47 protein-coding genes, 1 rRNA gene and 1 riboswitch (1 of these 49 running past the window's edge) are annotated in these 57,671 nt (G+C 47.6%); of the genes, 30 read left to right on the forward strand and 18 right to left on the reverse strand.

Translation table 11 applies throughout. The features are described 5' to 3' along the window. The 4 genes from rrf to IEW26_RS26215 all read left to right on the forward strand — a co-directional run. Nucleotides 1-80, forward strand: a 5S ribosomal RNA gene (gene rrf / locus IEW26_RS30880); the annotation flags it as partial. Nucleotides 81-316: 236 nt separating this feature from the next. Then, nucleotides 317-940, forward strand: coding sequence for a deoxynucleoside kinase (locus tag IEW26_RS26205; protein ID WP_188594523.1), 624 nt, complete (start codon nucleotides 317-319; stop codon nucleotides 938-940). Further along, nucleotides 937-1,593: a deoxynucleoside kinase gene (locus tag IEW26_RS26210; protein WP_188594524.1), complete on the forward strand. Its 657-nt coding sequence runs from the start codon at nucleotides 937-939 to the stop codon at nucleotides 1,591-1,593. Before IEW26_RS26205 ends, IEW26_RS26210 begins: the two co-directional genes overlap by 4 nt. A gap of 257 nt (nucleotides 1,594-1,850) precedes the next feature. Beyond that, on the forward strand, nucleotides 1,851-2,333 hold the full coding sequence (locus tag IEW26_RS26215; protein ID WP_229730048.1) for a hypothetical protein: 483 nt from the start codon (nucleotides 1,851-1,853) through the stop codon (nucleotides 2,331-2,333). Between the two features lie 193 nt (nucleotides 2,334-2,526). On the opposite strand, the gene IEW26_RS26220 is transcribed toward IEW26_RS26215, so the two are convergent. The 4 genes from IEW26_RS26220 to thiM all read right to left on the reverse strand — a co-directional run bounded on the left by IEW26_RS26220 (nucleotide 2,527) and on the right by thiM (nucleotide 5,815). Then, a complete protein-coding gene (locus IEW26_RS26220; protein WP_188594525.1) occupies nucleotides 2,527-3,270 on the reverse strand; it encodes a MerR family transcriptional regulator in 744 nt (247 codons plus the stop codon). A gap of 258 nt (nucleotides 3,271-3,528) precedes the next feature. After that, nucleotides 3,529-4,194 (reverse strand): thiamine phosphate synthase, encoded by a 666-nt coding sequence (gene thiE / locus IEW26_RS26225; RefSeq protein WP_188594526.1) that lies wholly within the window; start codon nucleotides 4,192-4,194, stop codon nucleotides 3,529-3,531. Beyond that, the gene (thiD, locus tag IEW26_RS26230; RefSeq protein WP_188594527.1) at nucleotides 4,194-5,006 is read right to left on the reverse strand and encodes a bifunctional hydroxymethylpyrimidine kinase/phosphomethylpyrimidine kinase; all 813 of its coding nucleotides are present in this window, start codon (nucleotides 5,004-5,006) and stop codon (nucleotides 4,194-4,196) included. The genes thiE and thiD overlap by 1 nt, the downstream gene beginning before the upstream one ends. Next, nucleotides 5,003-5,815: a hydroxyethylthiazole kinase gene (gene thiM, locus IEW26_RS26235; RefSeq protein WP_373288579.1), complete on the reverse strand. Its 813-nt coding sequence runs from the start codon at nucleotides 5,813-5,815 to the stop codon at nucleotides 5,003-5,005. Before thiM ends, thiD begins: the two co-directional genes overlap by 4 nt. 225 nt (nucleotides 5,816-6,040) lie before the next feature. Continuing rightward, a riboswitch (TPP riboswitch) is annotated at nucleotides 6,041-6,142 on the reverse strand. Between the two features lie 210 nt (nucleotides 6,143-6,352). Here thiM and IEW26_RS26240 point away from each other — a divergent pair. Further along, complete coding sequence (locus tag IEW26_RS26240; protein WP_229730049.1) at nucleotides 6,353-7,234, forward strand: radical SAM/SPASM domain-containing protein; 882 nt, start codon at nucleotides 6,353-6,355, stop codon at nucleotides 7,232-7,234. Nucleotides 7,235-7,597: 363 nt separating this feature from the next. Further along, the gene (locus IEW26_RS26245) at nucleotides 7,598-8,266 is read left to right on the forward strand and encodes a pectate lyase (RefSeq protein WP_186323181.1); all 669 of its coding nucleotides are present in this window, start codon (nucleotides 7,598-7,600) and stop codon (nucleotides 8,264-8,266) included. 153 nt (nucleotides 8,267-8,419) lie between these two features. Here IEW26_RS26245 and IEW26_RS26250 read toward each other — a convergent pair whose 3' ends face one another. Beyond that, nucleotides 8,420-9,385 (reverse strand): copper amine oxidase N-terminal domain-containing protein, encoded by a 966-nt coding sequence (locus IEW26_RS26250; RefSeq protein ID WP_188594530.1) that lies wholly within the window; start codon nucleotides 9,383-9,385, stop codon nucleotides 8,420-8,422. Between the two features lie 417 nt (nucleotides 9,386-9,802). Between IEW26_RS26250 and IEW26_RS26255 the strand changes: the two genes are divergently transcribed. From IEW26_RS26255 to IEW26_RS26275, 5 genes are all read left to right on the forward strand, one after another. Next, on the forward strand, nucleotides 9,803-12,250 hold the full coding sequence (locus tag IEW26_RS26255) for an outer membrane protein assembly factor BamB family protein (protein ID WP_188594531.1): 2,448 nt from the start codon (nucleotides 9,803-9,805) through the stop codon (nucleotides 12,248-12,250). Between the two features lie 131 nt (nucleotides 12,251-12,381). Beyond that, complete coding sequence (locus tag IEW26_RS26260; RefSeq protein WP_188594532.1) at nucleotides 12,382-13,200, forward strand: methionine ABC transporter ATP-binding protein; 819 nt, start codon at nucleotides 12,382-12,384, stop codon at nucleotides 13,198-13,200. Then, nucleotides 13,187-13,858, forward strand: a complete 672-nt coding sequence (locus IEW26_RS26265; protein WP_188594533.1) for a methionine ABC transporter permease — start codon at nucleotides 13,187-13,189, stop codon at nucleotides 13,856-13,858. Before IEW26_RS26260 ends, IEW26_RS26265 begins: the two co-directional genes overlap by 14 nt. A gap of 156 nt (nucleotides 13,859-14,014) precedes the next feature. Then, nucleotides 14,015-14,851: a MetQ/NlpA family ABC transporter substrate-binding protein gene (locus tag IEW26_RS26270; RefSeq protein ID WP_188594534.1), complete on the forward strand. Its 837-nt coding sequence runs from the start codon at nucleotides 14,015-14,017 to the stop codon at nucleotides 14,849-14,851. Between the two features lie 531 nt (nucleotides 14,852-15,382). Further along, nucleotides 15,383-18,475 (forward strand): response regulator, encoded by a 3,093-nt coding sequence (locus tag IEW26_RS26275; protein WP_229730050.1) that lies wholly within the window; start codon nucleotides 15,383-15,385, stop codon nucleotides 18,473-18,475. Nucleotides 18,476-18,503: 28 nt separating this feature from the next. Here IEW26_RS26275 and IEW26_RS26280 read toward each other — a convergent pair whose 3' ends face one another. Both IEW26_RS26280 and IEW26_RS26285 read right to left on the reverse strand, forming a co-directional pair. Beyond that, on the reverse strand, nucleotides 18,504-19,178 hold the full coding sequence (locus tag IEW26_RS26280) for a response regulator transcription factor (RefSeq protein WP_188594536.1): 675 nt from the start codon (nucleotides 19,176-19,178) through the stop codon (nucleotides 18,504-18,506). A gap of 75 nt (nucleotides 19,179-19,253) precedes the next feature. Beyond that, nucleotides 19,254-20,102, reverse strand: a complete 849-nt coding sequence (locus IEW26_RS26285) for a helix-turn-helix transcriptional regulator (RefSeq protein ID WP_111268978.1) — start codon at nucleotides 20,100-20,102, stop codon at nucleotides 19,254-19,256. A gap of 161 nt (nucleotides 20,103-20,263) precedes the next feature. Here IEW26_RS26285 and fabF point away from each other — a divergent pair, with 161 nt between their 5' ends. Next, nucleotides 20,264-21,502 (forward strand): beta-ketoacyl-ACP synthase II, encoded by a 1,239-nt coding sequence (gene fabF / locus IEW26_RS26290; protein WP_188594588.1) that lies wholly within the window; start codon nucleotides 20,264-20,266, stop codon nucleotides 21,500-21,502. A gap of 256 nt (nucleotides 21,503-21,758) precedes the next feature. Here the strand turns inward: fabF and IEW26_RS26295 are convergent, their stop codons facing one another. After that, nucleotides 21,759-22,988, reverse strand: a complete 1,230-nt coding sequence (locus IEW26_RS26295) for a nitrate/nitrite transporter (protein ID WP_188594589.1) — start codon at nucleotides 22,986-22,988, stop codon at nucleotides 21,759-21,761. Between the two features lie 467 nt (nucleotides 22,989-23,455). Here IEW26_RS26295 and IEW26_RS26300 point away from each other — a divergent pair, with 467 nt between their 5' ends. From IEW26_RS26300 to IEW26_RS26320, 5 genes are all read left to right on the forward strand, one after another. Next, complete coding sequence (locus IEW26_RS26300; RefSeq protein ID WP_188594537.1) at nucleotides 23,456-25,639, forward strand: FAD-dependent oxidoreductase; 2,184 nt, start codon at nucleotides 23,456-23,458, stop codon at nucleotides 25,637-25,639. Nucleotides 25,640-25,675: 36 nt separating this feature from the next. Continuing rightward, nucleotides 25,676-27,805, forward strand: coding sequence for an assimilatory nitrate reductase catalytic subunit NasC (gene nasC / locus IEW26_RS26305; protein ID WP_188594538.1), 2,130 nt, complete (start codon nucleotides 25,676-25,678; stop codon nucleotides 27,803-27,805). Nucleotides 27,806-28,130: 325 nt separating this feature from the next. After that, nucleotides 28,131-28,550, forward strand: a complete 420-nt coding sequence (locus IEW26_RS26310; protein WP_188594539.1) for a hypothetical protein — start codon at nucleotides 28,131-28,133, stop codon at nucleotides 28,548-28,550. Between the two features lie 31 nt (nucleotides 28,551-28,581). Beyond that, nucleotides 28,582-33,552 carry a DUF4132 domain-containing protein gene (locus tag IEW26_RS26315; RefSeq protein WP_188594540.1) on the forward strand — a complete coding sequence of 1,657 codons (4,971 nt, stop codon included), beginning with the start codon at nucleotides 28,582-28,584 and terminating at the stop codon, nucleotides 33,550-33,552. A gap of 266 nt (nucleotides 33,553-33,818) precedes the next feature. Then, nucleotides 33,819-34,271 (forward strand): GNAT family N-acetyltransferase, encoded by a 453-nt coding sequence (locus IEW26_RS26320; protein ID WP_145405938.1) that lies wholly within the window; start codon nucleotides 33,819-33,821, stop codon nucleotides 34,269-34,271. A 176-nt stretch (nucleotides 34,272-34,447) separates the two neighbouring features. Here IEW26_RS26320 and IEW26_RS26325 read toward each other — a convergent pair whose 3' ends face one another. The 6 genes from IEW26_RS26325 to IEW26_RS26350 form a co-directional block, all read right to left on the reverse strand. After that, nucleotides 34,448-35,236: a formate/nitrite transporter family protein gene (locus IEW26_RS26325; RefSeq protein WP_145405964.1), complete on the reverse strand. Its 789-nt coding sequence runs from the start codon at nucleotides 35,234-35,236 to the stop codon at nucleotides 34,448-34,450. A gap of 134 nt (nucleotides 35,237-35,370) precedes the next feature. Next, nucleotides 35,371-35,784, reverse strand: a complete 414-nt coding sequence (locus tag IEW26_RS26330; RefSeq protein ID WP_188594541.1) for a hypothetical protein — start codon at nucleotides 35,782-35,784, stop codon at nucleotides 35,371-35,373. Next, nucleotides 35,768-36,298 (reverse strand): hypothetical protein, encoded by a 531-nt coding sequence (locus tag IEW26_RS26335; RefSeq protein WP_188594542.1) that lies wholly within the window; start codon nucleotides 36,296-36,298, stop codon nucleotides 35,768-35,770. Before IEW26_RS26335 ends, IEW26_RS26330 begins: the two co-directional genes overlap by 17 nt. Nucleotides 36,299-36,324: 26 nt before the next feature. After that, nucleotides 36,325-36,543, reverse strand: coding sequence for a bacteriocin immunity protein (locus IEW26_RS26340; RefSeq protein WP_145405935.1), 219 nt, complete (start codon nucleotides 36,541-36,543; stop codon nucleotides 36,325-36,327). A gap of 50 nt (nucleotides 36,544-36,593) precedes the next feature. Next, complete coding sequence (locus tag IEW26_RS26345) at nucleotides 36,594-36,896, reverse strand: hypothetical protein (protein WP_188594543.1); 303 nt, start codon at nucleotides 36,894-36,896, stop codon at nucleotides 36,594-36,596. Between the two features lie 83 nt (nucleotides 36,897-36,979). After that, nucleotides 36,980-37,972 carry a zinc-binding dehydrogenase gene (locus tag IEW26_RS26350; RefSeq protein WP_188594590.1) on the reverse strand — a complete coding sequence of 331 codons (993 nt, stop codon included), beginning with the start codon at nucleotides 37,970-37,972 and terminating at the stop codon, nucleotides 36,980-36,982. Nucleotides 37,973-38,259: 287 nt separating this feature from the next. On the opposite strand from IEW26_RS26350, the gene IEW26_RS26355 reads away from it, so the two are divergent. Together IEW26_RS26355 and IEW26_RS26360 are read left to right on the forward strand one after the other, a co-directional pair. Then, on the forward strand, nucleotides 38,260-39,120 hold the full coding sequence (locus tag IEW26_RS26355; RefSeq protein ID WP_188594591.1) for a LysR family transcriptional regulator: 861 nt from the start codon (nucleotides 38,260-38,262) through the stop codon (nucleotides 39,118-39,120). A gap of 14 nt (nucleotides 39,121-39,134) precedes the next feature. Beyond that, on the forward strand, nucleotides 39,135-40,241 hold the full coding sequence (locus tag IEW26_RS26360) for a threonine aldolase family protein (RefSeq protein ID WP_188594544.1): 1,107 nt from the start codon (nucleotides 39,135-39,137) through the stop codon (nucleotides 40,239-40,241). 59 nt (nucleotides 40,242-40,300) lie between these two features. On the opposite strand, the gene IEW26_RS26365 is transcribed toward IEW26_RS26360, so the two are convergent. Continuing rightward, nucleotides 40,301-41,332 (reverse strand): PocR ligand-binding domain-containing protein, encoded by a 1,032-nt coding sequence (locus tag IEW26_RS26365; protein ID WP_145405930.1) that lies wholly within the window; start codon nucleotides 41,330-41,332, stop codon nucleotides 40,301-40,303. A gap of 560 nt (nucleotides 41,333-41,892) precedes the next feature. On the opposite strand from IEW26_RS26365, the gene IEW26_RS26370 reads away from it, so the two are divergent. The 6 genes from IEW26_RS26370 to IEW26_RS26395 all read left to right on the forward strand — a co-directional run bounded on the left by IEW26_RS26370 (nucleotide 41,893) and on the right by IEW26_RS26395 (nucleotide 50,344). Next, a complete protein-coding gene (locus IEW26_RS26370; protein WP_145405929.1) occupies nucleotides 41,893-43,035 on the forward strand; it encodes a glycerol dehydrogenase in 1,143 nt (380 codons plus the stop codon). Then, nucleotides 43,036-44,805 (forward strand): dihydroxyacetone kinase subunit DhaK, encoded by a 1,770-nt coding sequence (gene dhaK / locus IEW26_RS26375; protein ID WP_188594545.1) that lies wholly within the window; start codon nucleotides 43,036-43,038, stop codon nucleotides 44,803-44,805. It begins immediately after the preceding gene. A 627-nt stretch (nucleotides 44,806-45,432) separates the two neighbouring features. Further along, nucleotides 45,433-46,614, forward strand: coding sequence for an alanyl-tRNA editing protein (locus IEW26_RS26380; protein ID WP_188594546.1), 1,182 nt, complete (start codon nucleotides 45,433-45,435; stop codon nucleotides 46,612-46,614). A 20-nt stretch (nucleotides 46,615-46,634) separates the two neighbouring features. After that, nucleotides 46,635-47,978, forward strand: coding sequence for a DUF1963 domain-containing protein (locus tag IEW26_RS26385; RefSeq protein WP_188594547.1), 1,344 nt, complete (start codon nucleotides 46,635-46,637; stop codon nucleotides 47,976-47,978). A gap of 139 nt (nucleotides 47,979-48,117) precedes the next feature. Further along, complete coding sequence (locus IEW26_RS26390; RefSeq protein ID WP_188594548.1) at nucleotides 48,118-48,576, forward strand: GNAT family N-acetyltransferase; 459 nt, start codon at nucleotides 48,118-48,120, stop codon at nucleotides 48,574-48,576. Nucleotides 48,577-48,985: 409 nt separating this feature from the next. After that, nucleotides 48,986-50,344, forward strand: coding sequence for an amino acid permease (locus tag IEW26_RS26395; protein ID WP_268237079.1), 1,359 nt, complete (start codon nucleotides 48,986-48,988; stop codon nucleotides 50,342-50,344). Between the two features lie 144 nt (nucleotides 50,345-50,488). Here IEW26_RS26395 and IEW26_RS26400 read toward each other — a convergent pair whose 3' ends face one another. Further along, nucleotides 50,489-51,469: an alpha/beta hydrolase gene (locus IEW26_RS26400; RefSeq protein ID WP_188594549.1), complete on the reverse strand. Its 981-nt coding sequence runs from the start codon at nucleotides 51,467-51,469 to the stop codon at nucleotides 50,489-50,491. 15 nt (nucleotides 51,470-51,484) lie between these two features. Then, the gene (locus tag IEW26_RS26405) at nucleotides 51,485-52,099 is read right to left on the reverse strand and encodes a TetR/AcrR family transcriptional regulator (protein ID WP_188594550.1); all 615 of its coding nucleotides are present in this window, start codon (nucleotides 52,097-52,099) and stop codon (nucleotides 51,485-51,487) included. Between the two features lie 163 nt (nucleotides 52,100-52,262). Between IEW26_RS26405 and IEW26_RS26410 the strand changes: the two genes are divergently transcribed. The 5 genes from IEW26_RS26410 (at nucleotide 52,263) to IEW26_RS26425 (ending at nucleotide 56,746) form a co-directional block, all read left to right on the forward strand. Next, complete coding sequence (locus IEW26_RS26410; RefSeq protein WP_229730051.1) at nucleotides 52,263-52,619, forward strand: RNA polymerase sigma factor; 357 nt, start codon at nucleotides 52,263-52,265, stop codon at nucleotides 52,617-52,619. Between the two features lie 14 nt (nucleotides 52,620-52,633). Further along, nucleotides 52,634-52,747, forward strand: coding sequence for a hypothetical protein (locus IEW26_RS30470; protein ID WP_229730053.1), 114 nt, complete (start codon nucleotides 52,634-52,636; stop codon nucleotides 52,745-52,747). A gap of 281 nt (nucleotides 52,748-53,028) precedes the next feature. Continuing rightward, nucleotides 53,029-54,231, forward strand: coding sequence for a WXG100 family type VII secretion target (locus IEW26_RS26415; protein WP_188594551.1), 1,203 nt, complete (start codon nucleotides 53,029-53,031; stop codon nucleotides 54,229-54,231). 14 nt (nucleotides 54,232-54,245) lie between these two features. Further along, nucleotides 54,246-54,599 (forward strand): hypothetical protein, encoded by a 354-nt coding sequence (locus IEW26_RS26420; protein ID WP_188594552.1) that lies wholly within the window; start codon nucleotides 54,246-54,248, stop codon nucleotides 54,597-54,599. 392 nt (nucleotides 54,600-54,991) lie between these two features. Further along, nucleotides 54,992-56,746 (forward strand): methyl-accepting chemotaxis protein, encoded by a 1,755-nt coding sequence (locus tag IEW26_RS26425; protein ID WP_188594553.1) that lies wholly within the window; start codon nucleotides 54,992-54,994, stop codon nucleotides 56,744-56,746. 199 nt (nucleotides 56,747-56,945) lie between these two features. Here IEW26_RS26425 and IEW26_RS26430 read toward each other — a convergent pair whose 3' ends face one another. After that, nucleotides 56,946-57,671, reverse strand: the 3' portion of a protein-coding gene (locus tag IEW26_RS26430) for a LysR family transcriptional regulator (RefSeq protein ID WP_145405921.1). Its footprint extends 180 nt past the window's final position; 726 of the gene's 906 nt are visible here — the last part of the coding sequence; its start codon lies beyond the right edge, outside the window; it ends in the stop codon at nucleotides 56,946-56,948.

Genomic DNA, 57,671 nt, shown 5'->3' on the forward strand with positions numbered 1-57,671 from the left:
TCCCGAACACGACCGTTAAGCCCTCTAGCGCCGATGGTACTTGGACCGCAGGGTCCTGGGAGAGTAGGACGCCGCCAAGCAACTCATAAACACACTTGATGAATATCTTGTGTGTCTTTTTGTTTTTTATGATGTGTCGCATTGAGAAAATTCTCACTTTATGTTGTGTATGATATGACGATACAGGACATGTCTTTCCGTTTGGACTTCTTATATACATAAAATACTGCTCTTTCCTTGGACCAAGCTATGATACAATAAGTGGGGTCTATATAAAAACGGAACACGCATATGTACGAGGAGGAACAGTAACACCATGAAATCAGCCCCGTTTATTGCCGTTGAAGGTCCGATTGGAGCGGGGAAAACAACGTTGGCTACGATGCTTTCCCAGGAATTGAACCTTCCTTTGGTTAAAGAAATTGTTGAGGAGAACCCATTTTTGGCCTCCTTTTATCAAAATATTGACGAGTGGAGCTTTCAACTCGAAATGTTTTTTCTGTGCAACCGATTTAAACAGCTGGAGGACACGGGCGCACATTATATTCAGCAGAACAGCCCGGTTATATCCGATTATCATATTTACAAAAATATGATCTTTGCTGAACGCACTTTAAAAGGAACAAAGCGGGACAAATATCGTCAAATCTATCATCTGTTAACGGATGACCTGCCGAAGCCGAATCTGGTGATCTACATTGAAGCTGAGTTGGATACGCTGATGTACCGGATTAACAAGCGAGGGCGTTCGTTTGAGCAGAATATGGACCCGGCTTATATGAAGCAGTTGATCGCTGATTACAAGACAGGCATGAATGATTTGGCTAAAGGGGAAAATCCGCCCGTTATTCTTAAAATTAATGCGGAGCAGCTTGACTTCGTACAGCATCCTGAGCATTTCAGGCAGATCGTTAATCAGGTAAAGGAGCTTATGATATGAATAACTATGGCATTCCAGCGAATGCATTGATCACAGTAGCAGGAACAGTAGGGGTGGGGAAATCAACGTTAACAGCAGCGCTCGCAGAGCGTTTGAATTTCAAAACATCTCTGGAGCAGGTTGATCACAATCCTTATTTAGAGAAGTTTTATCATGATTTTGAACGCTGGAGCTTTCATCTGCAAATTTACTTTCTCGCAGAGCGCTTTAAAGAGCAGAAGAAAATTTTTGAAATGGGCGGCGGCTTTGTACAGGATCGTTCTATCTATGAGGATACGGGCATTTTTGCACAAATGCATGCGGATCAGGGAACGATGTCGGCTACTGATTTTGAAACTTACAGCAGCTTGTTTGAAGCGATGGTGATGACGCCTTATTTTCCACACCCGGATGTGCTGATTTATCTGGAAGGCAGTCTGCCTTCCATTCTGAACCGGATTACGGAACGTGGACGTGAGATGGAAATTCAAACGGACCGTTCATATTGGGAGCATATGCATGAACGCTATTCGGTGTGGATTAACCAGTTTACGGCGTGTCCTGTGCTGCGGCTGAACATTGATGAATATGACGTGCATGATCCGGCTTCGCTGGATGCTATTTTGGAGCAGATTTCGGCTGTTATACAGCCTTCCCGAAAAGCTCAGGTATAATTAAATATATTGATCCTCTAGGTCAAGACAAGGGGAGATAGACATCTCTTTTACAGTGAAATCAGGCTGTAGAAGGGGTGTTTTTTGTTAGATCAGCAGCGAATTTGAGAGCATTAGGTGAGACGACATGTTCAGATAAGACTACATATGGGTAGAAAAAAGTAGAAAGTTGTTGAAATTTGAAGCTTTATGTGGTTTTATAGTAAAGGTGAATTCTGGAAAAATAGTATTAGCATTACTCAGGAGGGAAAGACATCGTGGAAGAAAAGCAAGGAGTTAAAATCGGAATGCCGATCATCGGCGGTTTGATTGCTGCCATACTGGGAGGTGTGGTATGGGCTGCGGTTGCAGCTATGACGGAGTATGAGGTTGGACTTATCGCCATATTGGTGGGAGTGCTGTGCGGTTACGCCGTAGTGCTGTTCTCCAATAAGCAAATCGCGACGGTACACAAAATTATTGCTGTAGTTTTCTCACTCATCGGTATTTTGCTGGGCAAATATTTGACGGTTGTATATTTTACAGCTCAGTTGTACACGGATATGAGTATGATGAAGCTGGTGTTTAACGGAGAAATGATCAGTGCATTTGCAGAAACATTCACGGAATATTTCAGTGAGCCCATCGATCTGTTGTTTGTCGTTCTGGCTATCGTCTCCGCATGGCAGATTCCAGGCCGGATGGCGAAAACAAGCATGGCTTCAGAAGCGTCAACCTCGGATCAAACACCTAGAGCTTAACATAGGTCAGGTTGAATTCGGAAGTGGAAGAATAGATCAAGATTCACCAAGAAGATGCTAAAAAGTATTCGGAGTGAGGCCCAACAATAGGGATCACATTGCGGCCGTAATACGTTTAGCTTCTACAAGGATTAGGACGTTACGCCAGGGGCGTACGTCCTTTTTTGATGTGAGGGCAGTAAGTCCTCGAAAGCTATTCGTTGCGGTCGGCAAATACGGCCATCGCTTGGCACATAAACTGTGCCAGTCCCTCGCCAAACTGATCTATATTTCGGGTGAAGCGTTCATCCTCTACATACATTTGACCAAGCCCTTTGAAGGCAGCTGGAGTGTAGTTTCCTATCTGATTCAAATACATATACCATTGCTTGATCTCGGCCTGTGCTGCTTCGGAATCAGGCGCTGTGTGGCGAAGTGCTGCCAAGCGTGCAAAAATATCGTTCATTTGTTTAGCCAGTTCTTTCTGTTTGTTCGCAGGCTGCTGCTGTAATTTCTGATTGGCCTCATTCACGGCCTGATCTCCCCAGCGTTCGCGCGCTTCTTTTTCGTAAGGGTTATGGCTGAAATCGAAGCCTTGGAATTGCTCTTTGGCAGTCATCTTAATTTCTCCTCTCAGGTGTAATACGGTTTTATCAATGGTTGCAATCATCTGGTCCAGACGCTGACGTTTTTCGACCAGAATGAGCTTGTGCATATGCAGTGCTTCCTCCGCGCTGAAGGTCGGGTCATCTATAATATTTTTAATTTCTTTCAGGGAGAAGCCTAGCTCTTTGAAAAATAAAATCTGCTGCAACCGTTCCAGATTGGCGTCGGAATACATGCGATATCCGGCAGCGGTAATCTCGTCCGGGACAAGCAGCCCGATCTCGTCATAGTGATGCAGTGTGCGCACACTGATGGAAGCCAGTTCGGAGACTTCCTTAACCTTCATGGCCATGAGTAAGACCTCCTTACAACATGAATTGTACAGTGTCACGTTGCGTGAGAGTCAACATGTATTTTTCGGAGGTGAGCTGTGATGACGGGATTATATATGAGGTGCTTGGGAGGGAATTATACATGATGTACTTGAGAGTGATTATATATGAAGTACAAGAACAGTAAAAGATTCATCGTTTAGATGGCTGGTGCTGAAAGGTTAGGGATGCAGCATGGTACGGCTGCATCCTGGTTTGTGGATGTGTGGGGAGCGCGGCTATGCCTGCTCCCCGAGCGTGATGGCAGCGAGCTGTGCAGCCGCTGCGCGCACATCGGCCGCACCCGCGATGGCGGAGATGACGGCTACGCCGTCGGCTCCAGCCGCCATCACGGCGGCCGCGGTATCGGGCGCAATGCCGCCGATACCAACCACCGGAACTGCGATGCCTGCGGCGCGCAGTTCGGCAACCCCGGCGGGGCCCAGCACAGCGTGGGCATCCGCTTTGGAGCGCGTCGGGTACATCGGCCCGACGCCAAGATAGCTTGCGCCCGCCTGCACGGCACGGCGGGCTTCAAGGGCGGAGTGGGCGGATACGCCAAGCATCCGCCCTTCGCCAATGCGGGCGCGCACCAGCGCCGCGTCCGCATCGCCCTGGCCGACATGCACGCCGTCGGCCTCCACCTGCACAGCCAGCTCCATATCATCGTTCACGATGAACGGTATCCCATGCTGGCTGCACACCTCGCGAAGCCGCAGCGCAAGCGCTGTGCGGACTTCGCCTGCCAATGCTCCAGTTCCCTTCTCGCGGAACTGGAACATCGTAATGCCGCCAGCAATCGCCTGGCGCAGCACCTCCACCGGGTCACGCGTAGTATTGACGCTGCCCATTACCAAATACAGCCGCAGCGCGCGGCGCACCGCTTCCGCATCCCATACGCACATCAGCGCTCACCCCGCTGTCTGCGCTGGTACGCAAAGTGATTCGTTGGTCCGTGCCCGGCCCCGAATCCCAGCTCATCTTCGATGGCTGCCTGGATAAACGCTCGCGCGGTTGTAACGGCAGCCACAACAGTCGAACCCTTGGCCAGTTCGGCCGTAATGGCAGCAGAGAAAGTGCAGCCTGTACCATGGGTATGCCGTGTGTTTACCCGAGCATTCTCCAGATAATGAAAGGACTGCCCGTCATACAAAACATCCACAATCATGCCGCTTCCCGCATCATGTCCCCCTTTGATCAAGGCATATGCTGTGCCCATCTGCACTAATTGCTTTGCGGCTTCTTCACGTTCGCTCAGACTGTTAATGCTCATGCCTGTGAGCAGCTCCGCTTCGGGAATATTGGGCGTGGTAATCAAGGCATGAGGCAAAAGCTCCTCAATGAGAGCTTGTACGGCCTCCTGCTGGAGCAGCGGCGCTCCACCTTTGGCTACCATTACCGGATCAATGACCAGATTGGACCAGCCGTATTGCCGCCATTTGCTTGCAACGAGACGAATAATCGCGGCACTATACAGCATGCCGGTTTTGACTGCATGCGGTTCAAAGTCTGCTCCCGTCGAATCAAGCTGCTGGGCTATGCCGGCATAACTGATGGGGAATACACCTTGGACACCTGTTGTGTTCTGTGCCGCAATGGCTGTGATCACCGTCATTCCGTAGACGCCAAGCTCCTGAAAGGTTTTGAGATCTGCCTGGATACCTGCACCACCGCCATTATCGGCACCTGCTATTGTCAAAGCCTGGGTTATATTCATCTTGCACCTCCGCGAATCTGACGGATCCGTGCATGTTCTGATACGAGCTCGGGTGTCACCTTCACAAGCTGGTTTAACAACTCGATCTGGAAGCTGCCTGGACCCTGCTGGGCTGTAAGGGCGGCAGCTTGTTCGGCTGCAACACCGTAATAAGCAACAGCCTCGACAATGCTGTTCAGTAAATTATCTCCCGGCTGGGCGACTGCTGTAAAAGCGCCAACGACCGAGCTGAGAAGGCATCCCGCGCCGGTGACCCTCGTAAGCAGTACATGTCCGTTGCTGATGAGAAACGTCTGATATCCGTCCGTAACGATATCGTACTGGCCCGTAATAACAACAATACATGCAAGCTGCTGTGCAGCCCGTTCCGCGATGCTGATGCGGTCTTCGTCACCTTCCCCTGCATCCACACCTTTAATACTCCAGGGTACGCCAATGACATGAGCGACCTCTGCAACATTCCCGCGTAATACAGTCAGACGAAGGTCACGGACAAGCTGCTGCACCGTCTTCGTGCGATATGGAGTCGCCCCGGCACCGACAGGATCAAGCACAACGGGTACATGATGCGCATTAGCGGACTGTCCTGCCAGCCGAATGGCTTGAACCACCTTTTCATCTAATGTACCGATGTTCAGCACAACTGCGCCAGCGATACGCGCAACGTCAGCAACTTCTTCGTGAGCATAGGCCATGAACGGAGAAGCTCCAAGGGCAAGCAGGCCATTGGCAGTGAAAGGGGCTACCACCAGATTTGTAATGTTATGAACCAAAGGATTAAGTGCACGTACACGCTCAAGATAAGACAACGTCATTACCTCCTTGATCTAAAATGAATTGTATGGTGAGACAAGCTGGTATTTACATAGAGACCATTACATCGAAGAACTTGCAGTACGACCTTTAACGAATTCTCGTCCATGCCCATGCGATGAGAAAACAAAAAAGCCCCACTCATTTCCGGAGGAAACGAGCGAAGCTATAGAGGTTTTACCAGCATGGACTCTGCCAAATCAATGGAGAATCCTTTATCCACAAGAGCCGCTCCACTTCCCTCCGCTGGTATGATCCAGATCAGGTTCAAAGGGTCCGAATGATATATTCGTCTCAGCCGTAAGGCTCCCCCAGTGTGATGTGCAAAATATGCAGTTATGATCCAAGCATATATCACATGCGTCCAGAATGTAAAGAGGGTATGAGACTTGACGCTTGTTTTGGCAACGCTGCGGTTTACCGATTTACCTTCGCTCGTTAACCCGATATAATGGGGATTGGCCCATATGGCCGCATAACGAATGAGGGCAGGAACTGGTTCACTTTCCTCCCGGCAGAATGGGGACCCTGAGTTGAAAACGTTCAAGAAAGTATATATCGAGATCACAAGCATCTGTAATCTGGCATGCAGCTTTTGTCCACAAACGAAAAGAGCCAAAGGCTTTATTGACCCTGAAGTGTTTAATCATATATTGGATCAGATCAAACCGCACACTAAACATATTTACCTGCATGTCAAAGGCGAGCCTTTGCTGCATCCCAAAATCGACCTGCTCCTGGATTCCGCTCATACGAAGGGATTCAAGGTTAACATTACAACCAATGGTACACTCCTGCCAAAGACACAGCATAAACTGCTGGGCAAACCTGCATTGAGACAGATGAATTTCTCCCTGCACAGCTTTGACGGGCATGAGGGATCAACGGATCGTGATGGTTATTTGCGCAATATTTTGACTTTCGCTCATGAGGCTGTGAAGCATAATGTAATTATTTCGTTCCGGCTGTGGAATCTCACACAGGATAACTTTACGAATGCCCAGATGAATCGAAATCGGGAAACACTTGAAGTGCTGGAGCGTGAATTCAATCTGGACTTCCGTATTGAGGAAAAGGTCGTTCCGGGCAGCGGTGTCAAAATTGCACCGAATGTATATCTGAATCAGGACCACGAATTCCAATGGCCAAGTCTGGATGCACCGGAAGATGACGGAAAAGGCTTTTGCCATGCGCTGCGCAGTCAGGCTGCGGTGCTGGTGGATGGAACGGTTGTTCCATGCTGCCTTGATGGTGAAGGTGTTATTAACCTTGGCAATATTCATGAGCAGTCTTTCTCCGAGATCGTTGATGGGGAGCGGGCCAACAATCTGGTATACGGCTTTTCGAAACGGGAGGCTGTGGAGGAACTGTGCCGCAAGTGTGGATATCGCCAGCGGTTTGGCACGGGTGCTTGAGGCTGAATGACTCTATGCCCTTCAGAGTTTGACCGATTTGAGAGATGAGACCCTATTGTCTGTAATCAAGCCTATAGGGTCTTTTCTGTTATTTTTCCTCATGAACAAGGGGTAAAAACAGCATACTGCTAGTTAATATCGGTACATATCAATTAAATCAGAATTTTAGAAAGCGGAGACCACATCTATATTACAGCTTGGATTGGTAAATCTAATCCAGGGATTATTCCTGTAATCTTCCTTTTTTTGTAGGATTGAATCAGGTTCCGAACAGGGGGGTTGCCGTGTACCTCAAAAAGGTTCCTGTTAGACAAGCCAGCGGCTTGTTCAACAAATCACTCAGATTAAGGGAGGATGTTGATGATGAAAAAAATGTTAACGCTCTTGTTGTCCGCAGGTCTCGTTGCTTCTGTATTTGGTGTATTGCCGGTTGCGGCTGCGCCGACGGTTGTCAATTCAACCATCGTGGTACCTGCGGGAACGACTTATGACGGGCAGGGAAAAACGTTTGTAGCGAATCCCTCTACATTGGGTGACGGTTCTCAAGCGGAAAATCAGAAACCTGTATTCCGGCTGGAAGCAGGAGCTACGTTGAAAAACGTTATTCTTGGTGCACCTGCAGCGGACGGTGTGCATTGTTACGGCAGCTGTAATATTTCCAACGTTGTATGGGAGGATGTAGGCGAGGATGCATTGACATTAAAATCTTCAGGGACCGTAAATATCACTGGCGGTGCAGCATATAAAGCCTATGATAAAGTGTTCCAGATCAATGCGGCAGGCACCATTAACATCAAAAACTTCCGAGCGGATGATATCGGCAAGCTGGTACGGCAAAATGGAGGCACGACCTTTGCGGTTAATATGACGCTGGACAACTCCAACATTTCTAATGTCAAGGATGCGATTATGCGTACGGACAGCAGTGTATCTCAAGGGAAGATCACGAACACCCGCTATTCCAAAGTACCTACATTATTCAAGGGCTTTGCTTCGGGTAAAACGAGCCAGTCAGGAAACACACAGTATTAAGAGAAGTGTGTTTTTTATCGTAACTCACCCTTTAAAACGGTGGAAAAAAAGCGTTAAAAAAACGGGAGAGGCAGTAAATACTGCTTCATCCCGTTTTTTAATGCTTACTTTCTTACTTTTGGGAGGATCAACGTGTCCTTTAAGGGAACGGAGCTACTTCTTCTCCCCGGGCACTTCAACAATTATCTTGTCTTTGGCTGGAGCAGCAGAGCCGCTAACCGAGGAGCCGGACTTGTCCATCAATTCATAGGCTGTTTCCTCCAGCATAAGGGAGTACTTGAAGGACACCAGTGTTTTGCCAGCGACAGAAGGCTGGTTTCCTACTTCGGCAATCGATTTTGCTTTGATAAAGAACAGATCGCCAATGGTTCCGGCTTGTTTACCCAGATTTGCCTGCCATTTCAGCATTGCATTTCCATTGGTAATCGTATAATAGCTGACCAGATCACTATCCTCTATTGTGAAGAAACGATCCTTTTGTCCCTGTTCGAAAATATAAGCAGTGGATGAATCAACTGGCCCTAACGGATTTTTCACCTTCAGGCGAGGCTGGCCCAGATCAGAAAACCGCGGCAGTTGTATGGCAGCTTCACGAGCAGCGGTCAGATCAGAACCGTTATAATCCTTCACCACAGCATTGTTTGTATTGTAGATATAAGCCTCTTTGGCTGCTTGATTCCAGCGTACTTGTGCACCGAACGTTTCTCCGATGGCACGGAGCGGAAGCATCGCTTTTCCTTTCACCACAATTGGAGCTGAGGACAAGGTGGCGGTTTGTCCATTCTTTTTCATCGTTTTGCTATTAGGTGTGAGTACGTATTTGTCACTGCCGGCAGTAATACTGATTTGTTTGCTTTTATTATCGTAACCGAAGGTATAATCTCCAAGGAATTGCAGTTCAGTCAGTGCAATGTACGTGACACCTTGGCGGATGACCACATCATATTCTGCAGGCATATTGTTAATGTAAGCTGCGGGTTTAACTGTTGCGGCTGCTTCAGCCACCGAAGGGGTGAACAGAGCAGGTGCCGCTCCTGCGGTCAAAATCGAGGCGGCCAGCATCATTTTCCATTTTTTTTGTTTCCAATACGAGCGGTGTGTAGAGTTTGTTTTGTTCATGTTCATTCTCCTTTCAAGTCATTAGACGGACTGTTTATCCCAAAAGTTGCATATTAATGGAATACCCATAAGATATTAACCCAAAATCTGTATTGTAAACTTTGGAACGCAGGAGAAATTACACTATATAAGTTGCACTATTTATTTACACGTGAACGGAGAGGACAGAAAAAACCTGAAAAAGCGGAGCTAAAAGCTTTCTGCAAGAAAGCTGCATCGGAAGCATAAGCTTCGCCTTTATCAACGGATTTTACCCTTTGGAAAGGGAATCCAAAAAAATCTGGGGATAACAGCGATTAGAAGGTTGTTCTGTCATCGGAGTGGTTGTGTAAAATCTTTAGTTCAACTTATATAGTAACTTTTTGGAGAATTGGAACGTCCTATATGGAAATAACTTCTATTGGGGGATGGATGGACGTGAAAAAAGTACCTGATCGCAGAACATGGTTTTACATGTGTGCAGCACTAACTGGAATAGCGGCTGTACTGTTGGGCGGAACGATGCTGACGGGTACCCGAATAGCGTCAACTAACGCACAGACTCAGGATTCCATACCACAGACGCTCGAGGTGAACGCCCGAACACAAGTCTCAAGCACTGCTTTGACTACCTCAACGTTATCTCATTCCCCGACCCCGGATTCGATCGAACCGATTGCCATCAAAGGAATGACGGAGCCGAAAATCAACGTACCCTACAAGAAGGGGGAAAAAGTAACACTGAGAGACGGCTTGCCGTTATTCAGCGGACCGAAGGATCACAGCATTGCAGCCGATCATATGAAGATTACATATCGAACATCCCCGAAGGAAAAGTATACGCTGGCAGCGGTTCGGGGCGAATGGATCAAGATTAAAACCAAGGAGCAGGACAGCTACTGGCTGCCTGGCTGGTATGTGCTCAAGCAGAGCCGCGGCATGGCGGAGATATCCCCCAGGACGTTCGCTGTTCGAGCTGGAAGCAAGCTTTATTTGACTCCTGACAGTACAGTTACCTGGCCTTCGAACCAAACCAAGCTAAACCAGGCGCTGATTGTGGCAGAATGGAAGGAATGGTACGGCGTATCAATCGCTCCGCGCATTTGGCACAGTGAAGAAACAGATTATCATCATGCACTGCTGTGGATCAGGAAAACAGATATTACGGAACAAACGTCTGTAACCGATGGCTGGTTTACGAGAGAACAGCCGTTGTCCTTGCCCTTCCTCCAACTTCTCGCAGATACCAAGATGAGCGAGATCACAACCTCCAAGCAGGCCGTGAAGTGGTTGGGTGAGCCGGATTGGAAGGAACATTCGAGAAATATGAAGGATACAGGGTACACGATGCAGATTGGACAGACCTGGAGATATGAGCGCCAGGATGCACATCTGCTGTTGACCTTTAATCCAAAGGGCAAACTGATTGAGATTCGCTGGAACAAGCCAGCAAATCAGGGGAATGATGAACCCTACTATCGGGGCTATGGCCGTTTTGATGTATTTTCTTATACCCATGAAATCGCTGGCAGCGTGTTGCCGCAGACGCTTCCCTGGAAGCCTGAATGGGTGAATCAGGGGGATTTGAACTATACCTTTTTGCAAGCGGGTACAGAGGATGTACTCCTGATGAAGGGAGATGACGGCGGGTTCAGTGGTATGCACTTTGAGGATTCATACTATGCGCTGGATCGGCATACAGGCAAACTGCTCTGGAGGGTGCACAGCGGCCTCGGTCCTGCCCAAGCGTTCATAAATACGAAGCGTGATGCGGTCACGTTATTCACAAGCTATGACTTCGAACGTAAGCAATATCGGGATCGCGTGCGGCACATCAACCTCAAGGACGGAAAGATTCGATGGGAGTATAAGCCCGAGGAGCAGAAGAATCGCAGTGACAGTACCCACCTGAATGAAGCAGCTAACGAAGCATCGATTGTAAAAGGAATCAAGGCGGCGCAAGATGTGGTTATTGTAGATCGTTCTGCTGCTGAAGGCTCTACAAACGGCTGGATTCATGTGCTGAATAGTTCAAATGGTAAACGGTTATGGAGCAAAAAGCTGACAACAGGTTATCGTTTGCTGAATCGAAGTGCAGATGAGCCTTATGTTCTGTATTGGGATAAGGATCAGTTCACTGCGGCCGACCCCAAGACTGGGCGTATCGTTTGGCAGATCGAAGCAGTACAATCATTGGAGCTGAGTCATATTGAGAATAATCCTTATTTTGATGGCATTGATCGGTATGATCCGTTTGGCTCGGTGTCCCTTGAGCGCTGGATGCCGCTGGATCATCAGTGGGTGTTGATTGATCTGACCTCAGGTAAAAAGTTATCACAATTTCCTGCCCGTGAGGGCCAGGAATTAGAGGTGCTGAATGACGGCATGGTACTGATTCGGGAGAATAATAAAGGAGACCAATATGGTGATTACGAGGATTTTACAACATCTTTGTTTGATCCGGAGACAGGAGAGATTCGGTGGACGCTGGATGTGAAGCTGCAGCGGGCGTTGGTCGAAGGGAATCAGCTGTACGTCATTATGAACGGACATCCTGCCGCTGTAGATTACAGAACCGGGGAGACGCGCTGGAGCGCGAGGGAAACGATCGGATCAGCTAAATATACGACGAATCAAGGCAGTTATCTGATGATTGGAGATCGACTTTTGCTTCCCCTGAATGATGATTTACTAGTGATGGACAAAAGGGACGGCACATTGCTCGGACGTGTACATGATGTTGTAATGGGTACGCCGGAGCATCGGGATCGGGAGGCCAAGAATGGCATGATCAACCAGATCGGCAATGAAGTGTACGTCGGATCAGCAAATGGGCGTTTCCGGGTTTTCCCAGCTGGTGGTTTTGATGGAGAAATCTCTCCTTAAAGCTTGTCTGGGTGGTGATGTTGTTTTATTATAAATGAACAGGATTGCTCGCGCTCCGGTTATCGGCTGTGCGGGCTTTCTTCATGTGTTCTGGGAAGAACCATGGTTGATCATTCACGGGAGGACTCTCCATGATTTCATTATATGGTATAAGCAAAAGGTTCAAAGAGCGTGGTTCCCGTGCGAATCAGGGATATGAGGCGTTACGTTCCGTTTCTCTCGAGGTGAAGCAAGGAGAGATTCATGGCATTATTGGCTCCAGTGGGGCGGGTAAATCCACTTTGCTGCGAATGCTTAACGGTCTGGAGCAGCCTGATACAGGAGACGTTATCGTTAATGGGCAAAATCTGACCCGGATGAATGAGCGTACACTGCGTCAGGCACGCCAAACTATCGGCATGATCTTTCAGCATTTCAATCTTGTCAGCAACCGAACAGTTCTCGGTAATGTAAGCATGCCGCTGGAGCTTGCAGGGGCTTCGCGTTCAGAGCGGCGCGAACGAGGACTGGAGGTGCTGCGATTTGTCGGGCTGGAAGAGAAGGCGAATCAATACCCGGCCCAGCTGAGCGGAGGACAGAAGCAGCGTGTGGCCATTGCCAGGGCGCTGGCCAGTCATCCGGCGGTATTGCTCTGTGATGAACCTACCTCTTCTCTCGATCCACAGACGACTGGTGGAATACTGGAAGTGCTTCGTCATGTAAACGAGACGATCGGTGTGACGATAGTGCTTGTTACGCATGAAATGGAAGTGGCCCGGCGATTATGCCACCGGATTTCCGTTATGAGGGAAGGGCAGCTCGTACGTACTCTTTCTGAATCCGAGGTTAGCCTTATTCCTGCTCCGCAGCCGGATATGCTCACTTCACTGCTCGAAGATGATACTCGGGCTGGAACAGATTCGAATGCACATCGTTTGGAAGAACAGGAGGAAAACGATGATGTTACCTGAGTCCGTGCTGAAATATCAGCATGAAATCTGGCAGGCTATTGGAGAGACATTTGTGATGGTTGGCATTTCCATTGCAGCTGCTGTGTTGATTGGTCTGCCGCTTGGTACGCTGTTGTATCTATGTCGCAGAGGACAGCGATATCAGAATCGGGCCTTAACTGTCGTATTGGGCAGTCTGGTGAATATCATACGCTCGTTTCCGTTTCTGCTGCTGGTGGTGTTCCTGATCCCGTTCACACGTATGATTGTAGGAACATCCATCGGTACGTTAGCTTCCACGGTACCCTTATCCGTTATCGCTATTGCTTATTATGCCCGGCTGGTTGAACAGGCCCTGCTGGATGTTCCTAGGGGAGTTGTTGAGGCGGCCTCATCTATGGGGGCCTCGACGGTACAGCTTGTCTTTAAATTCCTGTATGTGGAGGCACGTTCAGGGCTGGTGCTTGGGCTTACCACAGCAACCATCAGCTTTATTTCCTATTCTACGGTCATGGGCATCGTTGGAGGCGGCGGGGTTGGCGATTTTGCTATTCGCTACGGTTACCAACGCTTCGAAACGGAAATTATGATATTTACGATCATCATTATGATCATTCTGGTGCAGATGATTCAATTGACGGGCAGCAGGCTGTCACGCTGGCTTGATCGGCGATCCTGAGGATCGCAGCGAAAGATGGATGTGCAAGAAGCAAAACAGGACTTCGATTCATGAGAAAGATCGGTTTGAGAGAAAGAATGATTAAGAAAGAGCAATGCGGTTCTGAAGCCGCCTGTAATGACTACAGATCACATAAAAGAGAAGGGGTACAAATGAATGAAAGCAAAATTAATGCTCACACTGCTCGCAGTAATGCTGGTTGTATCTGCCTGCGGCAAAAAAGAAGAAACACCTGCGGCTGAAGGCACAAAGCAGGAATCTCAAGCCGGACAGGAAGTTACACTGAAAGTAGCCACACTGATTCCACCAATGACCGATGTACTTGATATTGTCAAGCCACTGCTTAAAGAGAATGGTGTGAATCTGGAGGTTGTGGTGCTGTCTGACAACGTGCAGCCTAATACAGCACTGGCGAACAAGGAAGTAGACGCGAATTTTTTCCAGCACGTTCCTTATATGGAGCAGTATAACGAAGCGAACAACGCTAATCTCGTTCCTGTGCAGCCTATCTATAATGCTATCTATGGAGGTTACTCCAAAACATACAAGTCCATAGATGAATTGCCCGAAGGTGCAGTCATTGCGATTGCCAACGACCCTTCTAACATTGGACGCTCTCTGGTGATGCTGGAGCAAAATGGTTTGATTAAACTCAAGGATGGAGTTGGCTTTAACGCTACCCAAGCGGACATCACAGAGAATAAAAAGAACTTTAAGTTTAAAGAAGTCGATCTGCTGATGCTTGCCCGTATGATGGACGATGCAGACCTGGTTGCAATGACTCCAGCTTATGCGAGCCCGCTCGGCTTGACTCCGAAGAAGGACGCGCTGCTAACGGAGAAGGATGATTCGCATTTTGCCATTACACTTGTAGCTCGAGAGGATAATAAAGATTCTGAAGCAATTCAGAAGCTGGCTAAACGAATGGCGGGTCCCGAAGTCAAAGCATTTTTTGAGAAAAACTACGCGGATATTGCTATCCCAGCATTCTAGGTGTTCTATATTCAACAGAGATCCGAGCCAAGCTGCTCGGGTCTTTTTACTGTAACCTGACTTCAATGGATGAATTTTTAGCATCTGCACGAAGTTTGTCCAATAGGGCTGAACAATCGCATAGTCTGATTCATGAATTGAAGTAAAAGGAGCCGAGCGGCTCCTTTTTATGTTTAGGTTAAATTTTTAAATTTGAAGTAAATTTTTGGAGCGCATAGCGCATGTTAGAAGAAAGGATGGAAGAGTGCATGAAACCAGGTCAATATCCGCAATTGAATACAAAAGTTTTGCGTAATATGATTTGATTATTAATGAGGTGAAAATCGTGAATCGGGCCTGTCCTTATCTATATTTATTTATCTATATTAAGCAATACTGAAGTCGTAACTTGGATGGTGAACTTTGCTGCGCGATCTGGTTTTAAATTTTACATTAATACTGATTATTGTTTTTCTGGTTCATCACTATCTAAATCAATTGAACAATCGACGGGAATTGTCGTTTACCTCAAAAGTGATTATAGGTATTTCTATGAGTATGCTGGGTACGGTTCTATACTATTTCTCCATTGTACTAGAAGACGGTACGGTGCTTAACTTCCGTTCTGTTGCCTATCTTCTGGCTGCCTATTATGGTGGAGGAGGAACGGCATTTATTACATTCGCCGGCTTATGGATGTTTCGGCTCAATGTGGGACTGTGGCCCTCGATAGAGAATTGGCAGTATGCCATGTACGAGGTAGTGTTTGTACTCATAATTACGCTGAATTTCAAGTATATTCATGGTTTTGTCAACCGCTGGACATCCGGGTCATTACTGCTGATTTCAGCTTATCAGTTGACCACTTTAGTCACCTCTGACCCCTCAACCCTCCAAAGCCGGGGAATCGTCTTGTTGTGCCATTTCCTCGGTATGCTTCTGCTTGTATTGTTCATCTATTTCCTGAATCAGAATCATTTTTACAGACAGCTGGTGGTCCAGAAGGAGCAGGAGATGATCAAGATGCTCCGTATGCAGCCAGGATTCACTTTTAAAGTACGCAAAGTGAACGGGAAATTTGAATTTCTTTTGCTGGAAGGAGAGATGTTGTCTCGGTTAGATATGGATATGCGTAGTCTGGAGGAAAGCTTTCAGCTGGGCACGATTAATGTTCTGCCGCCGGAGAAAATTCAGTTTCTGAAAACACAGTTCAACAGGGCCTGGAAAGGCGAATCCTTTTTTTTTGAGATCGAGCACCAGGGGAACTATGCACTTGTCAAATTAGGCCCGTATGTAGAAGACGAAGTGGTGAAGTATGTCATTGGATACGGACTTGATATTACAGAGCATCGAGCAGTCAGACGCAGAGTTCAGGAGAGTGAAGAGCGTTATCGCATGCTGGAGCGAGTATCTGCGAATTGGGTGGCGGGTCTGGACAACAGGGGCACAATCGTGTCAATGAATCAGAAATTTCTTGATGTTCTTCAGGCGGACAGGGAGCAGGTGATCGGACGTGAGCTTGGAGATTTGCTTGTGATGGAAAAAGTGGAATGCTGGTTCACGGTTCTGAAAAAAACACTGTCATCCAGAACTGCACAAGAGACGGAGTTAATCTTCCGTATAGGGGAAAGTGAAGAGCTGCACGTTCGTGTTCATCTGCATCCGCTCAAGTCATCCAGGTCCAGAGAGCAGATTAGAGCGGTTTTTCAGGATGTTACAGATCAATACAGACGTATGAAGGCCGACAAGGCGAGTCAGGCAAAGAGTGAATTTCTGGCTCTAATGAGTCATGAGCTGCGAACACCACTGAATAGTATTACCAGCTTCAGTTCATTGTTACGGCGAACGGATCTTACCACGCAGCAGCTGGATTATGTGAGCAAAATCATGGTCTCCTCTCAGTCCTTACTCAATCTGGTCAAGGATATCCTGGATTTCTCCAGGATTGAAGCCGGGAGATTTAATGTGGAGCATATACCGTTCTCATTGGAGGAGGTTTTTAAACGTGTGGCGGATCAGATCAGCACTGCTATCGGGCACAAGGATATCAAAGTCATTTTTCAGACTGATCCCGATTTGCCTTTAACGGTGCTTGGTGACCCGTTTCGACTGGAGCAGGTACTTATCAATCTTCTGGGTAATGCCATTAAATTTACGGATCAAGGATACGTTATTTTGCATGCAGAAGTGCTTGCATTTGAAGAAAAAAGTGTCGAAGTTCGTTTTGAGGTTCAAGATACAGGAATCGGAATTTCATCTGAACAGATGGAGCGTTTATTTGTACCCTTTAGCCAGGCTGAACCTTCGACATATCGAAAGTATGGCGGCTCTGGATTGGGCCTGGTTATTTGTTATCTCCTCGTTACCTCCCTCGGGGGCAGTTTGCAAGTAGAAAGTGTGCTTGGTGAATACAGCATATTTACGTTTGACCTGATGTATGAATTGACGGAATCAGAAGAACGATCATTCCTTCCTACCTACCCTTTATTGTATGCTGTCAGTGATGTAATTATTGTGGACAGTGACCTGAGAGTGGCTGAGAATCTGGAGCAGATGCTGCGTTCGTTTGGTCTTCGGCCCGAGGTGTACGTTTCTCTTCAACAGGTGCTCGAACATGTTGAGGATGAACGAGAAGAAGAGGAATCACATTGCCTGTTGATTATGCTGGATATGGATACAGAACATATACATTTTGATCCGGACTGGAGCAGGCTGATGGTCCGGCTGCGGCATTCCCGGATTCAGGTGTTTGGATATACACATGCGACCAGTGAAATTGCAGTGGCAAGTGAGCAGCATTACAGTACCCCCCAGGTCATTCTGTTCAAGCCAATGACTCGTGTCGGACTCTTTGAAGCATTACTTGCTTTTCAGCATGAAGAGGTACAGCAGATGAGCCCGATGCGATCGGACGATGAACAGCCTGAGCAGATAAAGCGAGGCTCCATTTTAGTAGCGGAGGATCATGAGATCAACCAGATCGCTATCCGTGCAATGCTGCAGCAGTTAGGATACGATGTCTGCGTCGTGAATAATGGAAGAGAGGTTCTGAGTAAACTGCACACTCAGCAGTGGAAGCTGGTCCTGATGGATTTGAATATGCCGGAAATGAACGGAATCGAGGCGGTCAAACAAATTCGACAAATGAGACAGTATGACCAGACTCCTGTCATTGCACTTACCGCAAACGGAGCAGAGAAAGGGCGTGAAGAATGTATCGTGGCCGGCATGAATGCCGTTCTGACCAAACCGATTGATGAAAAACAGATCAGATCCATATTAGATAACTGGATTGGTCTGAAGGGCATATTTAAAATCAAGGGAATAGAAGCAGAAAAAGCACTGAAACAGATGGACGACAAACCACACCTTCTTCAGTATGCACTGACCCGGTTTTCTCTTGAATACAGGGATTTCGACTCCAGAATGGAGACCGGTCTGCATCAGTCGAAGATGGATTTCGCCGTACGAAGTACGCATTCTCTCGTAGGTGTTGCTGCTCATCTGCATGCTGTAAATTTGCTGCAGGCCGTGCTTCGTCTCGAAGCGCAGTTGTCAGCTCCGTTCTCGGAAACGGAGCTGAAATTTTTGCTGCAGAAGGTACAGCAGGAAATTGATTTGATTATTGAATCGCTACCGTGGTAATCACTGTGCCCAGGCTATGTTAGCCTGCTTATGGTGTGAATTTATACCCGACCCCCCATACCGTTTGAATATATTGGGGGTTTTTCGGGTTATCTTCAATCTTTTTGCGCAAGTTCGTAATATGTACATCTATTGTTCGATCATGGATATAGGCGTCAATCCCGCGGATAGCCTCGATGAGGGCGTATCGACTGAACACCTTGCCGGGATGAGCCACAAACAGCTTCATTATTTCGAATTCTGAAAAGGTCGTCTCTATTCTACGATGATTCAGCAGAATCGTTCGGCGAGCCAGATCGAGCGATATGCCAGGCTCAAGTTCGACAACGGAGGAATTTTTCAGCAGCGTATACCTGCGGAGTACAGCCTCGATGCGTGCTTTCAATTCCTGCATACTAAAGGGTTTACATACAAAATCATCCGCACCTCCGGTTAAGGAGCGAATACGCTCGGAAACCTCGGTTAATGAAGATATGACAATGATCGGGATTGAGGTGTGTTCACGCATCAGTGCGCAGGGATGTTTCTCTCTGGCATCGGGTAACATCAAGTCCAGTAAAATGATATCCGGTCGGTTTTCAAGCTGCAAAAGGCCTCTCCCAATGGTATCAACCCGACATACTTCGTATTCTTCCCCTTGTAAATACAGGCATAATGTATCACCCAGCATGTTGTCGTCCTCAATAATAAGCACTTTGGTCATGATGTCCCTTTCTCAAACCACGTTTTAAAGATATATTGGCTGTTTATGCCGTCTTTCCGTTAATAGCCCTGCTGTTCAAGCCTCACTGCCACGTTCCAACAATTGCTTCAGCTTGCGTTCTGTTGCGGTTTCCGGTGCCGGAGTATAGATGCTGCAGCGCAAATCGGCATTGCCCTGCACCTGTAATGAGGTCAGATCAAACAGCATTTTTCCTGCTTTGGAATGCCTGAATTCGATCCATACATCAGGAGCACTGCTCACGCTGCTTTGTTTCCATAATGTGTGAAAATCAGGGTGGCGTTCTATCATGTCATCCAAAAATAAATTATACCATTCATCGTCGACATAACGACCATAATAGCCACGGAAAATAGATAAAAATCCACTTACAAAGTCTTCCCAGTTCACGGCAAGCCTGCGCAGCTCCTTCCGGTCAAATAACAGACTAATCATATTGCGCTGCTCCAACGGGATTTGTTCAAAGTTCATAAAGACCTGTGCGGCCGCTTCGTTCCATCCCACAATAAAGCAGCGCCGATCCGAGATAATGGTTGGACAGTACCTAAGCTCCTGCAAAATTTTCTGCAGGGACGGATGTAGCTGAAAGGTGTCCGGCTCCGGAGCAGGCAGATCGGAATAATGCTCCATAGCAAGTGAAAACAAATACTTCCGTTCATCGGCAGTGAGTCTTAAGGCAGAAGCGATGCTGTCGAGCACCGCATGAGAGACCTGAATGCCTCGTCCTTGCTCCAGCCAGGTATACCAGGTGGTGCTTACTCCAGCCAGTTGGGCCACTTCTTCTCTTCTCAGGCCTGGAGTTCTTCGCCGTCCTCCGGCAGGTAAACCAACGGATTCCGGGGATAATCTGGAACGTTGTGTCTTCAAGAAAGCAGATAAGGCCTGCAAGCGAGTCGTTTCACTCATATCATCATTCCTTCCACTCTATCATGGTACTCATTATACTATGATAAATGACAACTTGTAATAGGATATACAAACATGGCACTATGAATGCATAAGCCTCAGGAAACAGAAAATTAAAGATAATTAAAGGACAATTAGAAGGGAGAACCACGGGAATGACGATAGAACGTGTTGTGATTACGGGGATGGGTGTGATCTCACCGCTCGGGAATGATGTGCATACATTCTGGAATGCATTGAAGGAAGGGAAGTCTGGCATATCTCCGATTGAACATCTGGACAGCGGATTATATAAATCAAGAATCGGTGGTATGGTGCGTAATTTTGACGGTGAAGCTCTTTTTGGACGAAAGGAAGCACGGCGTATGGACCGGTTTGTACAATTTGCTGTTGCGGCGGCCGATCAGGCATTGATTCATTCGGGTCTTGTGCTCGATTCAATGGATCGGGAGCGCGTCGGGGTATATATTGGCTCTGGTATTGGAGGCATTCAGACCTTGATGGAACAGGGAAATGTATTAACGCAGCGGGGAGCCGGTAGAGTCAGCCCCACGCTTGTACCGATGATGATATCCAATATGGCAGCAGCAGCGGTGAGCATGCGATTTGACTGTTGGGGGCCAACGCTTTCCCCGGTAACAGCCTGCTCCATCGGAAATACGGCTATCGGTGAGGCGTTCAGGCTGATACGGCACGGCGGAGCAGATGTTATTTTTGCCGGCGGGACGGAAGCAGCAGTTACGGAAATATCCCTTGCGAGTTTTGGCAATGCAACAGCTTTATCAACCAGAAACGAAGACTATACAGCAGCAAGCCGACCGTTCGATGGCAGGAGAGACGGATTTGTTATGGCTGAAGGGGCAGGCGTCCTGGTTGTAGAATCCTTGTCTCATGCGCTGGCAAGGGGAGCGAATATTCTCGCCGAGGTTACCGGGTATGGAGCCACCTCTGATGCGTATCACATGGTAGCCACTCACCCTGAAGGCAGAGGAGCTTTTCTGGCGATGAGGGCTGCACTGCGTGACGCGGAGCTGGGGCCAGATGATATTGATGTCATTAACGCTCATGCGACCAGCACAGAGGCAGGGGATTTATCGGAAACGAGAGCGATTAAACAGCTCTTTGGAGATGCTGCGTATCGTATTCCTGTTACAGCCAATAAATCCATGACAGGGCATATGCTTGGTGCAGCTGGAGGGGCAGAAGCAATATCCCTCGTACAAACATTGCAGCATGGCGTCATTCCACCAACGATTAACCAGGAAGAGCAAGATGAAGAATGCGATCTGGATTATGTCCCGAACGTTGCCAGAGAGGCGAACCTGCAGATTGGCATGTCCAACTCCTTCGGCTTCGGCGGGCATAATGCGGTTATTATTCTTCGGAAGTATGTGTCTTGAATCAACTTTATAAGTTGAACTAAAGATTTTACACCATCCACTCCGATGACAGAACAACCTTCTAATCGCTGTTATCCCCAGATTTTTTGAATTCTGTATTCCAAAGGGAAAAATCCGGTGATAAAGGCGACCGCTCCGCTTTTTCAGGTTTTTTCTGTCCTCTTCGTTCACGTGTAAATAAATAGTGCAACTTATATAAAACAAACAGCGCTGCCCTGTTGGCTAGCGCTGTTTGTTTATATAGGTGAGCAGAGGATCAGGACGTCAGTGAAGTCGAGTCGGCTATACCCTTGCTGCCTCTGCTCAACCAGCTTACCCGCCAGCGGGCTTGCATGAAAAGCACGAGACACAGAGAGGCAGCGGCGATGAGACTAAGGCTGACAAAGCCCGGTGTGTACGATTGATAGGTGCTGTACAGCTGACCCAGAATAAGTGGCAGTGCGTAACCGCCTAATCCACCGGCAGCCCCTACAATGCCGGTCATCAGACCGATCTCATTGCCAAAGCGTTGTGGAACCAGTTGGAATACGGAACCGTTCCCTGCTCCAAGGCACATCATGCCAAGGAACAGCATTACGATAACAACCGGCAGAGGAGGCAGGAAGGAAACGCCGAGGAGCATAATGCAGGCTCCTGTGTACAAAAAGATCAGCATTCGGGTCCCCCCGATTTTGTCAGCCAGAAAACCGCCAACAGGCCGGAAGAAGCTGCCTGCAATCACACAGAAAGTAGTAATATCAGCGGCATGAACGGCGGATAATCCATATTGGGTGTTGAAGAAAATGGTCAGATAATTGCATAGTCCAACGAAGCCGCCAAAGGTGACACAGTAAAAGGCACAGAAGACCCATGCATCCTTTTGCTTCAACAAAGCTCCATATTGGGAAAGCTTTTTCGGTTCAGGGCGATTCGGACTGTTTTTGGCGAAGAGGGAGAAAAGTACAAATACAATTACAATCGGAATAATTGCTAGTCCAAAAACAACCTCCCAGCTGCCGAAATGAGTGGCAAGTCGATTAGCGAATAACGTGGCGAGCACCGTTCCACTATTGCCCGCTCCGGCAATCCCCATAGCCAGACCTTGATGCTCTTTGGGATACCATTGGCCTGCAAGGGGGAGTGCAGCTGCAAATGAGGCACCGGCTACGCCAAGCAGAAGAGCGACGACATAGAGCTGACCCAGAGAATCAACCCACAGCCAGCCCAGCAGCAAAGGAACAAGTGTGACAATCATACCGATCTGTGCGGTCAGCTTGGGGCCAATATAGTCGGACATGAAGCCGAGCACAAGTCGCAGGATGGAGCCGCCGAGAATTGGCAGGGCGACAAGGTTTGCTTTTTCCAATGGAGTCATCGGGTAATCCATGGCGATAATAACGGCGAGGGGACCGAGCATGCCCCAGATCATAAAGCTGATGTCAAAATACATAAATGCTCCAAATAGTGTGGGCTTATGCCCGCTTTTCCAAAAACTCTTGCTCTCCATCATTCTTCATCGCTCCTCATCCAGATAGGTTCTTTGTTATGTCTCTATGGCTTCGTTCAGGCAAAAAAAGACCGCAAGCCGTCCTGATACCAGAACGATTTGCGGCCCCGTTGCCGACAGCGGTACACGTCTTTGTGTTTTCCGCTTCTGAGGTGATCACAACACTGTGATTTTGATTCAAATTATAAAAAGCAGAAAAGATTATGTCAATAAAAATAACATAAAGTTTTAAAATATTTATTTTTGAGCGAATTTCACTCTTATTGCGTTAATTTAGTTGACACTAAAAATAAATTCCCTTAATCTGAACTTAATAAGAATCTACACAATGGCGTGTAGAGCGGAGGCAATGAGGCCCCTTTTCCCCATAAGGAAAAGGGGTTATTCTGTTTAGATCCGAAAAGGGGTTGTTCTGTTTAAGTCCGAAAAGGACTATTCTGTTAGATTCCGAGAAAGGGGGCCGTCCCGTGAATAAAAGGAAACTGGTTGTAATCGGCAATGGCATGGCAGGTGTGAAATGTGTAGATGAGATCGTTGCACTCGAACCGGATATGTACGAGATCGTCATCTACGGGACCGAGCCTCGCCCCAACTACAATCGAATCATGTTATCCAAAGTGCTTCAGGGAGAGCATTCCTTACAGGATATCATCATTCATGACTGGACTTGGTATGCGGAGCGTAAGATCAGGCTGTGTACAGGGGAGACTGTGCACAGGATTGAACCAGATCGTAAATTCATCGAAACAGCATCCGGCAAAAAGGAAACGTACGATATTCTTATCTTGGCCACAGGCTCCTCTCCATATATGCCGCCGATTCCGGGGATTGAAAAGGACCGTGTGATGTCTTTCCGAACGATAGATGATTGTAACCGCATGTCCCACTACTCCAAGGAGTTCAGTAAAGCTGCCGTGATCGGGGGCGGGTTACTGGGACTGGAGGCTGCACGCGGGCTGCTGCATCTGGGCATGGAAGCGGTGGTAGTCCATAATGCGCCTTATATCATGAACCGGCAGCTGGATGTTAAGGCTGGAGCGATGCTTCAGCATGAGCTTGAAGCTCAGGGGATGTCCTTTCTTTTAAATAAAAATACACAGAAAATTACCGGACGTTCACAAGCCCAGGGGCTGCTTTTTACAGATGGTTCGAAGCTGGAGGCACAGGTCGTTGTGGTCGCTGTTGGCATTCGGCCAAATGTTGAGCTGGCGAGAAGAAGTGGTATTGCCACGAATCGTGCAATTACGGTTGATGATTACATGCGCACGAGTCTGCCTGATATATATGCTGTTGGAGAATGTGCAGAGCATCGGGGAATCAGTTACGGCCTGGTTGCACCTCTGTATGAGCAGGGTAAAGTGCTCGCGCGTACTTTGTGTGGACAAAAGACAGCAGGATATGCAGGCTCCGTTCCTTATTCGCAGCTCAAAGTATCGGGTGTAGATGTATTCTCGGCAGGAGAGGTCAACGGGGAGGGCATGCAGACGGCGGTACAGCATTTAGATCGCATACAGGGGACGTACAAAAAAGTGCTGATGCAGGGTGGCAAGGTGAAGGGGGCCATTTTGTTTGGAAATACGGCTGAGGGAACGGCTTTGCTTGCCTTGGTGCAGCGTGGGGCTGATGCTGCAGAGCTTGCCCCCCGGGAAGGAGCGCCTGATCCGGCTGAGATGGCTGCAGCTGCGCTTCCGGGTCACGAAACAGTGTGTGCCTGCAACAATGTAAGCAAAGCATTCATTTTGAAGGCTATTCATGAGCAGGGGCTGGAGACGGAGGAGCAAGTGAAGTTGCAAACCAAAGCCTCTGGCTCCTGTGGCGGCTGTAGACCGATGGTGGGCGCGCTGCTGAAACACGCGAAACGTGGAATGGTTAATGAAGATGCTGCTGCAAGTACAGATTCACGCGATTTTCAAAAGAAGGCAGTAATGCCTGTATGCCGTTGCACGGATATGGGACATGAAGAGCTGAAGCATCAGCTAAGTGGGTTGTGGATGAAGATTGGCAATGACTTGACTTCGATCCTGAAGCAGTTGAATTGGAACTCGGAACAGGGGTGTCCAGTATGTTTTGCCGCTATTCAATTTTATGCTCATATGTCAGGGAACACACAGCCTGAGATGGATACGAAGAATAACATTCACATGTTATCAGATCAACACAGTTCATCCACAGCGTGTATCTCCAGTACGGGGAAAGTCCAGTCAGAGCTTCTTAGCTTATGGAAGGACGCAGCAATGCCATACAAAGTGATTATAACGATCGCTTCGGGTCCAGAATCATTCGTTCCTGTGCTGGTTACGGATATCGGCCTGCTGGCTTCTCCGGCAGGGTGGGAGATTTACGCAGGTGGTCATGCGGGTCATCCTGTGAAGCAAGGTTTTCTTCTGGGCACGGTTGAATCAATCGGGGAAGCTGCGCAGCTTGCCTCAGCCTGTCTGCAATGGTACCGACAAACGGCGTGGTTCGATGAACCATTATGGGCCTGGATGGATCGACTCGGAAGCATGTCCATTCGGGAAATACTTTTGGATACACGATTTCAACAGGAGCTTGTACTTAATCGGGAGCAGGAGCGTGTGCATGTCGCGAGTGTTAAGCTTGACGGAACGCAAATGTCAGTTGATGCGGTTCAGTTTCAGATTGAGGCGTGAAGCTTCGAATCATTATTCAGAAAGGCAGGGGGAAGTATGAGCGGAACAGCAGATACGGAACAAGCGTTGTCCAAATTAGTGGTAAAAGAAACCCAGTGCCCTTATTGCAGCGTGCAGTGCAAGATGTCGGTGGAAGAGCTGGCTGCGCCTGTTGCTGGTCAGAGACGTGCGGAGTACGCGGTTCAAGGCTTGCCAAACAAGGCTTCACAAGGTCGCTTGTGTGTAAAGGGCCTGAATGCTCATCAGCAGGTATTCAGTTCCGAGCGATTGATGCAGCCGCTTATCCGCCGCCAGGGGGAATTGCAGCCGTGCTCTTGGGATGAGGCACTTCAGACCATTGCGGATCGTGTGCAGCAGCTTCAGCATACTTATGGGCCAGATACCGTTGGTGTATACGGAGGTGGATCATTAACAAATGAAACGGCCTATCTGCTTGGCAAATTCGCCCGGGTTGCGCTTGGCACCAAGTACATTGATTATAATGGCCGTTTCTGCATGTCAGCTGCCGCTTCTGCTGGCAGTAAAGTTTTCGGGATCGACCGCGGTTTAACCTTCCCGCTGTCGGACATTCCCAAGGCCGAATGTATTATTCTGGCGGGCACGAATATAGCCGAGTGTCAGCCGACACTGCTGCCTTATTTTAACGAGGCCAAAGAGAACGGAGCATTGATCATCGTCATTGATCCTCGCAAGACGGCAACCGCTGCGATTGCTGATCTTCACTTGCAGGTGAAGCCTGGTATGGATGCACTCTTGGCTGATGCGATGCTGAAGGTGATCATGGAGGCAGATTTGGTGGATTCCGCGTTTGTTAAACAACGAACCAGTGGATATGAACAGCTGGCGCAGCAGATGGGAAATTTGCAGCTTGAACAGGCTGCGACCGCGTGCGAGGTTGAACTGGACATGATAAGGCAGGCCGCGATCGCTTTCGGAAATGCACAAACGGGCATGATTATGACTGCACGCGGGGTGGAGCAGCAAACGGATGGACATATGGCTGTTCGCCGTTTTCTGAATCTGGTGCTGGCAACTGGAAAAATCGGAAGAACAGGCTGTGGATATGGTGCAGTTACCGGGCAAGGAAATGGGCAGGGAGGACGAGAGCATGGGCAGAAGGCGGATCAGCTGCCAGGATATCGTTCTATAGAAAATGCGGAGGATCGGGCCTATATAGCGTCGGTTTGGGGTGTAGAACCCGAGGCTTTGCCGGGTAAAGGTGTATCGGCTTATGAGATGATGGAACGCATTCATGAACAGCATATTCGTGCCTTGCTCGTTATGGGCTCCAACCCGGTCGTTTCTAACCCCAACGTTCGTCTGGTGGAGGAAGGGCTGCGCAAGCTTGATTTGCTGGTCGTAGCAGATATGTTTTTGTCCGAAACAGCCCGGTTGGCGGATATTGTTTTGCCAGTAACGGCCTATATGGAGAATGAGGGTACACTTACGAATCTGGAGGGCCGTGTTCTTCTGCGGGAACAGGGGAGAGCTGCACCGGGAGAGACATTGGATGACTGGGTTATTTTATGCCGAATTGCAACGAAGCTGGGCAAGGGCTCGGGGTTTGATTTCGATAAGGCGGAGGATATTTTCAATGAGTTACGAGTGGCAAGCCGTGGTGGTAAGGCAGATTATTATGGCATTACCTATGAGCGTCTGCGTAAGGAGCAGGGGGTGTACTGGCCCTGTCCTTCTGCGGAGCATCAAGGAGAGGGCTTATTGTTCCGCGAACGATTCGCTCATACTGACGGAAAGGCTGCATTTACGTTGGGCTCAAGTCTAGGCTGGGACGATGTTTCAGATGAATATCCCCTGATTCTGACGAATGGGAGAATTCTTCCTCATTATCTGACGGGTGTACAGACTCGCAGAAGTCCGGCTCTATCCGCTCGCGAGGTGGAGAACTTTGTGGAGCTGCATCCGGCAACAGCAGCTCGTCACCGCATTCGTGACGGTGAATGGGTAGAGATCACGTCTGCTTATGGGACATTCACTGTACGTTCCCGAATCAGGGAGTCCATCCGGAATGATACCTTGTTTGTACCTATGCACTGGGGTGGTATTCAGAATGTGAACCGGGCAACAAGGCCGGAACTGGACCCCGTTTGCCGCATGCCTGGATTCAAGACAGCCGCGGTCAGGATTCAACCGTTGCGTCTGGTATGATACGCTCCAGCGGAAAAACGGTATTAAAATGCGCGAATATCATGTTAGGCGCTTCCGAGCTGCTCATCCCTGATTATGCAGGGGGAGTGGCTTTTTGCGTTTTATGCGCAAATATGTACTAGTTCGCAGGTTCCATGTAAACATGATTATGGGCTCATGAAAGAGACTTATATTTTCGTTATGATGTTCATCAGGGGTACATATGTACGCATTTCGTTTGTTTTGAACTGTCCGGATTTCGGATATTCATTTAGGGTTTTACAGGTTGCATGCAGCTGGTTTAAATTGGATTTGTGCAGCATTCGATGAAGGGAGGCACATTTCGTTGAATATATGGGTTACGGTAAAAAGTTTGGGGAAACGCAAGCCGGCTCTTGCCAGACAAGCAGTTGTACTTCCGGAAACAACCTGCACCCTTCGGCTTCTTATCGAAAACATGGTCGAAGTGCAGGTGCAAGCTTTCGAGGATAGAAAAAATACTTCGTCCATGCTTGCTTATCTGATGCCGGAGGAGATCGGGGCTCAGGGCGCTGCGGGCAAGGTTGCTTTTGGAACGGTAAACGGTGAGGGTATTCCTGATCTGGCAGAGGCGAAGGAAGCCGCGATACTGGCATATGAAGACGGACTTTACAAAGTATTTCTGAATGAGCGGGAGCTCGAAGCGCTGGATGAGCCGCTGACGATTGAGGATGGAGCTGATGTGGCCTTTATTCGTTTTACGATGTTAGCTGGACGTTTGTGGTAGGAAGAAGCAGGATGACAAGGAGGAGAACAGAATGAATCAGGAAGATCAGGTACAAACGTATATTGAAGGATTGCAGCAGAAAGCAGGTGCTTTTACCGGACCGCAGCTGGAATTGTCGAAATATATCATCACCTTGGCAGAGTCAACGTATTTGCGTGGGGATGAAGAGAGTTATTTCAATGCGGAAAGACTGCTGGTCAGTCTCGCATTGGAGAAGCAGCAGCCTCTGTTTCAGCCTATTATTGAAGTGCTGGAGCACCTGACCGATGATTCGTTTGTTGCCCGATTCCGTTATATTGCCGAAGGCGCAACGCTCTATCCTTACAGCACCAGCTACGAACGCCGGCCTTTCCGGACTTCCGATCCAAGGCAACATGTCGTTCATGTGCTGCGGAAGCTGCTCGGTTTATTTCGCATGGAGGCCAGAGGTTTACACTTGATGGATTACCTGACCCTTCGTGAGCAGGATAAGTTTAATCTGTATGAATACCGTAGTGTGCTGCCGGATTGTATTGCCTATGAACTGGATCATCATAATGCTGAAGTCAAGCAGGCGCTGCACGACATAATTTACGGGGATAACCAGGCTGCATTGCTGACAGGTGAAATGATCAAGGGCATGCTCATGAGCGAGCAGACGGATGCTTATCATATGATCGGTGAGCTCTTGATTGCGGCGAGACTGCAGGAGGGACTGCGCCAGAGCATTGTGGAACGCATGGACGAAGGGACGCTTGAAGCGTATATTTACATATTAAAAATAATTCTGGACAACAACCTGACCCGGTTCAGTTCTGTCGTTAGAGCTTTGGGGGTATGGACCGGACTCGGGCTTGAAGCTGTGAACCAGCGTGTAGTGTCTCAACTGGCCGAACAGGCGTACGAGGCACTTGTTCATGAGGAAGTTCGCGAGGCATGGCGGCAGGAGAAAAATGCGAACAAACTATACATCAGCCTGTGGGCTACAGCTGTTATTGAAGAGAATGATCTTCAAAGCAAAATTGGTGAGATTATGGATCAGGGTGAACTGTATCAGAAAATTGTAGCACAGTATATTCTGGCTAACAGCCAGCACTTGGGACTTCGTCTTGCGATGGCGCGCAAAACACTGAATGTGCAAGATATTGAATTGATTCACTGGGTCGTGCAAAATTATACGGCGGCGTACACGCACAACTGGAGCTTTGAAGAGGGAGAGCACCAGCGCAGCGTGTATGTGCCTCGCTGGGATGTGCTTGAAGATAAAGAGGCACGCCGTCATGACTTTGATTCGTTTAAAGAGATGCTGGATTTCATTCCAAAGGGTGGGGCAAGCGGACCTTCCAGAGTGCTGGATTATGTTCAATATCGAATCGGAACAGATGACGTAATCAAGAAAATGTTATATCTGGCCGCTTATGATATGGATGCGGACTGGATTGCAGAGGTTATAGCCTTGAAGGATCGGTTAAGTCCTGAATTACGTGGCGAGCTGTTATCCCAGTTTGTGCAGGAACCTGATAATGAGGTGCAGCGGCAGTTTGTGTTTGAGAGTTTATCCGACAAGAGCATCAGCAATCGTGAAAGTGCACTGATCAAAGTAAAACGGCTTTCGCTGATTAGCGAGGAGATACAGCAGATGGAAGCACTGTTGAAGCTCAAAACGGGTTCTCTTCGACAGAAGGTTATTCAAGTTCTGCTGCTGCAGCCGGTTGAGAAGTTGAAGGACTCGGTTGAGCGTTTACTCCAGGCGAAGAGTGAACTGCAGCGTTTGGGAGCACTTGAGCTGTTAACGGAGATTCAAGGGGATGAAGCACGAGCAGAGCAATTGGAGCAGCTCAAGCCTTTGGCGGAGCAGTTGGATAAGCCTACAGCCAAGGAGCAAAAGCTGCTGGATAAACTGCTTGAAGAAGGCAGCCGCTACACGTCTTCCAATGGATATGGTTTATTTGATCCGAATCGACGTGAACTGCTGCTGGATGAAGAGCGTGACCACAGTGGCAGTGGCCCGAAGGATATCTTTCGGCTATCGCTGGATAAGATCCAAAGTATTCTGGAAGGCTTGAATGCACTGGTTCATGAACACAGGGATCATGAGTATGTTGTGGAGTATTATGCGGGGTACAGAGATACACTGCTTGTCGGAGCCAGTCTGCGCTCAATGGTTCCTTATGCAGAACGATCCAAAATAAAAGAACTGGACCAATTTCCGCTGCCTGAAGTGTGGAAGCAGTATTTTGAGCAGAGTGGGCTCACGAATATGGAGCTGCTGCAGTTGTATGTAGAATTACAGCTAGGCAAGCTGAATAGCAAACTGAATGAACATTACTCCTTCTACGTCAACCAGTATGAGTATGAGGAATTAAGGAAGATTTCGCTGCTGGAGGGTTGGCGCAAAACATTTGCAGAGCAGATTTACCCAATCAACGAGATGATCAAGCTGCATGAAATGATGGAAGCTCTTCCGTATAAGCTTCAGGTTCAAGCTCTGATCTCGGCGGCGTTTCTGGATTGTGATTCAAGCGAGATTTTTGAGGCTTCTGAGAGAGCGTGGGCTTCAATTATCTCTAGCATGCCAGCTGAGCAGTTGGCGAAGGAAACGGGTATGCTGCACATTCTGACAGGTCCGTGGAATTATATTGTGAAGAACAACGTATACGACAATGACAGTTTCAAACGTTTTTTCCAGACAGCCTATCAATTCTCACATCTTGTGGAGCCTTACCATCCATTATCACTGCTGTCACTGGACGATTTCCTGCGTGCATATCAGTTAGAGCTGATTGATGATCAGGAAATATATCGGCAGCTGCTGATGGGACATCATCGTTTTGTCTTCATCCGTGACATGACATCGGCTCGTACAGAGCGTATTCAAGATGATCCGAAGCTGATGCATCTGCGGGATACTGCCGTGAATCGCATTCTGGAGATTGAGCTGACGCGGGGAGAATTGTCCACCGAAGTAAGCGGGCTTGCGATGAAGCTGGAACGAATCGAGGGCATGGAGCATTGGGTACATCTGGTTTCTGCGATGGATCAGGATACTTTTGTGCGTGGTTATATCTATAGCTATGGGGACAATACGACTCGTAAAGAAACGTTCAGTTACCTGATTAAACATTGTTATCCTCGGGCTGGGGAAGATGAGCTGCTGCTGGGCGAATTGATCCGGAAGTACCCGTTTAACGAGAAAAAGCTGCTGGAGGCAGCGATGTATGCGCCTCAATGGATGGAGCTGGTAGCGAGACATCTCGGCTGGGAAGGGCTTCGTAGTGCTGCATGGTATTTCCATGCGCATATTAACGAACAGTTTACCGCGGAAAAGGAAACCATTGTGGCACATTACTCGCCAATCCCTGCACAAGATTTTAATGATGGAGCCTTTGATATTGCCTGGTTTGAAGAAGCCTATGCAGCAGTGGGGGAAGAACGTTTCAATCTGCTGTACGATTGTGCCAAGTACATCTCCGGCGGGGCTAATCATCGCAGATCACAATTGTTCGCTGATGCTGCGCTGGGCAAGCTGGACCTGAAGGAAATGCGCGATTCCGTTGCAGACAAGCGCAACAAGGATCATTTATTGACCTATAGCTTGATTCCACTAGCTGAAGATCGGGATCAGGATTTACGTGAGCGGTACGACTTTATTCAGAAATTCCTGATGCAGAGCAAGCAGTTCGGGGCGCAGCGCCGTGCGAGCGAAGGGCTGGCGTCCCAGATTGCACTTGGCAATCTTGCACGTAATGCAGGTTATGCCGATGTGACACGCCTTATGTGGGATATGGAGGCTCGCAAGCTGGATGAGATGAAATCTTATTTCGAACCTCATGCACTTGATGAAGATACGACGGCACATCTCGTTATTGATGATGAGGGCCAGTCGGATCTGGTTATTGTCAGCAAATGCAAAACGCTGAAATCTGTGCCGGCACGATTCAAAAAAGATGGTTACATTGCAGAACTGAAAGAGTTGAAGTCTGATCTGGCTGATCAATACCGCCGGGCCAAGCAGGAGCTGGAGCGCTCCATGAACGCAGGTACGGCTTTTACCTGTCAGGAGATTGCCAATCTGATGAACAATCCAGTGATCCAGCCGCTGATAAAAACATTGATCTTCCAATCGGGCGCGCAGCTTGGAAGATTTGACGCGCAGACTAATGGATTGATTGCTCCAGGGACAGAGGAAGTCGCTTATACTCTGAAGAAAGGGGATCAGCTGTTGATTGCCCATCCACTGCATTTGTATCAGAGCGGCAACTGGAGCGAGTTCCAGAGAGAACTGTTCGATCGTCAGGAGCGTCAGCCGTTCAAGCAGGTTTTCCGTGAACTCTATTTGCCGAACGAGGATGAGCTTGCACAAGGAACGGTATCCCGCAGGTATGCCGGTTATCAGATTCAGCCGAACAAAACGGCCAGCTTGCTGAAAAGCCGTCAGTGGACCGTAAGTTATGAAGAGGGATTGCAAAAGGTAAGTTATGAGTATAACTTGATTGCTAATCTCTATGCGATGGCGGACTGGTTCTCTCCGGCTGATACAGAAGCCCCTACACTGGAAACGGTGCAATTCTATGATCGCCGCACGTATAAACCTGTGGAATTAAAGGATGTTCCGCCCGTATTCTTCTCCGAGGTTATGCGTGATGTTGATCTGGTCGTCAGCATTGCTCATGTAGGCGGTGTTGATCCAGAGGCAAGCCTTACAACGATCGAGATGCGTCATGTCATTGTGAACGAATCCTTGCGTCTGCTCAAAATCAACAATGTGCGTCTGGATGGCAATTATGCACGTATCGACGGTAATCTGGGCGAATATGCTGTTCATTTGGGAAGCGGCAATGTCTTCAAGCAGGCATCAGGTGCATTGCACATTGTGCCAGTGCACAGCCAGCATCGCGGACGAATTTTCCTGCCGTTTTTGGATGAAGATCCAAGAACAGCCGAGATTTTGTCCAAGATCGTTCTGTTATCAGAGGATCAAAAAATTAAAGATCCGCAGATTCTTGCTCAGCTGCAGCACTAATTATACACATGTAGTAAGGAAAGGCCGTCTCGAATGAGGCGGTTTTTCTGGTTAAGGACGGCAGGTGTGATGAGCAAGATCGGATCAGTTGATACGTGATGTTATGACAATGCTGGTGAATTGCAGATGCCCTATACATACTGGATATGGTAAAATGTACAAAGGTCCAAGGATGTAAAATGATTGCATCATGAAGTCGATCATGAATATGACCGGGAGTTTGTGCCTAACTACATGTGACTTGATAAAGGAGAGTGAATTACATCATGTTAATGGTACCCTATCGGGAGCAGGATCACGCCAAATTGGTAGCAATCTGGGAGCGTGCTGTTCGAGCTACACATACATTTCTGGAGGAGCATCACATTCTATTTTATAAACAAATGGTGAGTGAGGTTTTGGAGCAAGAGCAAGTTGAAGTCTGGGAAGTGCTGGATGCTGAGCAGGAGCCAATGGGGTTCATTGGTCTGGATAACAGCTTCATTGAAATGTTGTTTGTAGATGAGCATTTTCAGGGACAAGGCGTAGGTAAATTTCTAGTCTTTCAAACGATGAAGATGAAAGGCACCGAGCTTAGAGTAGATGTCAATGAGCAGAATGAAGGAGCCGCCCGCTTCTATGCGAAGATGGGATTCGTGCAGATCGGTCGGTCGGAGCTGGATGGTTCCGGTAATCCGTTTCCGCTGCTGCATCTCGAAATGAAGCGGACAGGTGGCTAGATGCTTGATTTTCATAATGTTCCGGTGAAGAGATTCATTCCGTTATCCTGCTGGTGACAGGCTAAAAACCCCCGGCGGTGGCTCCTGAAATAGGAGACACTTCCGGGGGTTTTGGTTTGGCTTACCTGTCAGATGCGGTCATTGGACCAGGCGAGAGGGAGGGTATTTTTTCAAAATCAATGTGTCTCATCGTCCAGAAACGGTTTGTTCACTGCATAATACATAAAGCCCATCAGCAGCACGCCGCCCACCAGATTGCCCAAAGTCACTGGCACCAGGTTGTGAATTACACCGCCAAACGAGATGGTTCCCGGGTGATTCAACACAAGCGCAATTGCAAACGTACACATATTCGCGATGCTGTGCTCATAGCCGGAGATGAAAAAGCAAAAAACAAAGAGCATCATGGCAAACATTTTGGCACCGTTTTCCTTCATGAACATCGGAACGAAAAAGGCCAGGCATACCAGCCAGTTACAGAGAATGCCGCGGAAAAAGAGCTGCATCGCTGGCGCTTCCATCTTGTGCTCAACCACACTCAGCAAGAAACCGTTAACCTGTGCCGAATCAAACAGTCCCGTCAGATAGATCAGCAGGGCAAACACGGCCGCACCCATCAAATTTCCGCTATAGCTCGCAATCCACAGTTTAACGACTTCGAACCAGCGCAGCTTTTTGCGCAGTGCCGCATAGGTGTAATAGAAGGTGTTGCCTGTGAACAGGTCGCCGCCGCCGTAAGCAATCAGGATAATTGCTGCACCGAAGGTGATCGCTGCCATAGGGTATGTAAACGGGGAATTCTCCATATAGAAGAAATTTCCCGTCTTGAACGCGACAATCACGCCGAAGCCGATAAACATGCTGGCCAGCATGGAGCGCGCCAAATATCGAAGCAGGCTTTGTTTATAGATTTTGTGTTTCTTCAGAGCAAGCTGCTCCACACCGCGTAAACCTTCCGTTTCCATCATTCGCCTCCTGTATGTAATAAATCATCTAGGGCTGTCCTGAAATGCGCTTCCTTCAGCGTTTTCGCCCTAAGTTTTCTATATTATACCTGTAATTTACTTCAATAGTTCACCGAAATAAAAGAATTTGAAGTTTAGGATTGCGGTTTGGGCGCCTCTACGGGAAAAGGAAACATGCAGCTGCGCCAGATTTCAGCCAGTTGCTCTTCTGTTCGCTCATGCGGAACATGTTCTTCGGCATACGATCGCTCCAGCTTTTCACGCATAAAAGCCGCTGCATGGGGATTGGGGCAAGCGTGAAATTTTTGGATGAATTCGCTATTTACATCGATTTCTCTCATTTTGCTTAGTGCACTATTCAATAACGGACTGCCCGCGTACAACAATGAGGCGGTCTCTTCGCATTCGAATTTGAGGAAAAGAAGGGCCTTCTGAATGGCATGAATCTCGCCTTGAGTGAGGTATACGGCTTGAGTAACCTCCGTCGCCTCTTCTGCCGAGTGTCCTTTAATCGGTTCTGATGAAAGCTGTTTATCGTTGGATTTCATTGTTTCTCACGTCCCGATAAAGATTGAAGTTCCCTTTTGGCGCTGCACCGAACTCTGGATGTGATTGGAGAGATTCCAGCGCATGTACAGCTTGGGGAAGCTGTTTATTTGCTTTTATCACAGCGAAGGCAGCGCTTTGGAGCAAAATATATGCGTCCGATTCAATGACATTCCGAGCCAGCTCAATTTCAGCCTCGGTAACGGGCAGCAGGGCTAACGTCATTAAAGCATAGATCTGCACATCCTCGTCTTCCTCCACATTGCGTACCAACTGTCCTGCTGCTTCGCGAATCGTATTTAGAAGCGGTGAAGCTCCCGCCATACCAAGAGCACGCCAGGCTTCAATACGAACTAAATCCTCCTCCTCTGTGCACATGCCAAGAGAAAGCACTCGCCGGGTTAATTCAGGATCATGCAATTCAATGATCTGACGGAGCGCTTCCTGTTTTTCGTGAGAAGAGGCTGAGTCGAAATCAAGAGCATCTAATGGGTTATTTAATTCTTCGGTAGACATGTATATCATTCACCCCCTGAATAAGTTCAAGATTGAGGCGGGAGCTGAATTGGGCGTGCTTGAAGCGCTTCTTCCACAATCTGCTCCGCAGTTAACTCGCGTTCATCCCAGAAAATCAGATTACTGATCTCTGCATAGGGCAACGCCTGCTGCAATTCGGTTAACATGTCGTCCAGTTCTTGCTCGGTTCCTTCCGCATTCAACATTTTACGAACTAACATAACGAGATGTTCATGGTTAGACATGGTCTTACCTCCTTAATAATTAACTCAATAAATAGAAAAGCGACAGTCGCTTAATCGGACATTGGCTGATTCCAGGGATCGTATTTTACAAAAATGGGCAGTATTTTCGGCCCGAGGGTAAGATGCAAAACATCTCTCTTCTGTGCCGCGAAAGAGATGATATAGTCTCCAAAGTGTGGCTCATATTCAAAGTGTTCAAATGTGACCGTTTGGCCCGGATATTTTGCAGCTACGTACAATGTTGCGACTCCTCTGGCCAGCAGTTCCTTCACCACAGGGATCTGAGCAGCAAGCATGACTGCGATCAGTATAGCGATGATATGCTTCATATAACGTTGAAGAAAATGAGTCAAAAGCAAATCCCCCCAACCGATGACGATGTCTATGCATAGTCTATCATTGTTAGGGGGAAAGATCATGGTCACAAGGTCGCTTTTTAATCGATCTGTATAGCAATATTGCCGAACTGCTCACCTTTCTCCATACGTTCGAATGCTTGTACGGTATGTTCAAGTGAATAGATGCTGTCTACTACGGGATGAATCTGATGTTTCTCTACCAAGTCCAGCATCTGCACAAACTCTTCGCGGCTGCCCATGGAGGTGCCAATCAGACTGATCTGTGGAAAAAAGATCGAACGAATCGGTAGATGCAGGTCATCGCCCGAGCTTGCGCCAAACATTACAATTCGTCCGCCCGGTCTGATGATCTGCTCGTATTTGGGAAACATCGCTTGTCCGATACTGTCCAGGATGATGTCTACAGGATTGTCCCTGTTCAACATATTTCCCCAGTCTCCATGACTATCCAAAGCTTGAACCGCACCGAGACGTAACGCCTCAGCTCGTTTAACTTCACTTCTGGAGCTTACGGTTACCTTCGCTCCTGCAGCTGCTGCCATGAGCAAGGCATACGTAGCGACACCTCCTCCAATGCCGGGAATAAAGAGATGTTCGCCAGCCTGAAGTCCGCCACGAGTGAACAACGCCCGATAAGCTGTCAGCGCAGCAAGAGATAAGACCCCGGCTTCGTTCCAGGAGAGGTGGGCAGGCTTGGGGAGCACATTGCTGGCAGGCAGCGCAATATATTGTGCGAGCGTTCCGTCGGATGGACCACCGACAATCCCCGGAACAACAGGCACGTCTGCGGTATGCTGCCAGTCGAGAGTCGGATGAATGATTACCGGATCATCTACAGCGATATGCTGCACACCGTCGCCGACCTCGACCACAATACCTGCTCCGTCTGATCCAGGAATAAGTGGAGTGTCTTGGGGCATTCGGTCTGACATAATGAAGAGATCGCGGTGATTGAGTCCGGCAGAGCGCAGCTGCACCACGACATGTCCGGGTTCTGCTTTCGGGACTGCACAGGTTGAATAGCGAAGACCTTTCAGACCGGCTTGTTCAGAATGTATTATGGCCTTCATTGTTTCTATAGCTTTCATGAGGTTACCTCCTAAATGATATAGATAAGCTGCTTATTTACACATCATCGCAGTGTTTGTGTAAAGATAAAGCCTATTACCGAGTCATTGTACAGGCAGGCTGAAAACACGTAAAATAAACAAAAATGAAGGTCAGTATCAATAATAATCATAGTGAAAAATAAGTGGAAAATAGAAGTGGAAAATAGAAGAGCGTTGGCATGATGTACAAGCTTTCAAGTTGGCAGAATGCTCTTATGCTCTCATATAACGATAAGCAGGTGAAGATTTTGGATGCTGGTGATTTGAAAATATTCCAGGCGGTTGCCCGCGAAGGCAGTATCAGCAAAGCCGCGGTTGCCCTTAATTATGTGCAGTCCAACGTAACAACACGGATCAGACAACTGGAAGCACAGCTGCAAGTGCCGCTGTTTCATCGTTCGAATCGCGGAATGCTGCTTACCCCGGCAGGAGAGAACCTGCTTGGTTATGCAGATCGAATATTGCAATTACTAGACGAAGCCGAGGAGGCCGCACAGCAAGGAGGTCCGCCGACGGGAAATCTTCGTTTAGGCTCGATTGAGACTGCCGTCTCCCGATTCCTGACGCCGCTCTTGGCGGAGTATTGCTCCTGTTATCCCAAGGTACAGTATTCTCTTGTCACAGGAGGCACACATGAGCTGAACCAGAAGGTTATGAAGCATGAGCTTCACGGAGCTTTGGTGTATGGTCCAATAGACCATTCGGAGCTGCAATATATCAAAATGTATGACGATGAACTGGTGCTGATTGCCCGATCAGATGAACAAGATATGTCCATATTGCTTCACAGACCGATGCTATTTTTTGAAATTGGCTGCAGCCACCGGGATCAAGCCGAGAGTTTTCTGAGAACCCAGGGCATTCGTACATTAAACGTCATAGAGTACGGGACATTGGACACGATTATTCATGGCGTTGCTACCGGGCTCGGCGTATCCCTGCTGCCACGTTCTTCGGTTGCTCAGGCCGCGTCCAGAGGTGAGATCGTCATACTGCCTGTACCTGAACCGTATTCTCGTTTGGAAGTAGGATTTATATACTCTCGTGGTGAACATATATCTAGTGCGCTGCATGCGCTGGTCGAGATTATGGCTGAACCGGAACAGTAAAGGAGAGATGCATTGTGCAGGATAAAAATAGTGTAGTAACGCTGGCTGATGCTTTCAATCAAGCCGTGTATATTATAGGCGGGCATGGAAGCCGCAAAGTGAAAGTACTGCAGGAGGCTCTGGAGCTGGTCGATGGAGAAACGTTCAGTGACCATTATGGCAATGGTTCGATTATAGATGAGTTCCAGCAGGAGATGGCGGAGGTGCTGGGTAAGGAAGCTGCCGTGTTTTTCCCAAGCGGTACGATGGCACAGCAGATTGCACTTCGCATCTGGTGTGACCGGGCTGATGTTAAACGGGTGGCTTATCATCCGCTGGCTCATCTGGAGATCCATGAGGAGGACGGGCTGAAGGAGCTGCATCAGATCGAAAGCATTCTGCTCGGAGAAGCAGATCGGTTGATTACACTCGAAGATGTGAAGGGCATGAAAGAGGAGATAGCCTGTCTACTGCTTGAGCTGCCGCAGCGAGAGATTGGCGGGCAGCTGCCAGCATACGAGGAGCTGGAGGCAATCTCGGCGTATTGCCGTGAACGCGGCATCAAGCTGCATCTGGACGGGGCACGTCTGTTTGAGATCACGCCTTATTATGAGAAAACACCAGCGGAGATTTGTCGTTTGTTCGATAGTGTATACATCTCTTTTTATAAAGGTATTGGCGGTATTGCGGGGGCAATTCTTGCCGGAGATTCAGACATGATGCAGGAATCCAGGGTGTGGAAACGGCGGCATGGCGGTGATCTGATCGGGCTGTACCCGTACATACTCAGCTCCCGGTATTATTATCATGAGCGTGTTGGCAAAATGGGACATTACTATGAGCAGGCCAAAGAGCTGGCGTCACTGTTTAATGCATGTCACGGGATTAAAACGGTTCCTGAACAGCCAGTGTCCAACATGTTCCACGTTCATTTTGCGCTTGCAGCTTCCGAAGTTGAACCGCTGCTTGTGCAGATGGCGCAGCAGTTTGATATAGCAATTACATCGTATCTGAACAAAACCGGAGGTAACAGCTGCTCCTTCGAAATGTCGACAGGGGATCGATACGATACGGTGCCGCAGGATAAGCTGCGCGACGCGCTCGCTTGGCTTGATGGGCAGTTGCAGAAGCAGCTTTCATAGCAGATGCATGATTTCGCGTCTTACTAGGGTGAGATGCCAGGCACAACTGCGTGTATCGTTCACTGCTCCTGAATATATTTGCGATAGAGCGCAGGTGTAATTTCCTCGAACTTTTTGAAAATTTTGATAAAATACCCCGACTCATTAAATCCCAGCTCATCGCTGATCTGTGAAACGGGCATATCTGTGACCTCTAGCAGCTGCTTGGCCCACTTGATTTTGAGCTTGGCGAGATAGGTGGTGAAGTTTTCACCCGTTTCCTTCGCAAATAACCGGCTGAAGTAGCTTGGACTCAGGTGGCACAGTTCGGCTGCTTGTTTCAGAGACACTTGTTCACTTTTATGTGCGTGAATGTACTCAAAAGCAGGCTGCAACACCGGATTCACACTGTCCGTATCATTGGGGCTGTTTTTGAGATAAGCATCAGCGATGGCGTTGGTCATTTCTTTTTTGATGGATTCAATGTTGCGAATGGAATAACCGGGCAGAATCGTGGATAGATTCACGGACTCTTGATTGCCTGAAGCCTTCTCAAACATCTCCACCAGCAGGTTTTTGTTCAGCGCCTCCTCCACAATATAGTTGCAGAGCAGGGACAGCATGTTCGAAATCTTCACAATCTCCTCGTACGTCATGACGGGCAGCTGGTCATAATCTGCCTGTAAATGCTTCATTTTGGCATCGTGCATGGATACATTTTTGGATCTCACGATCTGCTCCAGATCGGTTCCCTTCTCCGGGTCAGCGAGCTTGACTTGTCCAGCCATGACTGCACCGATATATTTCCCGTCAATGGTAATCGGAATCGCAATGTCGATAATATTGAAATGACAGAGATAAATATAGGGTTCATTGAGCCGAACAGCCTCTAGTCCGCCGCGCGAATCACATTTTTGACAATAGGGAAGAAGCTCAGGGTCCTTGCGAACGTTCTGGCAGAAGGCCTGGCAGCTGCTGTGGCTGGTTACGGGAATGCCTTTGTAATCCACGGTTAGTATAGCGAGTTTGGTTACTGTGGCAAGTGAATCCTGAAGGCGTTTCCATTTGTCCAGATCCAGTATTTTATTGATGTGCAGATATTCTTTAATCATATGAAAAACCTCCGTAGTTAATCATTTTCATGGATCGGAGAGTCGTTAAAAAGTTAAAAGTTGTACATATTAAGACATGAACATAGCGGGTAATGGAACATGGGAGGTCAAAATTGAACCATCTCATGACAATAACATACCATGATTGCGCGAAAAAGCAAAAAATTACGATTGCAAATTATAATAATTTGTTATCAAAGTCCACTGCAAACCTCCTGCGTCTGCGTTATATTTAGGTCAATTGAAACAGTTAAAATTTGATGTAACACGGAGCAAGACACCTTGATGTCTGAATTTCATGTAATGCAGGACAAGCGCTGCGGCGAAAAATGATTCTGTATAAGTTGAACTATTCATTTGCACGTGAACGGAGGGGACAGAAAAAACCTGAAAAAGCGGAGCGGTCGCCTTTATCACCGGATTTTCCCCTTTGGAATAGGGAATCCAAAAAATCTGGGGATAACAGCGATTGGAAGGTTATTCTGTCATCGGAGTGGATTGTGTAAAATCTTTAGTTCAACTTATATAGCGATTTTTACTTTTAGGAGGCGTACCATATTATGAGAAAAGCATTTATCAGTCCAACGAAATATGTGCAAGGCGAAGACGAATTGTTGAACCTGGGATACTTCGTAAAATCATTTGGTGATTCTGCTTTATTGATTGCACACCCGGATGATGTACAGCGTGTCAAAGCCAAGCTGGATGCAACAGCAGCCAAATTCAATATCACTTTTGTTGAAAGCGGTTTTAGAGGCGAATGCTCACGCGAGGAAGTGGCTCGTTTGCAAGAGATTGCCAAAGAAAAGGGCTGCACTTGCACGATTGGTCTTGGTGGTGGTAAAGCGATTGATGCAGCGAAATGTGTGGCTGAGGGCGAAGCGTTGATCATCTGTCCAACCATTGCAGCAACGGATGCACCTACAAGTCACTCGGCTGTATTGTACACACCAGAAGGCTCTTTCGATGACTATGCATACTTCAAACAAAGCCCAAGCGTTGTGCTTGTGGATACCACCGTTATTGCTAATGCACCAACACGTTTCCTCGTGTCCGGTATGGGAGATGCTTTGTCCACTTATTTTGAAGCAAGAGCAACATCCAAATCCTATTCCCGTGTCAATGCAAGTCTGCCGATGGGTTCCCGTGAAGGATACACTCCTTCTGCTGTTGGAACAAACGCAGCTCTTGCGCTTGCCAAATTGTGTTACGAAATGCTGCTTACCGACGGGGCTAAAGCGAAGGTAGCTTGTGACAGCAACGTTGTAACTCAAGCGCTGGAGAACATTGTGGAAACCAACATTCTGTTGTCTGGTCTTGGATTTGAAAGCGGCGGTTTGGCCGCGGCACACGCGATTCACAACGGTCTGACCGTGCTTGAAGGAACACACCATTATTTCCATGGTGAAAAAGTTTCTTTCGGAACGATTGCACAGCTCGTTCTTGAAAATGCTCCAACCGAAGAGCTGCATCAGGTGATGGACTTCTGTCTCTCCGTAGGATTGCCAGTAAGTCTGGCAGATATCGGTGTAGAGACGATTACGCAGGAAGAATTGCTGAAAGTGGCTGAGATTGCGTGTATTCCAGAGGAATCCATCCATGCGATGCCATTCCCGATCACAGTACCTGAAGTTGCAGCTGCCATTGCAGCGGCTGACCGAATCGGACGGGAGTACAAAGCAGCTCGCCAGGAGGCAAAATAAATGAAAAAAATCATTAACCAGGCTGAACATGTTGTTATGGAAATGTGCAACGGGATTGCGCTTGCGCACCCGGAGCTGGAATTTCTGAAAAAATATAAAGTCATCAAACGCAGAGAGATTCAGGCTGACAAAGTCAGCCTGATCAGCGGCGGCGGTAGCGGTCACGAGCCGGCACACGCTGGTTATGTAGGTAAAGGCATGCTGGATGCAGCGGTATGCGGAGACGTATTTGCATCTCCTTCCCAGATTCAGGTGTATCAAGCGATCAAAGCAACGGCGAGCAACAAGGGCACGCTGCTCATTATCAAAAACTACAGCGGCGATATGATGAACTTCAAAAACGCAGCACATCTGGCTGAGGAAGATGGCATCAATGTGCAGTATGTACGTGTTGAGGATGACATTGCTGTGCAGGACAGCTTGTATACGGTAGGCCGTCGCGGTGTAGCGGGAACGGTACTGGTCCATAAAATTGCCGGAGCAGCAGCAGAGGAAGGCCGCAGTCTGGAAGAAGTGAAGGCCGTTGCGGAGAAAGCTGCACAGAACGTGCGCAGCATCGGCTTTGGATTCACCTCTTGTACGGTCCCTGCGAAAGGTACACCAACCTTCGAAATTGCAGAGGATGAGATGGAGTATGGGGTAGGTATTCATGGTGAGCCCGGTATTCGCCGTGAAAAAATTGCTACCGCAGATGAACTTGCTGAACGTATGGTTTCTGCACTGCTTCAGGACATGAAGCTGGATCAGGATGCTTCAGCCGAAATTGCTGTGCTTGTAAACGGCTTTGGCGCTACACCGTTGCAGGAGCTGTACCTGCTCAACAACTCGGTTCAACGTGAGCTTGCAGGCCATACAGGTCTTACCGTTGCAACAACATTTGTAGGCAACTATATGACCAGCATTGATATGGCGGGTGCGTCGGTGACTATCCTGAAGCTGGATGATGAATTGAAAACGCTGCTGTTCAAGGAAAGTGACACGCCTGCATTCAAAGTATCCGGCCCTCCTGTGGCACAACCAGCCTACTCCGAAGCTTTGGAAGCGGTTGTGACCGAGGATGCACCTGTATCCTATGAGGTACAGACAGATGCGTCAGCAGCAGTGATTCACAACAATCAGTTCTCGCTCGACAATGTCGTTTATCTGATTGATAAGATGGGCGAAATCATCATCAAAAACGAAGTACCGTTCTGCGAACTGGATTCCCATGCGGGAGACGGCGACTTCGGGATGAGTGTAGCCAAGGGCTTCCGTCAATTGAAGCGTGAGTGGAACCACATCATTAACGAGGAGAAAAGGGATATCCGTTCATTCCTGGATGCATGCTCTCTGGTTATTATGGAGTATTGTGGCGGTGCATCTGGTCCGATCTGGGGCTCGGCATTCCGTGCAGCAGGCAAATCGGTGGGTGAGAAGCAGCATTTGAATGTATCCGAGTTCGCTGAGATGATGCAGGCAGCGGTTCAAGGTATCCAGGCAACAGGTGAGCGCTCCTTCGGACGCGGTGCGGTTGTCGGCGACAAAACGCTGATTGATGCACTTGCACCATGTGCAGATGCCTGGACGCAAAGTGCGGAAACTGGAGATGACTTCAAATCTGCATTTGCCAAAGGTGCAGCCGCAGCGGTTGAAGGTGCGAAGAAAACCGAAGATATCGTAGCCCGTATGGGACGCGCAGGTACGGTTGGTGATCGCAGTCTGGGGTACCCGGATGCTGGAGCATATGCGCTGGGTGTTATTTTCACGGAACTGTCCGAATCTTTGAAATAGGTTACTTGGTTTGATGTAAAAAAGATATGGCGCTGCTGGTCGATTACACTTAACAACTCCGATGGCGACTATGTTGGGTGTGGTAGACACACGGGAACGGCACAGCCAGAAAACCTTTCGATCGCCATTATCCCCGGATTATTCTGATTGATTCCCTGAAGGGAACAATCCGGTGATAAATGCGAAGCCTATGCTTTCGATGTAGCTTTCTTTCAGAAAGCTTTTAGCTCCGCTTCTCCAGGTCCTTTCTGTCTGCTTCGTTCTTGGTGTCTACAGGCGAGCATTCGTCTGCCGTCTCCGTTCCGGTGTAATCATCTGGTTTCGCATATCCAACGTTTGTACATCAAACGTTGGATGAATATAGACCGCTCTGTAGGCTTGGCTTACAGAACGGTCTTTTTATGTTGAGTGGAACGTGGCTGTGCAGCGCTTATTTATATAAAGGCAGTAATTTACTGTTTATGAGTATGCCGGAACGGATTCCTCAGCCAGAGAAGCTATTGATTGTCATTTATATAATGATCATCATTTTTACATATAAGCGGCAATATTGGCGTTAGCTATGGGAAATAGTGTAATCTGAACATAGAACTACTCACTTGAACGAGAAGGGAACGAATCACTCTAATGACTCAGAAACTTTATTATGACTCTGCGTATACACGCGAGTGGCATACACATATTACCCATCGTGTGACAAAGGAAGATGGAGTCTACGTCACGCTGGCCGAAACAGCGTTTTACCCGCATGGAGGTGGTCAGCCTTGTGATCTGGGGCAGATCGGGGGCATCGCTGTGCTGGACGTTAATCTGGAAGAGGGAGACGTGTGGCATAAGCTGGAGCGTTCTCCAGAGCAGGATGAAGTGCAGTGCGAGCTGGACTGGGATCGCCGGTTCGATCATATGCAGCAGCATACGGGTCAGCATTTGTTATCAGCAGTTACATTGAAGCTGACGGACGCGATGACACTCAGCTTTCACTTGGGCACAGACTATGACACCATTGATGTCGCTGCAGAGGTGCTGAGCCCGGAACAGTTGGATGCTGTGGAGCAGGAGGTGAATCGGCAGGTTGTCCGCAATGCCCCGATTCATACGTCTTGGGTTACTGCCGAAGAAGCGGCGCGTTTGCCGTTGGTGAAGCAGCCTACGGTGACGGAACACATTCGCATCGTGGAGATTGAGGGTGTAGAGTACAACGCCTGCGGCGGCACACATGTAGCGGCAACGGGCGAGATTGGTCTGATTAAGCTGCTCAAAACCGAGAAGGTGAAGGGCGGCACCCGCATTTATTTTAAATGTGGCACAAGGGCCTTGAATGAATTCACGGAAGCACAGCAGGTGCTGAATAATATTACGGCCCAATTAAAGACAAATAGGGACGAGCTGCTGGAGCGGATTGCCAAAATGGAGCAGGACCAGAAGCTGCTGCAAAGCGAGCTGAATGCGGTAAAAGCAACCAATGACACCTACTACGCACAAGAGCTGCTCGCTGCACGGGAGGGGCTGGTCATCGCCAAGGTATTTGAGGATAAATCCCTCAAGGACATGCAGAGTCTTGCAGCCAAGCTGACCGAAGAGCATGAAGGTTTGGTGCTGTTTGCCAGCATCTCGGAAGCAAAGGTAGTTCTGGCACAGAACGGGCAGCCTGCGGAGTGGGCGTGCGGACCTTTTTTCAAAGGCAATCTTGGAGCGTATCAGGGCAAAGGCGGAGGCAGTGAGAAAATGGCTCAGGCGGGCTTTGCCAGCAGTGAGGATGCACTAGCATTTTATGAGTTTACGAAGGAACAATTGGGACATCATTCGTAAGTCATGGAGGAGGCTGAAGCATGACAGAGCGTATTCCGTGTATACGGGAAGGCTGCGAGCATATGATTTTACCAGCCACGGCAGCCAAAACAGGCGGGTACTGCATGCCCTGCAAGCAGGAGATGGAGCGTGAAGCTCACCAGCGTTATATTGAAGCGAATCGGCGTGATGTGAATCTGTATGAAGGTATTACGGATGCGGCAGACGTGTTGAAAATCATGCATGCACCGCGAACCTATGATCCGCTTATTCGATATATACCTTATAAATACTCGATGGAACAGGTATACCTGTCTCTATCCACAGAACAGCAGCTGGAGATGAAGCGTTATGCTATGGAACTGATCCGCTCGGAGGATGAGGACGCGGGCAAGGATATCCTGCTATATCTGGTGTGTTACCACGACCTGCCCCTTACAGCGGAGATTCCAGAGCTGTTGGAGCGGGAGATTGTTTATCCAGCGGTTTTGTTTAAAAGCGCCTCTAACGAGACGCGAGATCATCTGATTCAGCAGGTGGACAACGATGAGGAGAATCGCAATCATATCCTCATGATGCTGGCCTACATTGGGGACGAAGCTGTTGTACAGCAGTTCTGGCAGTGGAAGCAGTCTGTACCGGATTGGGCCAGTGAGCTTTATGTGGCGCCTGACCGATACACCCTGCAGGCGGGCTGGGAGTTAACCGGAGATGGTCAACGCAGAGAATTGTTTATCACCCCGAGTTATTCATTGTATGAAGCAGGAAACAGTGATGCAGAGGGAAGCGAGAGCGAAAACCTTGATGGTGTTCCGATTTCTTTGCTTGTGCCAAGCTCCAATCATTGTCCATGGTGTGGTAGTTCATTGATCAGCTTAATGAATTTGCATGTGCAACATCCTGCGCTCCAGTCAGTGGATTGGAGGTTCCCGCAACTGGATGTGCAGACCTGCTTGGTATGCAGCAGCTACAGCGTGATGTACATGGAAATGGATGCAGAAGGGAAACCAATCTGGAGTAAGCATAATGTGAAGCCTGATGGATTGGATGAAATCGACGTCGAAGAGATCAAGGCCGATGTTTCGGGACTTGTAAGGAGTACTCTCAATGGTTCGGTGCAGCGGCGTTTGTTCCATATCGCGTCGGAACCGCGCCAGCCTTTTCATGGCAGTGAATGGGCAATGGAGCCTTCCCTATCGCAGGTTGGAGGTCATCCGGGTTGGGTGCAGGATGCAGACTATCCTGCATGTCCAGCCTGCTCTGCTACGATGAAAGCGATCGGACAGCTGGACGGTGAGCTGATTCAAGAGAATGGTGAAGGTGTGTATTATATGTTTGGCTGTGAGCCGTGCCAGATGACAGCAGTATCGTATCAGCAGTCATGATGTGATCAGTCCACGATTCAAATCTATTTTCTGGCACCAAACTTCTGTTGTCACAAAACCTGACATCGTTGTAAAATATAATTATTGATTAGCTTCGTAGAGATAGATAAATTACAAAATGTCGGCAGGAGTGGAAACGATGGAAATTAGAGTGGATGATTTGAGCGGGAATCAGGTAAAAGCACTAATCGCGGAGCATTTGTTAGGCATGGCAGCAGATTCGCCGCCTGAGAGTATACATGCTTTGAATCTGGATGGACTCAAGAAGCCCGAGATAACGTTTTGGTGTGCATGGGAAGGCGATGAGCTGCTTGGCTGCGGAGCCATTAAGGAACTGAACGCTGAGCATGGTGAACTGAAATCGATGCGTACGGCTTCCGCTCATTTACGCAAAGGAGTAGCCCGGCACATTTTGAAGCACATCATTGAAGAGGCAACATCTCGCGGATATCAGCGCATCAGTCTGGAAACGGGTTCGATGGATTCTTTTATCCCGGCACGCAGGCTGTATGAAGACTTTGGTTTTGAATACTGCGAGCCGTTTGCTGATTATGCTCCAGACCCAAACAGTAAATTTATGACCAAAGTTATTGGATAAATCACAGATTATTCGGTTGGAAACCAGTCTCTCTATTATAGAGGGGGCTGGTTTTATTTCGTTTAAAATGAAACATTTGATACAGTTCATATCGCGCAAAAAGTGGTAAACTGGAATTCGGGATTTGAACGCTGTGACGCATCAAAGAGGGAGAGTGACTGGATGACGTTCACCGCCAATCTGGATGCGTGGCTGATGTATGGCGTGGGATATAGCTTGGCAGCATGGGCAACATACCGATTACTTTGTGCAGTTATGGGGTATAAATCATAGGCATGTCATAGGTTTGGGATGAATTGGCCATACAGAATAGGTGGGCTGATTCATGCGAGATAGGGTATACTGGACTTTATATTGCTCAAAAATAGACAAGGATTACAGACGTTTTTGTACCTCAGGAGGATTTCAATTGGCTCAGACTCAGACGGAAGAATCATTACAAAAAAAATTAAAACCCAGACACATCACATTTATGGCGATGGGCGGTGTCATTGGGACAGGCATTTTTAAAGGCAGTGCTGGCACGATTGGGCTTGCAGGCCCAGGCGTCATTGTGACGTACATTTTTGCCGGACTGCTGCTGCTTGTAGTTATGGCTGCGATGGCCGAGATGGCTACGGTATACAAGAATAGAAATATGAAAGATTTCGTGCAGGAAGCGTTCGGGAGCAGAGTTTCGTTTATTATGGGATGGATGTACTGCTTCCTGTGGTTATCGGTGTGTGTTATTGAGGTCATCGCTGCGGGCAGTTTCCTGCAATATTGGTTTGCTGACGTACCGCTATGGGTACTCAGTCTTGCGTGTGCGGCATTCATTATACTGGTGAATCTGCTCAGCGTTGGTGTGTTCGGGGAATTCGAGTTTTGGCTGGCCGGGATCAAAATTGCGATGATTATTATTTTTATCGTGCTTGGGGCAGGGCTGATCTTTGGTATTATTCCAAGTGACAACACACCTTACCTGCAAAACTATACGCAAGCCGGAGGGTTTTTCCCGAATGGATGGACGTCGATCTTCTCTGCACTGCTTGTCGTCATGTTCTCGTATGGAGGATCGGAGCTGATCGGCCTGACCTTGACGGAAACGGAAAATGCGGAGAAAGTGATGCCCAAGATCGTGGGCAATTTCATGTTCAGAATCATTTTGTTCTTTACGCTGCCGATTCTGATTATCTGCGGGCTTATTCCGTGGAACGAGATCGGCCCAGAGAGCAGTCCGTTTGTACAGGTTCTTGCGTCAACCGGTCTTCCGGGTGCTGCGCATATTATGAACTTTATTCTGGTGACTGCGGTGCTATCCGCAGCGAACTCGGGGATTTACGGAGCATCCCGCATGATGCATTCCATGGCTGTTGGCGGGGAAGCGCCTAAAGCACTTGCAAAAACCAACCGCAACGGCAGCCCGATCAACACCTTGCTGGTGTGCACGGTTGTTCTGCTGGGAGGTTCGATGTTAGGATTGTTTGCCCAAGATCAGCTGTTTAAAGTGCTGCTTGCTGTTCCGGGGTTTGTCGTGATCCTGGTCTGGATCTGCATCGCTGCTTCTCAGCTCAAATTGCGTAATAAGTATCCGGTTCAGCCTACATTCAAGGTATGGGGATTCCCGTATATTACCGGAGTGGTTGTTCTAATACTCAGCGTCATTGCTGTCATGTTTGTGTTTGACGAGGGGAATCGATTCAGCATTAGCATCTGTCTCGCCGTACTTGCACTGCTGACGATCTGGTCCTTGATTCGATTCCGCAAGATGAATAGAAAATCAGCTTAAAGAGGTTCAGTTAAAGAGGTTAAAAAAAAAAAGAAGGTACAGATGATCTCATATTATTGAGATGTCTGTGCCTTTTTTGATAAACATATTCAGCAGTCTTTTAGAGAAAGAGAATACCTGGTTATACTGCTGAATTAAACGAATTTATTTTCCTACATACTTATCCATAAAGCGATCCACTCTTGCAAAATACTCCGTTGGATAATGATTAATGGCATCGATATGTTCCGTATTTGCCGGATACCACACTTCTGCATCAGGATTATCCCTCAAATTCTCATAGATCTTTTCTGAATTGGTATAACTGATCTGTTGATCCCCAGTACCGTGAATGAGCATAACCGGTTTATTCTGCATCTTCTTCACCGCATCCATAGGCGACACAGAATCAAGATCAACATCGAATGCCCAATCAGCCATCCATGTGGAGGTATAACCGAATGGGAATGCAGGTAAACCGGAGAATACAGGCAGGCCCTCTCTTAAAAATAAACCGGCATTACGAAACGGACTATCTGCTACAACAGCTTCGATATCATCGCTTTCACTTGTAGCTAGCAGGGACGTAGCTGCTCCCATAGAGAAGCCAATGACGCCAATGTGCTCACCCACCTGGCCTCTGGTTTTCAAATACTCCACAGCTCCTAGCAGGTCATATTTCTCACGCAGACCGAGTGTGATCATCTCACCATCAGATTTACCTTGTGCACTGAGATCAAATGCCAAAATATTGTATCCTTTCGGGATAAAATGCTCTGCCAATTTCGGAGTGCGTCCTTTGACGAGGCGATTACTTGTATATCCATGCACGACAATAAGCGTTTTGTTACTTGCTTTGCCTGAAGAAAAGCTTGCCGGGAAGAAGGTGCCTCTTATTGTATTATCATTTTTCAAACTCTTGAATTCAACGATCTCATAGGGTATTTTATCCATGTTCAATTCATAGCTGACATTGGTATCTCGTGGATGGTGCAACAGGATGTCTACGACTTTATAAGAAATGAAGAACACAGCAGTTAAGATAAGTACAAGCGCAATTCCCACGCTCCATAACCATTTCTTATGTTTTCTAATACGATCTTTAAATGTCGAATCGAGTTCGATGGATGCGTGTTGTTGACTCATTTTAATTCCTCCATGTTATTTTGCTCTATGTTGTGAGGGGGCAAACAAATAATAGGCATGTCCCTTCAGGTTTTCCCATTCCGGATGATGAACAATATCTTCGCCAAGCGTCAGCGCCACTCCATTTAAGAAGGAGATGTAGCTTCGTGAGATCATTGCAGGCGAGAAGCCTGGGCTGAATTCTCCCATGGACTGCCCTTTTGCATAAACGGCTTCAATGGTGTCTGTCATTATTTTTATAGAATCCAGAACCTTCTGAGTAAGCTCGGGGAACCTGATTCGCTGTCCCAGGACAGACTGAACTAGTCGTAACTCATTGGAATAGGAGTAAATATGGTTGAATTGTTCTTCGACCATATTTTTAATTAATTCCGCGGGTGTTCCGTTTTGTTGGAGTGAAGCAAGTGATTTCTTTTGAATATCTTCAAGTGGTTCCAGGACAGTTGCATGAAACAAAGCTTCTTTACTGGGGAAGTATTGAAATATCGTTCCAGAGGTCACACCGATTTTTTTCGCGATAAGAGCTGTTGTGGTGTTCGAATATCCGTTTTCCGCAAACAAGACGACCGCTTCTTCCAAGATTCGTTTACGTCGCTCAAGCCTTTTCTCTTCATTCACAGTTCTAGCCATTAACATGTTCCTTTCTATTCTCGATTCTATTATTAATTAATTGATCAATTAATTAATAATATATCCGAATTCGTTGATTTTGACAATGAGCAATATAACTTTTTCTAGGGATCAATTAACATTTGGCACATTCGACCGTTATACCTATGAAAGGTGGTGAAGCATGAACGCCAGACAGGTGGCTGAACAGCTGCAGCCTAAACTTAGAGAAATCCAGCATTATCTGATCAGACTTGGCGCTTCGCCATCGGATGCAGAGGATATTTTGCAGGAAACGGTGTACAAAGCTTTTTTATATATCGACTCGATTGAAAAAGGGAAGTTCAGTGCTTGGCTCTATAAAGTCGCCATTAACCGTTATTATGATCTCTGCCGCTGGAAGAAATGGACGATGGTTCCCATTGATAGTATGGAAATACCAGATTCGAAATTGCCTGAGGATGCTATTCTCCAGCAGGAGAAGAAAGAAGAAGTGAGGCTGTGCTCCGTGAACTTGCCCCGTTACATAGACAGCTTCTGATTATGAAATACGAGATGGAGCTCTCGTATCAAGAGATTGCGGACTTACTTGGCATGAGGATGGAGCAAGTCAAAGCATCGTTATATCAGGCCAGACAACAATTTAAGAAAAAGTATGGGAGTGAATGAAAATGAACCAACCGTTTGAACAGGAGTAGAGGGGGATACAATGTCTCGGCGCTTGCGCCGGGATTTTTTAATAGACAGGGAGTAAGAAGATATCCGGGTCGTTAAGGATTCTATAAATAGGACGTTATGGGGGTAATAGGAACTAAAATATTGAGCCGTGAGTCTCTACGAAAATATACTTAATCACTATATAATCGAATCCCATAAGCTGGATGAGTAAAGCTTTATAACATGCCATTTTTCGTATAACAACGAAGTACATATTCAGAACGAGGTATGACATGACAACGATTAAAGTAACCCCTGATCAGCTATTGTCGGTTTCCAAACAGTTTGCGGCAGCCCAAAGTCAGATTGCCCAGATGAATCACATCCTGAAACAGCAGTTGTTCAAGATTGAAAGGCAGTGGAGTGGAAGCACCAAGGAACGGTTCTATGCAGATTTCGTAGCCGCGCAGCGGGTTATGGAGAATTTCATTTCCCTCTCCCTATCGATTGCCAAAACGCTTGAAGGGCATGCTGAAAAATTCAGATTAGCGGATCAGCAGGCTGTTCAGACTTATGATGCGAATTGTATGCCGCCTCCACCTAATGCATGCCAGGCCCCAGTTACTGATACGCGTAACTTCTTTCAAAAATCAGCGGACAGTTTGGCAGAGCTGGGTACTGCTTTTATGCAGGCTGCAGATGATCGCTATCAAAAGCGCTATGACAGTGTGGGCGGATTTCTGGACTATTGGACGTTTGGCATTCCCAGCGGACTGGTTGAAGGGTACATGGATCGGGCGAATAAAGCATTCGACTCACCGAATGATACAGCCAATTGGCTGACGTTTGGCATCCATGGTACAATCCGTGAAGCGATATTCCCTACGAATGCCTGGTCCAGCGAGCACTGGGCCAATATGATGGGCATGGGAGGCATGATGGTCGGGGGCGGGATTACCGCCAAGATGATTAAACCGCATAATCTATTAACCTCATCAGGCGGCGGTACAAAGATTGGTGCGTTTAATAGTTCGACTGGGGTGGGTGACAAGCCGATTATTTCGCTAAACAAAAATGCTGACCCATTTTATAATATTTATGGTTCAGGTAGTAAATCACATCCAGAAGAGTGGAATAAAATTATTAAGGATATAGAGAGTTTAGGAGGGAATATAAAGTTCAGAGAAGACGGTTCTATGGGATATTCACCTGGTTTGTCAAGAGGACAAGCAGGGGAAATTATTATAGATAATAATGCATCGTTAAGTGCGCTTCGCCATGAATACCAACACTTCTTGGATGATATGAAAATAGGATGGGGAGGTATGAGTACTCTTTATGATTTTAAGACTAGAGTAATATGGGAATTAAGAGCCTACATGAAGGAGATAAGAGAAGCTGAGAAATTAGGATACAAAGACGTGGCTGAGCAACTGTGGGAAAATTACCGTGCTGAAAGAAAAAAAATATTAGATGATTTTGGCCCTCTGCCATAATATCAGGAGGAATTATGCGGAAACTAAGTTTAATAAAAGACATTCAAGATAATAAATTATCAGAAGATCAATTAATCGAATGTTTGGATATTGACCATAATTATGTACTGAGTAATGTCATTAGGAAGATAGTGGAGTTGAGAATATCTAACCAATTAGTAATCAAAAAATTAGTAAGAAGAGGAACGCTATTGGGCGATGAAAATAGTTTAATGGGCGTATATAAAATTGGTCATGTGGCATTAGCTGCATTATATCTATTAGATACTACAGAGTCTGTTGAAAGATATAATTTAGAAATTGTTAAGTTGAATGAATGGGACAAGGAATGTGTAGAGAAAATTAAACAAAGTGATTTTTTTCTTTAAGCAAGTAGTTTTTCGTTTACTCCAATAAAAAGATAGATCCGTAAAACAGGTGATTTGCTACGAAATCCTTATAATCTTCAGGAGTTACCAAACTAAAAATACGCTATTAAACCCGCTCAAAACATAACATTAAAATAACGAAAACCTCCAACTACCACGTTGGAGGTTTTCTTTTCTTAAAATCCCCCAGAGTGCCTCGTTTCACAAGCCTTTTTAAAGGGCCTGATATCAAGCTAACACAGCAGTGATAGCGTTTTTATATAAAACCAATATTTTCTTGCCTATTTCGACATATTCGTATACTATTTTCCCATACTTAGTGCTTCAATCAGTTGCTTTTTGGGTAGAGCCTAGTCAAAAAGGCTTGGTTCACGGGGAGGAAGAGGGAGCGGATGATCGGTTTTTTCAGGAAACGTTTGGTTGTACGTATTGCGGCTATTGTCACACTGGTCATTATGATTATTGCAGCCGGAAGTATGCTGGTGCAGGTCGCTAATGTGAAGCTTGCTGCACAAGGAGCTATTTCAAGCTACAATATCCAGATTGCCCAAAGTTATGTGAAGCAGCTGGATGCAGCATCATATCTGGAGTTTGCCAAGGACCCCGAAGAAAATGAGGAATACCTTCGCATTCGGGATGAATTGGATGATTTCCGTGTGCGGATTGGTGCAATGTATGTGTATTTCGTCAAAATTGACGACAAGGGCACGCCCCTCATGATGGTGGATGGCATGAAGGATGCTGACAAAGCTTCAGCGATCAATGAGGTGACAGATATCCCGGCAGATGCTGTACAGAAGCTGCAGCAAGGAGAAACAGCAAGTTCACCCATCATAAATAATGCTGAGTACGGTGACTATATTTCCTCCTATGCTCCGATTCTGGATAAGAACGGTGCCCCAGCAGGAGTCATTGGCATCGATACAGGCATATCTGTTATCGGAGGTATTGAGTCTGAGATTTTAAAATCAAGCCTTCCATTTTACGTTATATTGCTGCTCGCCACACTTGCGGGCATCGCTGTAGTCATGTGGTTTATTGTTAGAGGATTGCGCCCTCTGCATCCACTCAAGTCAAGTGTGGAAAAGATGGCGCAGGGCGAGCTTGCTGAAGCTAATCGTATTCTGACAGCATATCGTTTGCGAAGCAAGGACGAGATCGGAACAACTTATCAAGCGATGATACATATGTCTGGGAATTTGAACAAAATTGTAAGTGATATGGTGGGAGGAGTCGCTACGACGACAGAATTGTTATCCGATTCCGCCAAAGAATTCAACCGAAGCACTGAAGCTATGCTAACGATGAGCCGAACGGTAGATCTTGCTGTTGAGGAGATCAGACAAGGCGCGCATACCCAGAAGCAGAGTGCAAGTGACAGTGCACATGCGATGGAAGAGATTGCAAAAGGGATTAACGATATTTCGGAATCCTCCAATGTGGTGTCTGATGCAGCAACATCGGCACTGGCTACGGCTGAATCCGGACAACAGCGTATGACGGTGATGAAAAGACAGATGGAAAACATCTCCGAAGTGTCTGGAGAGGTAGCCGCCATGGTGCAGGTACTGAACAACTATTCCACTGAAATCGGTGGTGCGCTGCATACGGTCCGGGATTTTGCGAGTCAGACCAAGCTGCTTGCACTGAACGCATCGATCGAAGCTGCCCATGCAGGTGAGCATGGGAAAGGTTTTGCCGTAGTGGCAGAAGAAGTGAGGAAGCTTGCTGAGGCCTCCAGTTCCTCCATGGAACGAATCTCCGATCTGCTGCTTCGTATTGAACAGGAATCACAGCAGATTGGCTCCCGCATGGGGGTTACTGCTCAGGAGATCGGCCAGGGTGTCATCTTTACAACTGAAGCGGAGCAGGCATTCTCGCAAGTGGTGGATGCATTCCAACTCGTCACCCAGCGTATTCAGGAGGTTTCTGCGGCGGCAGAGGAGATTACAGCCGGTTCAGAGGAGGCGGCCGCTTCGGTCAACACAATCTCACAGATTTCGGCAGGTATGTCGGACCATTCAGATGAAATTTATCGTTTGATGCAGGAGCAATCTGCAATGTTCCGTGAGGTAGCGGATACATCTACAATGCTTGAGCAACAAACCAATGAGATGAGTGAAGCTGTACAGAAAGTAAAGGTATAGGCAACTGGGGTAACTGCTATAACTGTAAGCACCGTAACGCACACAACAGAAGCGTAAAAGTGTAAAATAGTGGAACGAAGCAAGACAAACAGCAAACCATCAAAAAGTGCTCTGCCCTGGCGGCAGAGCCTTTTCCTTTTTGCACTTCTAAAGCTTGAAACGCCTTTAGCTCCTGAACGGCATCGTATCTTGCACTTTGTTACAGATGGCCCAGTTCAATAGCCTGCCTGAAACGACGAGCAAATTGCTCTGCCGCGGCGGCGGCTTCTCGTGATTCTGTTTGCACAAAGCCTATCTGCATTTTAGGCTGCTGAATTTCGGTGATTTCAACCATTTTGAGCAGACCTTCTTTCCAGAGTGGATTCTGATGAAAAGAAAAGTCGTGGCCGATCGTAGCAGCAATATTGTTCTTCAATACCGTACTGATGGCTTCAGAATTATTGGTTTTGAACAGAATGGAAAGAGGCCCATACTCATAGGTGAACTCCTGCAGAAAATCTTCAATGAAGCCGTCCCGGTACAATGCCAGTTTATGCTCTTTTAATTGGTCAGGAGTGACACGTGTATACTTTGCCAATTCGGACAGTTGATGGGTGCATACCACCAGCTTGCTGGAATACATCGGCGTAAAGTGCAGACCATCCATTTCACGAAGCTGTTTGGCGTAGATGGCAATAAAGCCGAGATGTGTTTTATTTGTACGAATATCCTCGATAATATCCATCGAGCCTTTCTCTTCTATAGAGAGCCTTAGCTGCGGGTGATCCCGCTTCATATCGGCAGCTGATTGTACCAGATAAGGCATCACACTTGGAAAAGTAGCGACGTGAAGATCGCCGGTGAGTGTAGAGGTAGAGGCATTTAAAGACTTCAGTTCATCGATTCGCTGTAAAATGTCGAGTGCTTTGGCAATAAATTGTTTACC

This window comes from Paenibacillus silvae (genome assembly GCF_014639235.1).
GTDB lineage: Bacteria > Bacillota > Bacilli > Paenibacillales > Paenibacillaceae > Paenibacillus > Paenibacillus silvae.

Bases quoted from the DNA above. Each gene is read 5' to 3' on its own strand.
- IEW26_RS26205 (WP_188594523.1), top strand. From the start codon at position 317: ATGAAATCAGCCCCGTTTATTGCCGTTGAAGGTCCGATTGGAGCGGGG.
- IEW26_RS26210 (WP_188594524.1), top strand. From the start codon at position 937: ATGAATAACTATGGCATTCCAGCGAATGCATTGATCACAGTAGCAGGA.
- IEW26_RS26220 (WP_188594525.1), bottom strand. From the start codon at position 3,270: ATGGCCATGAAGGTTAAGGAAGTCTCCGAACTGGCTTCCATCAGTGTG.
- thiE (WP_188594526.1), bottom strand. From the start codon at position 4,194: ATGTGCGTATGGGATGCGGAAGCGGTGCGCCGCGCGCTGCGGCTGTAT.
- thiD (WP_188594527.1), bottom strand. From the start codon at position 5,006: ATGAATATAACCCAGGCTTTGACAATAGCAGGTGCCGATAATGGCGGT.
- IEW26_RS26245 (WP_186323181.1), top strand. From the start codon at position 7,598: ATGAAAAAAATGTTAACGCTCTTGTTGTCCGCAGGTCTCGTTGCTTCT.
- IEW26_RS26250 (WP_188594530.1), bottom strand. From the start codon at position 9,385: ATGAACAAAACAAACTCTACACACCGCTCGTATTGGAAACAAAAAAAA.
- IEW26_RS26260 (WP_188594532.1), top strand. From the start codon at position 12,382: ATGATTTCATTATATGGTATAAGCAAAAGGTTCAAAGAGCGTGGTTCC.
- IEW26_RS26265 (WP_188594533.1), top strand. From the start codon at position 13,187: ATGATGTTACCTGAGTCCGTGCTGAAATATCAGCATGAAATCTGGCAG.
- IEW26_RS26270 (WP_188594534.1), top strand. From the start codon at position 14,015: ATGAAAGCAAAATTAATGCTCACACTGCTCGCAGTAATGCTGGTTGTA.
- IEW26_RS26275 (WP_229730050.1), top strand. From the start codon at position 15,383: ATGAGTATGCTGGGTACGGTTCTATACTATTTCTCCATTGTACTAGAA.
- IEW26_RS26280 (WP_188594536.1), bottom strand. From the start codon at position 19,178: ATGACCAAAGTGCTTATTATTGAGGACGACAACATGCTGGGTGATACA.
- IEW26_RS26285 (WP_111268978.1), bottom strand. From the start codon at position 20,102: ATGAGTGAAACGACTCGCTTGCAGGCCTTATCTGCTTTCTTGAAGACA.
- IEW26_RS26295 (WP_188594589.1), bottom strand. From the start codon at position 22,988: ATGGAGAGCAAGAGTTTTTGGAAAAGCGGGCATAAGCCCACACTATTT.
- nasC (WP_188594538.1), top strand. From the start codon at position 25,676: ATGAGCGGAACAGCAGATACGGAACAAGCGTTGTCCAAATTAGTGGTA.
- IEW26_RS26315 (WP_188594540.1), top strand. From the start codon at position 28,582: ATGAATCAGGAAGATCAGGTACAAACGTATATTGAAGGATTGCAGCAG.
- IEW26_RS26320 (WP_145405938.1), top strand. From the start codon at position 33,819: ATGTTAATGGTACCCTATCGGGAGCAGGATCACGCCAAATTGGTAGCA.
- IEW26_RS26325 (WP_145405964.1), bottom strand. From the start codon at position 35,236: ATGGAAACGGAAGGTTTACGCGGTGTGGAGCAGCTTGCTCTGAAGAAA.
- IEW26_RS26330 (WP_188594541.1), bottom strand. From the start codon at position 35,784: ATGAAATCCAACGATAAACAGCTTTCATCAGAACCGATTAAAGGACAC.
- IEW26_RS26335 (WP_188594542.1), bottom strand. From the start codon at position 36,298: ATGTCTACCGAAGAATTAAATAACCCATTAGATGCTCTTGATTTCGAC.
- IEW26_RS26340 (WP_145405935.1), bottom strand. From the start codon at position 36,543: ATGTCTAACCATGAACATCTCGTTATGTTAGTTCGTAAAATGTTGAAT.
- IEW26_RS26350 (WP_188594590.1), bottom strand. From the start codon at position 37,972: ATGAAGGCCATAATACATTCTGAACAAGCCGGTCTGAAAGGTCTTCGC.
- IEW26_RS26365 (WP_145405930.1), bottom strand. From the start codon at position 41,332: ATGATTAAAGAATATCTGCACATCAATAAAATACTGGATCTGGACAAA.
- IEW26_RS26370 (WP_145405929.1), top strand. From the start codon at position 41,893: ATGAGAAAAGCATTTATCAGTCCAACGAAATATGTGCAAGGCGAAGAC.
- dhaK (WP_188594545.1), top strand. From the start codon at position 43,036: ATGAAAAAAATCATTAACCAGGCTGAACATGTTGTTATGGAAATGTGC.
- IEW26_RS26380 (WP_188594546.1), top strand. From the start codon at position 45,433: ATGACTCAGAAACTTTATTATGACTCTGCGTATACACGCGAGTGGCAT.
- IEW26_RS26385 (WP_188594547.1), top strand. From the start codon at position 46,635: ATGACAGAGCGTATTCCGTGTATACGGGAAGGCTGCGAGCATATGATT.
- IEW26_RS26390 (WP_188594548.1), top strand. From the start codon at position 48,118: ATGGAAATTAGAGTGGATGATTTGAGCGGGAATCAGGTAAAAGCACTA.
- IEW26_RS26400 (WP_188594549.1), bottom strand. From the start codon at position 51,469: ATGAGTCAACAACACGCATCCATCGAACTCGATTCGACATTTAAAGAT.
- IEW26_RS26405 (WP_188594550.1), bottom strand. From the start codon at position 52,099: ATGGCTAGAACTGTGAATGAAGAGAAAAGGCTTGAGCGACGTAAACGA.
- IEW26_RS26410 (WP_229730051.1), top strand. From the start codon at position 52,263: ATGAACGCCAGACAGGTGGCTGAACAGCTGCAGCCTAAACTTAGAGAA.
- IEW26_RS30470 (WP_229730053.1), top strand. From the start codon at position 52,634: ATGGAGCTCTCGTATCAAGAGATTGCGGACTTACTTGGCATGAGGATG.
- IEW26_RS26415 (WP_188594551.1), top strand. From the start codon at position 53,029: ATGACAACGATTAAAGTAACCCCTGATCAGCTATTGTCGGTTTCCAAA.
- IEW26_RS26420 (WP_188594552.1), top strand. From the start codon at position 54,246: ATGCGGAAACTAAGTTTAATAAAAGACATTCAAGATAATAAATTATCA.
- IEW26_RS26425 (WP_188594553.1), top strand. From the start codon at position 54,992: ATGATCGGTTTTTTCAGGAAACGTTTGGTTGTACGTATTGCGGCTATT.